This is a genomic window from Orlajensenia flava (assembly GCF_004801905.1).
Lineage (GTDB): Bacteria > Actinomycetota > Actinomycetes > Actinomycetales > Microbacteriaceae > Orlajensenia > Orlajensenia flava.
On the sequence record NZ_SSSN01000002.1, the window covers coordinates 57672 to 113324 of the forward strand.

Annotated in this window: 57 protein-coding genes and 1 tRNA gene (2 of these 58 running past the window's edge); 33 read left to right on the plus strand and 25 right to left on the minus strand. The window is 68.8% G+C overall.

Annotation, left to right across the window (positions count from 1 at the left end):
• The 5 genes from galU to E6C70_RS00670 form a co-directional block, all read left to right on the plus strand.
• Positions 1–280 carry the final stretch of a UTP--glucose-1-phosphate uridylyltransferase GalU gene (galU, locus tag E6C70_RS00650; protein ID WP_136421279.1) on the plus strand. The gene continues 611 nt to the left of window position 1, outside the view, so only the last 280 of its 891 coding nucleotides appear in the window; its start codon lies beyond the left edge, outside the window; its stop codon occupies positions 278–280.
• 9 nt (positions 281–289) lie between these two features.
• Positions 290–946 carry a GNAT family N-acetyltransferase gene (locus tag E6C70_RS00655; protein WP_136421281.1) on the plus strand — a complete coding sequence of 219 codons (657 nt, stop codon included), beginning with the start codon at positions 290–292 and terminating at the stop codon, positions 944–946.
• Positions 947–1053: 107 nt separating this feature from the next.
• The gene (locus E6C70_RS00660) at positions 1054–1977 is read left to right on the plus strand and encodes a hypothetical protein (RefSeq protein WP_136421283.1); all 924 of its coding nucleotides are present in this window, start codon (positions 1054–1056) and stop codon (positions 1975–1977) included.
• Between the two features lie 53 nt (positions 1978–2030).
• Positions 2031–2103 (plus strand) — tRNA-Ala (locus E6C70_RS00665).
• Positions 2104–2152: 49 nt separating this feature from the next.
• Positions 2153–5428: a DEAD/DEAH box helicase gene (locus tag E6C70_RS00670; protein WP_136421284.1), complete on the plus strand. Its 3276-nt coding sequence runs from the start codon at positions 2153–2155 to the stop codon at positions 5426–5428.
• A gap of 3 nt (positions 5429–5431) precedes the next feature.
• On the opposite strand, the gene E6C70_RS00675 is transcribed toward E6C70_RS00670, so the two are convergent.
• The 9 genes from E6C70_RS00675 to E6C70_RS00715 all read right to left on the minus strand — a co-directional run bounded on the left by E6C70_RS00675 (position 5432) and on the right by E6C70_RS00715 (position 13151).
• On the minus strand, positions 5432–5938 hold the full coding sequence (locus E6C70_RS00675; RefSeq protein WP_136421286.1) for a DUF427 domain-containing protein: 507 nt from the start codon (positions 5936–5938) through the stop codon (positions 5432–5434).
• On the minus strand, positions 5935–6801 hold the full coding sequence (locus E6C70_RS00680; RefSeq protein ID WP_136421287.1) for an alanyl-tRNA editing protein: 867 nt from the start codon (positions 6799–6801) through the stop codon (positions 5935–5937). Before E6C70_RS00680 ends, E6C70_RS00675 begins: the two co-directional genes overlap by 4 nt.
• Positions 6802–6856: 55 nt before the next feature.
• On the minus strand, positions 6857–7249 hold the full coding sequence (locus E6C70_RS00685) for a VOC family protein (protein ID WP_136421289.1): 393 nt from the start codon (positions 7247–7249) through the stop codon (positions 6857–6859).
• Between the two features lie 49 nt (positions 7250–7298).
• Positions 7299–8651 (minus strand): threonine/serine exporter family protein, encoded by a 1353-nt coding sequence (locus E6C70_RS00690; RefSeq protein WP_136421291.1) that lies wholly within the window; start codon positions 8649–8651, stop codon positions 7299–7301.
• 35 nt (positions 8652–8686) lie between these two features.
• Complete coding sequence (locus E6C70_RS00695) at positions 8687–9886, minus strand: cation:proton antiporter (RefSeq protein ID WP_136421293.1); 1200 nt, start codon at positions 9884–9886, stop codon at positions 8687–8689.
• A 13-nt stretch (positions 9887–9899) separates the two neighbouring features.
• Entirely contained in the window at positions 9900–10394 is a 495-nt protein-coding gene (locus tag E6C70_RS00700) for a cation:proton antiporter regulatory subunit (RefSeq protein ID WP_136421294.1), read from the minus strand.
• 56 nt (positions 10395–10450) lie between these two features.
• Entirely contained in the window at positions 10451–11605 is a 1155-nt protein-coding gene (locus E6C70_RS00705) for an acyl-CoA dehydrogenase family protein (protein ID WP_136421296.1), read from the minus strand.
• 9 nt (positions 11606–11614) lie between these two features.
• A complete protein-coding gene (locus E6C70_RS00710) occupies positions 11615–12490 on the minus strand; it encodes a DUF4349 domain-containing protein (protein WP_168770827.1) in 876 nt (291 codons plus the stop codon).
• A gap of 79 nt (positions 12491–12569) precedes the next feature.
• Positions 12570–13151, minus strand: coding sequence for a TetR/AcrR family transcriptional regulator (locus E6C70_RS00715; RefSeq protein WP_136421300.1), 582 nt, complete (start codon positions 13149–13151; stop codon positions 12570–12572).
• A 94-nt stretch (positions 13152–13245) separates the two neighbouring features.
• On the opposite strand from E6C70_RS00715, the gene E6C70_RS00720 reads away from it, so the two are divergent.
• The 3 genes from E6C70_RS00720 (at position 13246) to E6C70_RS00730 (ending at position 15653) form a co-directional block, all read left to right on the plus strand.
• Positions 13246–14397 (plus strand): ABC transporter permease, encoded by a 1152-nt coding sequence (locus E6C70_RS00720; protein WP_136421302.1) that lies wholly within the window; start codon positions 13246–13248, stop codon positions 14395–14397.
• Positions 14398–14407: 10 nt separating this feature from the next.
• A complete protein-coding gene (locus E6C70_RS00725) occupies positions 14408–15391 on the plus strand; it encodes an aldo/keto reductase (protein ID WP_136421304.1) in 984 nt (327 codons plus the stop codon).
• Between the two features lie 67 nt (positions 15392–15458).
• Positions 15459–15653 carry a hypothetical protein gene (locus tag E6C70_RS00730; RefSeq protein ID WP_136421305.1) on the plus strand — a complete coding sequence of 65 codons (195 nt, stop codon included), beginning with the start codon at positions 15459–15461 and terminating at the stop codon, positions 15651–15653.
• Between the two features lie 25 nt (positions 15654–15678).
• Here E6C70_RS00730 and E6C70_RS00735 read toward each other — a convergent pair whose 3' ends face one another.
• Both E6C70_RS00735 and E6C70_RS00740 read right to left on the minus strand, forming a co-directional pair.
• The gene (locus tag E6C70_RS00735) at positions 15679–16509 is read right to left on the minus strand and encodes an aldo/keto reductase (RefSeq protein WP_136421307.1); all 831 of its coding nucleotides are present in this window, start codon (positions 16507–16509) and stop codon (positions 15679–15681) included.
• Positions 16510–16517: 8 nt separating this feature from the next.
• Positions 16518–17726 carry an MFS transporter gene (locus tag E6C70_RS00740; protein ID WP_136421309.1) on the minus strand — a complete coding sequence of 403 codons (1209 nt, stop codon included), beginning with the start codon at positions 17724–17726 and terminating at the stop codon, positions 16518–16520.
• Positions 17727–17802: 76 nt separating this feature from the next.
• Here E6C70_RS00740 and E6C70_RS00745 point away from each other — a divergent pair, with 76 nt between their 5' ends.
• Genes E6C70_RS00745 through E6C70_RS00760 form a run of 4 tightly spaced genes read left to right on the plus strand, consistent with a single transcriptional unit; the run spans position 17803 to position 21408 of the window.
• Entirely contained in the window at positions 17803–18666 is an 864-nt protein-coding gene (locus tag E6C70_RS00745) for a sulfurtransferase (protein WP_136421311.1), read from the plus strand.
• A 59-nt stretch (positions 18667–18725) separates the two neighbouring features.
• Complete coding sequence (locus tag E6C70_RS00750) at positions 18726–19625, plus strand: ABC transporter substrate-binding protein (RefSeq protein WP_136421313.1); 900 nt, start codon at positions 18726–18728, stop codon at positions 19623–19625.
• Positions 19622–20602, plus strand: coding sequence for an amino acid ABC transporter permease (locus tag E6C70_RS00755; protein WP_207670012.1), 981 nt, complete (start codon positions 19622–19624; stop codon positions 20600–20602). The genes E6C70_RS00750 and E6C70_RS00755 overlap by 4 nt, the downstream gene beginning before the upstream one ends.
• Positions 20603–20604: 2 nt before the next feature.
• The gene (locus E6C70_RS00760) at positions 20605–21408 is read left to right on the plus strand and encodes an amino acid ABC transporter ATP-binding protein (RefSeq protein ID WP_407921005.1); all 804 of its coding nucleotides are present in this window, start codon (positions 20605–20607) and stop codon (positions 21406–21408) included.
• Between the two features lie 4 nt (positions 21409–21412).
• Here E6C70_RS00760 and E6C70_RS00765 read toward each other — a convergent pair whose 3' ends face one another.
• The 4 genes from E6C70_RS00765 to E6C70_RS00780 form a co-directional block, all read right to left on the minus strand.
• Positions 21413–21922, minus strand: a complete 510-nt coding sequence (locus E6C70_RS00765; RefSeq protein ID WP_136421316.1) for a GNAT family N-acetyltransferase — start codon at positions 21920–21922, stop codon at positions 21413–21415.
• A gap of 31 nt (positions 21923–21953) precedes the next feature.
• Entirely contained in the window at positions 21954–25850 is a 3897-nt protein-coding gene (hrpA, locus tag E6C70_RS00770; protein ID WP_136421317.1) for an ATP-dependent RNA helicase HrpA, read from the minus strand.
• Between the two features lie 49 nt (positions 25851–25899).
• Entirely contained in the window at positions 25900–26382 is a 483-nt protein-coding gene (locus tag E6C70_RS00775) for a hypothetical protein (RefSeq protein WP_136421320.1), read from the minus strand.
• A 75-nt stretch (positions 26383–26457) separates the two neighbouring features.
• A complete protein-coding gene (locus tag E6C70_RS00780; protein WP_136421322.1) occupies positions 26458–27093 on the minus strand; it encodes a hypothetical protein in 636 nt (211 codons plus the stop codon).
• Positions 27094–27269: 176 nt separating this feature from the next.
• Here E6C70_RS00780 and E6C70_RS00785 point away from each other — a divergent pair, with 176 nt between their 5' ends.
• From E6C70_RS00785 to E6C70_RS00805, 5 genes are all read left to right on the plus strand, one after another.
• Positions 27270–27983 carry a hypothetical protein gene (locus E6C70_RS00785; protein ID WP_136421323.1) on the plus strand — a complete coding sequence of 238 codons (714 nt, stop codon included), beginning with the start codon at positions 27270–27272 and terminating at the stop codon, positions 27981–27983.
• Entirely contained in the window at positions 27976–28266 is a 291-nt protein-coding gene (locus E6C70_RS00790) for a winged helix-turn-helix domain-containing protein (RefSeq protein WP_136421325.1), read from the plus strand. Before E6C70_RS00785 ends, E6C70_RS00790 begins: the two co-directional genes overlap by 8 nt.
• Positions 28267–28268: 2 nt before the next feature.
• Positions 28269–29165, plus strand: a complete 897-nt coding sequence (locus E6C70_RS00795) for an ABC transporter ATP-binding protein (protein ID WP_136421327.1) — start codon at positions 28269–28271, stop codon at positions 29163–29165.
• Positions 29162–29914, plus strand: coding sequence for an ABC transporter permease (locus tag E6C70_RS00800; RefSeq protein ID WP_136421329.1), 753 nt, complete (start codon positions 29162–29164; stop codon positions 29912–29914). Before E6C70_RS00795 ends, E6C70_RS00800 begins: the two co-directional genes overlap by 4 nt.
• Positions 29915–29990: 76 nt before the next feature.
• Positions 29991–30377: a PPOX class F420-dependent oxidoreductase gene (locus tag E6C70_RS00805; RefSeq protein ID WP_136421656.1), complete on the plus strand. Its 387-nt coding sequence runs from the start codon at positions 29991–29993 to the stop codon at positions 30375–30377.
• 649 nt (positions 30378–31026) lie between these two features.
• Here the strand turns inward: E6C70_RS00805 and E6C70_RS16580 are convergent.
• Positions 31027–31236, minus strand: coding sequence for a hypothetical protein (locus E6C70_RS16580; RefSeq protein ID WP_168770828.1), 210 nt, complete (start codon positions 31234–31236; stop codon positions 31027–31029).
• On the opposite strand from E6C70_RS16580, the gene E6C70_RS00810 reads away from it, so the two are divergent.
• Complete coding sequence (locus E6C70_RS00810) at positions 31235–31594, plus strand: hypothetical protein (RefSeq protein WP_168770829.1); 360 nt, start codon at positions 31235–31237, stop codon at positions 31592–31594. The genes E6C70_RS16580 and E6C70_RS00810 overlap by 2 nt on opposite strands.
• Positions 31591–31839 carry a hypothetical protein gene (locus E6C70_RS00815; RefSeq protein ID WP_136421332.1) on the plus strand — a complete coding sequence of 83 codons (249 nt, stop codon included), beginning with the start codon at positions 31591–31593 and terminating at the stop codon, positions 31837–31839. Before E6C70_RS00810 ends, E6C70_RS00815 begins: the two co-directional genes overlap by 4 nt.
• 3 nt (positions 31840–31842) lie before the next feature.
• Here the strand turns inward: E6C70_RS00815 and E6C70_RS00820 are convergent, their stop codons facing one another.
• The 3 genes from E6C70_RS00820 to E6C70_RS00830 all read right to left on the minus strand — a co-directional run bounded on the left by E6C70_RS00820 (position 31843) and on the right by E6C70_RS00830 (position 33363).
• Complete coding sequence (locus E6C70_RS00820; RefSeq protein WP_136421334.1) at positions 31843–32046, minus strand: hypothetical protein; 204 nt, start codon at positions 32044–32046, stop codon at positions 31843–31845.
• Between the two features lie 634 nt (positions 32047–32680).
• The gene (locus E6C70_RS00825; RefSeq protein ID WP_136421336.1) at positions 32681–32962 is read right to left on the minus strand and encodes a winged helix-turn-helix transcriptional regulator; all 282 of its coding nucleotides are present in this window, start codon (positions 32960–32962) and stop codon (positions 32681–32683) included.
• The gene (locus E6C70_RS00830; protein WP_136421338.1) at positions 32959–33363 is read right to left on the minus strand and encodes a VOC family protein; all 405 of its coding nucleotides are present in this window, start codon (positions 33361–33363) and stop codon (positions 32959–32961) included. The genes E6C70_RS00825 and E6C70_RS00830 overlap by 4 nt, the downstream gene beginning before the upstream one ends.
• 104 nt (positions 33364–33467) lie before the next feature.
• On the opposite strand from E6C70_RS00830, the gene E6C70_RS00835 reads away from it, so the two are divergent.
• The 3 genes from E6C70_RS00835 to msuE all read left to right on the plus strand — a co-directional run bounded on the left by E6C70_RS00835 (position 33468) and on the right by msuE (position 36856).
• Positions 33468–34301, plus strand: coding sequence for an aldo/keto reductase (locus E6C70_RS00835; RefSeq protein WP_136421340.1), 834 nt, complete (start codon positions 33468–33470; stop codon positions 34299–34301).
• 16 nt (positions 34302–34317) lie between these two features.
• Positions 34318–36183: a thioredoxin domain-containing protein gene (locus E6C70_RS00840; protein ID WP_235833214.1), complete on the plus strand. Its 1866-nt coding sequence runs from the start codon at positions 34318–34320 to the stop codon at positions 36181–36183.
• 79 nt (positions 36184–36262) lie between these two features.
• Positions 36263–36856 carry an FMN reductase gene (gene msuE / locus E6C70_RS00845; protein WP_136421343.1) on the plus strand — a complete coding sequence of 198 codons (594 nt, stop codon included), beginning with the start codon at positions 36263–36265 and terminating at the stop codon, positions 36854–36856.
• A 54-nt stretch (positions 36857–36910) separates the two neighbouring features.
• Here msuE and E6C70_RS00850 read toward each other — a convergent pair whose 3' ends face one another.
• Positions 36911–37246: a hypothetical protein gene (locus tag E6C70_RS00850; RefSeq protein ID WP_136421345.1), complete on the minus strand. Its 336-nt coding sequence runs from the start codon at positions 37244–37246 to the stop codon at positions 36911–36913.
• 111 nt (positions 37247–37357) lie between these two features.
• On the opposite strand from E6C70_RS00850, the gene E6C70_RS00855 reads away from it, so the two are divergent.
• The 4 genes from E6C70_RS00855 to E6C70_RS00870 all read left to right on the plus strand — a co-directional run bounded on the left by E6C70_RS00855 (position 37358) and on the right by E6C70_RS00870 (position 45185).
• Positions 37358–39865 carry a DEAD/DEAH box helicase gene (locus E6C70_RS00855; RefSeq protein WP_207670001.1) on the plus strand — a complete coding sequence of 836 codons (2508 nt, stop codon included), beginning with the start codon at positions 37358–37360 and terminating at the stop codon, positions 39863–39865.
• 362 nt (positions 39866–40227) lie between these two features.
• On the plus strand, positions 40228–40416 hold the full coding sequence (locus E6C70_RS00860; RefSeq protein ID WP_136421348.1) for a hypothetical protein: 189 nt from the start codon (positions 40228–40230) through the stop codon (positions 40414–40416).
• Between the two features lie 125 nt (positions 40417–40541).
• Positions 40542–43397, plus strand: a complete 2856-nt coding sequence (locus tag E6C70_RS00865; RefSeq protein ID WP_168770830.1) for a helix-turn-helix transcriptional regulator — start codon at positions 40542–40544, stop codon at positions 43395–43397.
• Between the two features lie 135 nt (positions 43398–43532).
• Positions 43533–45185: a stealth family protein gene (locus E6C70_RS00870; RefSeq protein WP_136421658.1), complete on the plus strand. Its 1653-nt coding sequence runs from the start codon at positions 43533–43535 to the stop codon at positions 45183–45185.
• Here E6C70_RS00870 and E6C70_RS00875 read toward each other — a convergent pair.
• Entirely contained in the window at positions 45121–46065 is a 945-nt protein-coding gene (locus E6C70_RS00875; protein WP_136421353.1) for a phosphodiesterase, read from the minus strand. The two genes, E6C70_RS00870 and E6C70_RS00875, sit on opposite strands and share 65 nt — an antisense overlap.
• Positions 46066–46192: 127 nt before the next feature.
• Between E6C70_RS00875 and E6C70_RS00880 the strand changes: the two genes are divergently transcribed.
• A complete protein-coding gene (locus tag E6C70_RS00880) occupies positions 46193–47734 on the plus strand; it encodes a DUF7059 domain-containing protein (RefSeq protein WP_136421355.1) in 1542 nt (513 codons plus the stop codon).
• Between the two features lie 20 nt (positions 47735–47754).
• Here E6C70_RS00880 and E6C70_RS00885 read toward each other — a convergent pair whose 3' ends face one another.
• Entirely contained in the window at positions 47755–48231 is a 477-nt protein-coding gene (locus E6C70_RS00885) for a LysM peptidoglycan-binding domain-containing protein (RefSeq protein ID WP_136421357.1), read from the minus strand.
• 153 nt (positions 48232–48384) lie between these two features.
• Here E6C70_RS00885 and E6C70_RS00890 point away from each other — a divergent pair, with 153 nt between their 5' ends.
• Both E6C70_RS00890 and E6C70_RS00895 read left to right on the plus strand, forming a co-directional pair.
• Complete coding sequence (locus tag E6C70_RS00890) at positions 48385–48801, plus strand: hypothetical protein (RefSeq protein WP_136421359.1); 417 nt, start codon at positions 48385–48387, stop codon at positions 48799–48801.
• 49 nt (positions 48802–48850) lie between these two features.
• Positions 48851–49783: a J domain-containing protein gene (locus E6C70_RS00895; RefSeq protein ID WP_136421361.1), complete on the plus strand. Its 933-nt coding sequence runs from the start codon at positions 48851–48853 to the stop codon at positions 49781–49783.
• Here E6C70_RS00895 and E6C70_RS00900 read toward each other — a convergent pair.
• Both E6C70_RS00900 and pdxR read right to left on the minus strand, forming a co-directional pair.
• On the minus strand, positions 49780–50211 hold the full coding sequence (locus E6C70_RS00900; RefSeq protein ID WP_136421363.1) for a DUF1761 domain-containing protein: 432 nt from the start codon (positions 50209–50211) through the stop codon (positions 49780–49782). The two genes, E6C70_RS00895 and E6C70_RS00900, sit on opposite strands and share 4 nt — an antisense overlap.
• 37 nt (positions 50212–50248) lie before the next feature.
• Entirely contained in the window at positions 50249–51676 is a 1428-nt protein-coding gene (gene pdxR, locus E6C70_RS00905; RefSeq protein ID WP_168770831.1) for a MocR-like pyridoxine biosynthesis transcription factor PdxR, read from the minus strand.
• Positions 51677–51753: 77 nt separating this feature from the next.
• Here pdxR and E6C70_RS00910 point away from each other — a divergent pair, with 77 nt between their 5' ends.
• On the plus strand, positions 51754–52404 hold the full coding sequence (locus E6C70_RS00910; protein WP_136421367.1) for a pyridoxamine 5'-phosphate oxidase family protein: 651 nt from the start codon (positions 51754–51756) through the stop codon (positions 52402–52404).
• Between the two features lie 25 nt (positions 52405–52429).
• Positions 52430–53701, plus strand: coding sequence for a M18 family aminopeptidase (locus tag E6C70_RS00915; protein ID WP_136421369.1), 1272 nt, complete (start codon positions 52430–52432; stop codon positions 53699–53701).
• Between the two features lie 30 nt (positions 53702–53731).
• Here the strand turns inward: E6C70_RS00915 and E6C70_RS00920 are convergent, their stop codons facing one another.
• Complete coding sequence (locus E6C70_RS00920; protein ID WP_136421371.1) at positions 53732–54004, minus strand: acylphosphatase; 273 nt, start codon at positions 54002–54004, stop codon at positions 53732–53734.
• 96 nt (positions 54005–54100) lie between these two features.
• On the opposite strand from E6C70_RS00920, the gene E6C70_RS00925 reads away from it, so the two are divergent.
• Together E6C70_RS00925 and E6C70_RS00930 are read left to right on the plus strand one after the other, a co-directional pair.
• A complete protein-coding gene (locus E6C70_RS00925) occupies positions 54101–54583 on the plus strand; it encodes a rhodanese-like domain-containing protein (RefSeq protein ID WP_136421373.1) in 483 nt (160 codons plus the stop codon).
• Between the two features lie 65 nt (positions 54584–54648).
• On the plus strand, positions 54649–55653 hold the 5' portion of the coding sequence (locus tag E6C70_RS00930) for a type III polyketide synthase (protein ID WP_136421374.1). It continues 126 nt past the right edge of the window; 1005 of the gene's 1131 nt are visible here — the first part of the coding sequence; it begins with the start codon at positions 54649–54651; the stop codon falls past the right edge of the window.

Here is a 55653-nt window from a genome sequence, read left to right on the forward strand (position 1 = left end):
CATCGGCCGCTACGTGCTCAAGCCCGAGGTCTACGACATCCTCGAGCGCACCGAGCCGGGCAAGGGTGGCGAGATCCAGCTGACGGATGCCCTGCAGGAGCTCGCTGCCGACGTGGAGCACGGGGGAGGCGTCTACGGCGTGGTGTTCCGCGGCCGCCGTTTCGACACCGGCGACCGGCTCGACTACATCAAGGCCATCGTGCAACTGGCGGTCGAGCGCGACGACCTCGGCCCCGACCTCCGCCCCTGGCTGCAGGAGTTCGCCGCAACGCTCCAGTAGCCTGAACCTGTGTCGGTTCCCACACTGCGCGAAGGCGCCGTGACCCTTCGTCCCATCCGCCTGCGCGATGCCCGAGTCGTCGAACGCGAGCTGATGGAGAACCGGCGTTGGCTGCGGCAGTGGGAGGCGACGAGCCCGCACGCTCCCGTCAACTTCGATATGCGGGCCAGCATCCGCAACCTGCTCTCGCACGCTCGCGCGGGCACGGGTCTGCCCTTCGTCATGGAGTACGACGGGCAGGTCGCCGGCCAGCTCAACGTGTCGAGCATCACCGGTGGGTCGCTCGCGTCCGCATCGATCGGCTACTGGGTGTCCGAACGCTTCGCCGGCCGCGGGCTGACGCCGATCTCGGTGGCCCTCGCCACGGACTACTGCTTCTACCGGCTCGGGTTGCACCGCATGGAGATCTGCATCCGCCCCGAGAACGGCCCGTCCCTTCGGGTGGTGGAGAAGCTCGGGTTCCGCTACGAGGGCCTGCGCCGTCGGTTCATCCACATCAACGGCGACTGGCGAGACCACTTCTGCTTCGCCCTCGTGGCCGAGGAGTTGAGGCAGGGCGTGCTGCGTCGCTACCTCGACGGGGCCGTGCCCGCGGATGCCGCAGAGGTCTCACCGGGCGACCGCGAGGCGGCGGCGCATCCGCTTCCGTCGGTGGACCGGCTCTGAGTCACGCCCGACCGTCCGGTCTTCTTCTGGGCGAACCCTCAGGTTCTGCTTGAGACACGCCTGCCGCCGCGACTGCCCCTGGCGCTGCTCGCCCCTACCGTTGGACCATGGGCGACACGATGGGCGGCGGAGTGATGGTGGCCATCGCGGCCGCACTCTGGATCGCCTACCTGCTCCCCAGCTGGCTCAATCGCCGGCAGTACATCGCGACAGAGCGCAACGCCGTGCGGTTGCAGCAGACCCTGCGCGTGCTCGCCGAGACCGCTGAGACGCCCCAGAGCGTTCACCTCGAGGCCACGGCCCGGGCGGTGGCGAGCCAGGAGCGCCTGCTGCGCGAACACGAGGCGACCGAGAGGGCGCGACGGAGGGCGGCGGAGCAGACGGCCATCGCCGAGCGGCGCACGGCGGAACAGCTGGCCCGCGTCGCCACCCGTGCCGCCACCAACGCCGGGCGTGCCCGTAGCCGTTCGCTGAGGCGAGCCCGCGGCGTCGCCTCCCTCGTGATGCTGATCTCGTTGCTGGTCGCGATCGGAGGAACCGTCTCCGCGGTGCTGGGGTCGGGCTGGATGCTCGCGGCCGGTGGGTTCATCGGCTTCCTTGCCGGACTGGCGGGGGTCGTCGCCCTCGCTCGCGCCGCGACCCCGGTGCGACCGGCCGTGCGCGCATCCGTCCTCACCGAAGCCCCGACGCAGACGTGGGCTCCGGTGGAGCTGGGCGAGCCCGAGCCGGTGGCCACGTGGACACCTCAGCCGCTGCCGCGTCCGCTGGCGTCGTCGCGGGGAACCGCAGCAGCGGTCGCCATGGACTCCGTGGAGGCCGCCGAGAAACTCCGGCGCGCTGCCGTGCTCGCCGCCATCTCGGAGCGCGCAGCGCAACTCAACGAGGCCGTTCCGCTTCGGCGCCCGTCGCGGGCCGAGCCGGTCGAACAGCCCGCCGCCGACTCCCGATTCGCGCGGATGGGCATTGTCGACGAGGCCGAGACGGCCTTCTCCGATCTCGATTCCGTGCTGCGTCGGCGCCGCGCCGGCTGAGCCGACGCCCGTCCTGCGCATCGCTCTTCGGGTGGTAACGTAGACAACCGCAAGGGCCTATGGCGCAGTTGGTAGCGCGTCTCGTTCGCAATGAGAAGGTCGGGAGTTCGAATCTCCCTAGGTCCACCTTGAGGCCGCGTCGGCGGGTGTCGTCGGGTCGTGGGAGCATGTAGCGATGTCCGATTCGCGATTCCCCGGGGTGCCCACCTTGGCCATCGCCCGATTCGTCGGACCGCTCGCGTTCAGCCGCGGCGAGGCCTACGCGCGCGACGGCCGCGTCAGCGACATCGACTGGGTGGCATCCGAGCCGCGCCTGAGCGGTGTCGTCCAGGGCAGCGAAGCCCTCGGCTACCGCTGCACCGTCGTGTTCGAGCGCCGCGGCGAGTTGCAGGTCATCGGCAGCTCGTGCACGTGCCCCATCGGCTATGCGTGCAAGCACGCCGCGGCCGTCATGTGCGCCGCGAACGATGATCTCGAGCGGGAGGACGTCGCGCCCGCCGACCCGGGTACGGGCTGGCGCGAGGGTCTCGCCGCCCTCCTCGACCCCGCTACGCCCGACGCGCGCGCGCCGCAACCGATCGCGCTCCAGTTCAGCCTGCGTGAGCGAGCCCCGCGCTCCCGCAGCCGCTGGCAGGCCGCGCGCGACGAGGAGGCGACCACTGCGGCATCCGTCGACCGGCTCGGGATGAGGCCTGTCACCGTCGGCGCGCGCGGAGGATGGATCAAGGGGACCCTCACGTGGGAGAACGTCGGTTACCTCGGTCGAGCCGGCGGCTTCGATCCGGCGGTCGCGCGGTGGTTCCGGGAGCTGGCCGTCATCCGTCGGGCCCGATCGCTGGACTACGGGGGAGGCTCGACCGACTGGCTGAGCCTCGACGACTTCGACAGCGAACTACTGTGGCCGCTGCTGGAAGGGGGACTTCGGCTGGGAGTGCCACTGGTCGGAACGAATTCCACGACGAGCGTCACGGTCGGCCGATCCGCCGCGGTGGGCCTGGACGCCCGGCGCTCCGAGGACGGATCGCTCACGCTCACCCCGACGGTCATGATCGACGACCGCACGGTGGACCCGTCATCGGTGCGGGCGATCGGTAGCCACGGGGTGTACGCCTTCGACATCCGCGAAGGCGCCATCACGCTCGCCCCCTCACCCCGCACGCTCGACGCACCGGTGCTGGCACTCCTCCGTTCGCCCGAGAGCGTGCTGATCCCGGCGGAGGACGCCGACGAGTTCCTCGGCGAGCACTACCGGCGCCTCGAACGCGCGGTGAGCGTGACGAGCTCCGATGAGAGCTTCGTGCCGCCACCGCGCGTCCCTGCCACGCTCGTGCTGACGGCGCGGTTCGAACCCGCTCACGTGCTCGCCCTGACGTGGGGCTGGGAGCACTCCGACGGCCGCACGAGCCCGCTCGCCGCCCCCGACTCCGAGTTCGACGACCCGCAGCAGGAGCACGCGCCCGAACGCGCAGCCGTCGCTCTCCTCGAGCAGCTGGACGGCGGCAGCCCCGCCCTCGCAACGGATGTCGCGGGCGGGCTCCGCGCATCCGTCACCCTCAGAGGCGTGGAGGCAGCCGAGTTCACGGATCGTGCCCTGTTCCCGTTGTCGAACCTGGATCGCGTCCGAGTCGACGTGGAGGGTCACCGCCCCGACTACCGCGAGCTGCGCGAACCGCCCGTCCTCCGGGTGAGCACCGTGGAGAGCGAGCGCACCGACTGGTTCGACCTCGGCGTGATGCTGACCGTCGAGGGCAGGAAGGTGCCGTTCGGTCCGCTGTTCACGGCTCTCGCGAGGGGGAGGAAGAAGCTGCTGCTCGTCGACAACACCTACCTCTCCCTCGATCAGCCGGTGTTCGAGCCGCTGCGCGCACTCATCGAGGAGGCGGGCACCCTCGACGAGTGGGAGACCGGCGTCAGCATCAGTCGCTACCAGACCAGCCTCTGGAGCGAGTTCGAGGATCTGGCCGACGAAAGCGAACCGGCCGTCGAGTGGCGCGAGACCGTCGCTGGCCTGAAGACGACGGATGCGCCGCCGCCGATCGACCCGCCGCCCGGTCTCGCCCTCGAGTTGCGCCCCTATCAACTGGAGGGCTTCCGTTGGCTGGCCTTCCTCCACGCGCACCGTCTCGGCGGCATCCTCGCCGACGACATGGGCCTCGGTAAGACCGCGCAGACGCTCGCGCTCATCGCGCACGCACGCCAGCAGGGCGACGCACCGCCCTTCCTCGTGGTCGCGCCCACGTCGGTGGTGTCGAACTGGGCGATCGAGGCGGCCCGCTTCGTACCGGGCCTGCGTGTGGCGACGGTCTCGGCGACGGAAGGGGCCAGCGGGCAGCGGCTCGCAGCCATCGCTGCCGACGTCGACATCGTGCTGACCACCTACGCCATCCTGCGCATCGACAGCGACCGGTTCTCCGCTCTCGAGTGGGGCGGCCTGGTGCTCGACGAGGCCCAGTTCGTCAAGAACGCGGCGTCGAAGGCGCATCGAGCCGCCCGCGACATCCGGGCCCCGTTCCGCCTCGCGGTCACCGGGACGCCCATGGAGAACAACCTGCTCGAGCTCTGGGCGCTGTTCCAGATCGTCGCTCCGGGGTTGTTCCCCTCGCGACGGGCGTTTTCGGAGAAGTTCCAGCGCCCGATCGAGACCGATCGCAACACCGAGCGGCTGGCGCGGCTGCGTCGCCGCATCCGTCCCCTCATGCTGCGGCGCTCGAAGGAGCAGGTCGCGCCCGAGTTGCCGCCCAAGCAGGAGCAGGTCGTGACGGTGCCGCTCGATCCGAGGCACCGTCGCCTCTACGACACCTTCCTGCAACGCGAACGTCAGAAGCTGCTGGGGCTCATCGACGACCTCGATCGCAACCGCTTCATCGTCTTCCGCTCGCTGACCCTGCTGCGGATGCTCAGCCTGGACGCCGCCCTCATCGACGACGAGGCCTACGCCGGAATACCGTCGGCCAAGCTGGATGCGTTGTTCGAGCACCTCGACGACGTTCTCGCCGAAGGGCACCGCACCCTCGTGTTCAGCCAGTTCACGTCGTTCCTGAAACGTGCGGCCGACCGTCTGGACGCCGCGGGCATTCCCTACGCCTACCTCGACGGATCGACCCGCCGCCGCCCGGAGGTCATCCGCCGATTCCGGGAGGGTGACGCGCCCGTGTTCCTCATCAGCCTCAAGGCGGGTGGCTTCGGCCTCAACCTCACCGAGGCGGACTATGTGTTCCTGCTCGATCCGTGGTGGAATCCGGCGAGCGAGGCTCAGGCCGTCGATCGGGCCCATCGCATCGGCCAGGATCGCACCGTCATGGTCTATCGACTGGTTGCGGAGGGGACCATCGAGGAGAAGGTCATGGCGCTCAAGGAGCGCAAGGCCGAGCTGACGTCCTCGGTGCTCGACGACGAGGCTCTGTTCAGCGAGGCGCTGACCGCGGATGACATCCGCAGCCTGCTCGAGTGAGGCTCACCAACCGAGCGTGCCCGGGTCGCCCTTGAACGGACCGACGATCGCCGCCGTGATCCAGCCGCCGTAGAAGCCGCCCGGCTGCGGCGTGACGCGCTCGCCATCGATCGTGCAGGCATCCATCGGTCCCGCGTAGACGGCCACGCGATCGACGAGCAACTCGTAGCCGGGGGAGGGATGCGGGTAGTTCCACGCCGCCGCGTCCGCCACGCGACGGGTCGGACCCTCACCGCCGGCGACGCTGAGGTAGCGCGCGGCACCCTTGAACTCGCAGAACGAGGACCCGGCTGCGCGGCTGAGCGCGCCATCGGTGAAGTCCGCGATGGGCAGGTAGTACACCGGCGGATGGCTGGTCTCGAGCACGCGCACGACGTCACGGGTGTCGAGAACGCGCTGACCGCCGAGGTCGATGCTGACGCGGGCGTCGACGCGTTCGATGCGCGGCGGTCGCGGGTAGTCCCAGACCGACTCCTGGCCCGCCCCCGGCTCGATGCGGCGCGGCTTCATCGCGCATCCGTCGTCATGGTGAGCGTCGGCGTGCCGGCGTCGTCGCTCAGGTCGAGCGACACATCGAGAGTGCCGAGTTCCGCGAGTGAGGTGACGTGGGTTCCTCCGCACGCGATGCGGACGGATGCCTCGGGCAGCTCGCAGACCCAGTACCGGCGATCCGTGAGGCCGGGGCCGTCGCGATCGACATGTACCGGAGCTGCGGTCGCCAGCCAGCCCGCGAGGGTGGCCTCGATGGCATCGACGATCGCGGGCAGGTCGTCGGCCAGACCGTCGGTGGAGAAGCCCTTTCGACGCAGCGATTTGTTGAGCCGGAACACGTCGGTCGACCCGTCCTCACGGATGGTCGAGCGCTCGATCGCCGCCGCGTCGAAGTCGGGCTGGCCGAGGCCGTCCTCGCGCACCTCCTTACTCCAGCGGTCGGCCATCGCCCGGTTGAGGGCGAGCGAGGCCAAATGGCAGGCGGTGTGCCCGGTCGACAATGCGCGACGGAGTTCGCCGTCGACCTCCACGGTCACGGACTCGCCGTCGGGGATGGCCGTATCGGTCAGGTGGACGACGACGAAGGCCCATCCGTCGGTCCCGGGACGCTGGGGGATGTCGCTCCCGATGAACAGTGCTGATCCGTCGGTCGCCGACAGGATCGCGTCGCTCACCTCGACGACATCCCCGTTCGCCCGTCGCAGCGCCGCCCGATCGGCGGCCTGGTCGGGCCAGCCGATGTCGACAGGGTGGCAGCTGGTCTCGTCGAGGATGATGGCCCAGCGACCGTCCGAGGTCTGCTCGGAGTGCAGCACGGTGGCGGTGTTGCTGAGATCACCGTCGGAGTAGCTCACGATGGTGTCGGTGGTGGGGAGTGTCATGCTTCCATTCTGCGGGGCGGCGGCGGCCGATCGCCGCCGGCGCCCGTGCAGCGGATCAGTCGTCCGGGCCGGAGAGCACCGAGAGGATGTTGCCGGACGGGTCGGTGAACCACGCGATGTCGGGGCCCCCGCCGCTGCCAGCGGGCGGACGTGCGACCCCGTGCTCGTCCTGTCCGAAGCCCTCGTAGTGGATCATCTCGACACCCTTTCCCTCGAGTTCACCGACGGCGGCGTCGATGTCGTGCACGGGGAAGTTGAGCACCGTGTAGTTGGCAGCCACATGGTCGGGCTTCCCGTACACGAAGATTTTCTTGCCGCCGCCGATGTCGAGGGTGAGGTTGCCCATCTCATCGCCGACCGTGACACCCAGCACATCGGAGTAGAACGTCCGGGCTGCGTCGAGGTCTTTCACGGCGAGCCCACTGAAGATTCCATCTGAACTGATCATGTGCCCAGTCGACCATTCGCCGTCCGGACTGGCAAGGGCTTGCGAGCGATCAGACTTTCTCGCTGCGCCCTCGGCCGAGGCGCACCGGAACGGCGAGCAGCGGAACGACGAATCGCTGCTGAAGCTTGCGCGCCGGGCCGAGGGTCATCTGCACGAGGTACTGGCCGAGGATGGCGCCGGCGGCGAGCGCGGCGGCGATGGCGGCGGCACTCAGCAGCGAGAGCAGCCCGGCGATGTCGGAGTCTGCCACTTGCAGCAGCCCGGTGAAGAGGATGAGGCCGGGCACGAGGGGCACCAGCGCGGCGACGACGGCGACCAGCGGGGGGATGCGGACGATCTGCACGACGATCGCCGCCAGCAGGCCCGCGACCACCGCGGCTGCTGCCGACGCGAACACGATGCCGACGCCCGCTCCCACCGAGAGCGCGTACACCGCCTCGGCGACGGCACCGAGGAGGGCGACGGCCCAGAAGGCGCGCGCGGGGATCTGCGACGCGAGCGCGAAGCCGATGACGATGACGACGGATGCCGCGAGCTGCGTGGGCAGCGTGCTGATCGAGCCCGACGACGCGGGATCGATGTGCAGCACGAGCCCGAAGCGCCCGAGGAGCAGCGTGCTGCCGAGCACCCCGGCCACCAGCCCGGCGGTGATGACGATCGCCTCGACGAGACGGGCGGTGCCGGTCACGTAGAAGCCGGCGAGCGTGTCGTGAACCGCTCCGAACGTCGTGACGCCGGCCAGCAGCATGATGATCGTGGCGACCACCACGAGCGAGGCGTTCACGCCGGGATCGATCAGTCGAACGACCGCCGCCACGATCGGCCCGATCAGGCCGCCGGCGAAGCTCTGGTAGAACACGGGCACCCGGCGCTTGGCCAGCGCACTCGAGACGAGGTCGACGAGCAGGGTGGCCACGAAGGAGGCGATGGCCACGATGAGTCCGCCGCCGAGGAGGAACGCGGCGCCGGCTCCCACCAGGCTCCATCCGGCGCTTCGCAGCCAGCGCGGGTAGATCGGCGGAGCCGTCACGATGGACGCGACCAGCCGCCGGGCCTGCCGCAGGTTCGGCGGGTCGTCGATCATGCGGGTGATGAGGTTGCTCGCGCGGGTGAGTTTGGCATAGTCGAGCACGCGGTACTTCACGTTGCGGCTGCGGCTGACCGTCTCGAACGTCGCCGGGTTCTCCCACGTGAGCGTGATGAGCGAGTAGGTGACGTCGGCGTCGACCCCGCGCAGCCCGTAGGCCCGGGTGACGGCCTGCATGGCCGCCACGGTGTCCTCGGCGCCGGCGCCGTTGGCGAAGAGCACCTGGGAGATGCGGATGGTGATGTCGAGCACCGAGCGGATGTGGTCGACGGCGTCGCTCGGGGACATGCCCGCCGTCGGATTCACCACTGCCATGGATCGAGGGTATCCGTCGGCGGAGGTCGGCTCGTTCAGTTCGCCGCGGCCTGCTTCGCACGTACGGCGGCAGCACGGGAGCGGAGAACGGCCTTGAACCAGGGCGCGTCGGGCACGCGAGCGAGGATGGAGCCGACGATGACGGTGATGAGCACGTAGGCGGTGGCGAGCGGGGCCAGCAGGGGGATGCCGGCCGCCGTCACCGCGAGCCCGGCGATGACGATCGAGAACTCGCCGCGGGGGGTGAGCGCGAAGCCCGCACGCCACCGGCCGGGCACGCCGATGCCGGCGCGTTTGGCGGAGAGGTACCCGGTGAGGACCTTCGTGCCGATCGTGACCACCGCGAGCACGATGGCCGGGACCAGCATGGAGAAGAGCTGGCTCGCGTCGGTGGAGAGGCCGAAGAACACGAAGAAGACGGCGGCGAACAGGTCGCGGAGGGGGGTGAGCAGCTCGCTGGCCTGCTCGGCTACGCGGCCGGAGAGTGCGATGCCGACAAGGAAGGCACCCACGGCGGCCGAGACGTTGACCTGGGCCGCGAGGCCAGCCACCAGCATGGTGAGTCCGAGCACGCCCAGCAGCAGCGGTTCGGGGTGGTCGGGGGAGAAGAACCGGGAGACGAACCCGCCGAACCGCAGGGCGATGAACAGGATGAGCGAGACGACGCCCACCGCTATCGCGACGGTGATCGCCCCCTGCAGCAGGCTCACGCCGACCACCACCGCCGACAGCACGGGGAGGTAGAACGCCATTGCGAGGTCCTCGATGACGAGGATGGCCAGGATGGTCGGGGTCTCCCGGTTGCTGACGCGGCCGAGATCCCGGATCAGCTTGGCGATGACGCCCGACGACGAGACCCAGGTGATGCCGGCCAGGGCGACGGCACCCACGACGCCCCAGCCGAGGATCAGGGCGAACACGGCGCCCGGCACCGCGTTGAGGAGGAAGTCGAGCGCCCCCGCCCACTTCGATTGGCGCAGGTTGGTGAGCAACTCGGTCGCGGTGTACTCCAGGCCCAGCAGCGCCAGCAGCAGGATCACGCCGATCTCGCTGCCGACGGAGAAGAAGTCCGCACTGGCATCCAACGGGATCAGCCCGCCCTCACCGAACACGAGGCCGAGGATGAGGTAGAGCGGGATGGGTGAGAAGCCGAACCGGGCCGCGATGCGCCCGAGGATGCTCATGCCGAGCAGCAGCGCGCCGACTTCGATGAGGATCAGCGTGTTCTCATGCATCGGCGCCGCCGGATCAGTCGGGGCCGTTGGCGATCAGTCGACCCGCCGCGTCCAGTCCCTCGCGAGTGCCGACGGCGACGATGACGTCGCCCGGACGGAGGATCTCAGTGGGGGTCGGTGATGCAATCACCTTCTTGTCACGCGTGATGGCCACGATCGACACGTGCGTGCGGGTGCGCGTCTTGGTGTCGCCGAGAGGGCGGTTGACGAAGGGGGAACCCGGCGGGATCTCGAGCCGGTCGGTGTAGAGGCCCTCGACGTCGTCGCTCAGGCGGGTGAGCCTGCTGATGGAGATCGACGTGCCGAGCAGATCGGCGATGGCCTCAGCCTCGTCCTCGGTGATGGGGATCGAGTCGCGACAGGCGTCGGGGTCGTCGACGTCGAAGATGCCGAGATTGCGCTCGCCGTCGCGGTACGACACGATGCTGAGTCGTCTCCCGCTCTCGGTGACGAGGTCGTTGCGCGTGCCGATGCCCGGCAGGTCGACCTTCTCGATACGAATTCCCACGGAGTAGACCCTACCCCTGCTGCAGAGAGCATCCGTGCGGGCTGGCCGGGCGACGCTCAGGCGATCGGACCCAACCAGGCGTTGGCCACGGTGCTGTGCGCGGACTCGGCATCCGAGGGATGGAAGATGCCCGCCAGCACGTCGCGATAAAGGCGACCGAGCTCACTCCCGGCGAAGTAGCTGCTTCCACCCGAGACGCGGATGGCCTGATCCACGACGTGGCGGGCGTTCTCGGTGGCGCGGATCTTGAGCCCGACGAGCTTCGGGAACCACTGGGCGCCGTGATCCGCCTTCTCGTCGACGTCGCGAGCGAGCGCCACCAGCTGCGGGCCGATACCGTCCTGCGCGATCGCCGCATCCGCGATGCGCCAACGGATGTCGGGGTCCTGGGCGAGGGATCTCCCGTCGTTCTTCATCGACGTGCGGCGATGCGCGGCCTCGACGGCCAGTTCGAGCGCGCGCCGGCCGATACCCGTGTAGACGGCCGCCAGGAGGACCTCGAAGTTGGCGAAGATGGCGAAGATGAGCGGATCGGGGTTCGGCCCCGGCTCCAGTCGGCGGATGATGCGATCGGGGCGGGAGTACGCCCCGCTCAGCACCGTGGTCTGGCTCTGGGACGCCCGCATGCCCAGCGTGTCCCAGTCGTCCTTCCACGACACGTCCGGGTCGTCACGATCGATGAAGCCGTACACGATCCGGGGCGCGTCGTCCGACGTGGTGTCGAGGCCCATCGTGCCGAGGCGAGTCCACGCGGGGGAGAGGGAGGTGAAGATCTTGGTGCCGGTGAACCGGTAGCCGCCGTCGGCCTGCGGTGCGGCATCCGTTCGCGATCCGAACAGCACCAGGTCGTTGCCGCCCTCGCTCACGCCGAAACCGAAGATCTCGCCGGCGCCGGCCTCGCGCAGCAGGAACTCGAGCGAGTCGTCGCCGCGATCCAGGAGGACCTTGGCCACACCTGTCCAGACGAGATGCATGTTGACGGCGAGGGCGGTGGCGGGCGCTGCCGAGCCCAGCCGCACCTGCTCGGCCACCACCCGCTCGAGGCTGAGGCCGAGGCCGCCGAGACGAGTCGGCACGAGAGCGCGGAGGTAGCCGACGGCGACCAGCTCGTCGAGGTCCTCGGTGAAGAAGGCGTTGTCATGGTCGTAGTCGGCAGCCCGTGAGCGGATGCGCTCGAGCAGGGAGTCGTCGAGGAGGGAGGGTGTGCTCACCCCCTCAGGCTACGCCGGGGTGTCCTCCGCACCGGCGCGTCGGGGCCGTCGGGCCCAGCGGATGACGAGGAGCACGATCGCCGCGACGACCCCCGCGGCGAGAAGCCACGGCAGCACCGCTCCGGCTACCACCAGTGCTGCAGCGATGAACGCGCCGAGCGCGGCCCAACCCGCCAGGACGCCTCCCCAGAAGGTGGTCGGTGCGCCCGGCAGCGCGACGGAACCGGTGCCGAACTGGACGGTGAGGGTGGAGTAGTCGACCTGGTCGGCGAGGTAGTCGCGCTGGGTGGTCAGCGAGTCGAGATCGGCCTGGCGCTGGGAGAGGGCGTTCTCGATGTCGATGAGATCGGTCGTGTTCGTGGCCGAGCCCATCAGCTGCTCGAGACGCTTGACCGAGGTGTCCAGGGCGGTAATGCGCGCGTCGACATCCTGCTTCTGCTGGGTGACGTCTGCGGCATCCGTCGAGAAGTTGCTCACCCGCCCGAGCTTGTCGAGGGAGGAGACCACCGCGTCGAACCGATCGGCAGGAATCCGCAGGACCACGGAGGCGCTCGCCGCCTGCTCGTCGGTGGCTGGCGACTCGGACCGCGAGTCGACCCGGCCTGAGGCGGCCACCACCAGCTGTGCGGCCTGACGTGCCGCGCCGATCGGGTCGTCACTGCTCACCGTCATCGATCCGGTCGTCACGACCACCCGCTGCTCCAGGGTGGTCGCGTCGCCCTTTGCCGTTCCGTCCGCGGCCGGGGCAGCCGCGCCGACGTCGCCCTGCTTCGTCTCGACCGCGGGGCCGTGAGAGGAGTTGCTTCCGGAGCCGGAGACGCTGCATCCGGCCAGCAGGATGGCGGCGGCGAGAAGGAGGCTGGAGGCGGTGACGGCGCGCTTCATGGTCCACAATCTAGGGGCCGCACGCGGGCCGCGACGCCGTCGATGCCGGATCGTCACATCACGATCGGGCATCGACCATTCAGTGCGGCAGCACGTTCGCGGCCGCCGCGATGTAGCCCTCACCGTCGAAGGACGCGACGACGGCGCTCTGGATGATGAAGCCCTGGCACAGTCCGACGCAGGCGATCGCCACGGAGTCGACATCCGACGGATCATGGCCGGGGCGCGTCTCGTCGTACCAGCGTTGGATGTACGTGCGGAAGGTCGTGCGGATGCGGGCCACGATCCGGTCGGCGAATCCTCGCAGGTTGTCGTCCACCGCTGCGGTCGCCCACAGCTGGGCGAGCAGACGCGGATCGAACTCCGCGGGCGTGCCGCGCAGGAAGATGGCGACCATGTCGGCGGGGGAGAGCACGCCGGCGCCGGCGATCTCCCGCTCGAAGTCCTCGACGCGGCGGCCGAGCATGCTCGTGACGGTGCGCCCGATCAGATCGGCCTTGTTGGCGAAGTTGCCGTAGATGGCGCCGGCGGAGAGCCCCGACTCCGCGATGATGTCCGCCATCGAGGTCGCCTCGAATCCCTTGATGGCGAATCGGCGCATGGCGGCCTGCACGATCTCGTCTCGTCGAGCGGTGCGGTGCTCTTCGCTGACCTTGGGCATGCTGCCACTGTAACAAAAAAGAATGGGCGTTCTTGATTATTCGCGTCGAGTCTGGCACCATAAAGAACGAACATTCTTTTTCTGAGGAGCAGTCATGTCCGAGTCCGTGGTCGTTCGCCCGCACACGAAGTGGGGTCTGTCGATCGGCGTCGCCGTTGGAGCATCCGTCTTCGTCGCCCTCTTCGTGCTGGCCTTCATCTGGCCGGTTATGACCTCGAGCATCAAGGACTTCCCGATCGCCGTGACCGGAGACGCGAAGCAGGTGACCGCATTCACCGATGCGATCGAGAAGAACGCCGACGGTGCGTTCGACATCCGGTCGGTCGACAGTCGCACGGATGCCGTCCACGCCATCGAGAGCCGCGACGTCTACGGCGCTGTGGTGCTGTCCGACAAGCCGGAGGTGCTCACGGCGAGTGCCGGCGGAACCGTCAACTCGACCGTCATGAACCAGCTCTCCGCGCAGCTTCAGCACCAGGTGTCCGCTGCGACCACGGCGGGCGTGCAGTCGGCCATCGCGAAGACGTCTGCAGCCCAGGCCGCCGGACAGCTGCCCGCGGCCCAGGCGCTGGCCATCATCGAGAAGGCGTCGGCCGTCACTCCGCCGACGGTCGCGACGACGGATGTCGTGCCGCTCGCCTCCACGGATCCGCGCGGAGTGGGTTTCTCCACCATCGCGTTCCCGATGGTGCTCGGGGGGATGATCGGCGGTATCGCCATCTCCATCGTCGTGACCGGGGTGTGGCGTCGCTTCGCCGCCCTCGCCTCGTACGCGGTCGTCGCCGGCCTGGGGCTCACGGCCATCCTCCAGTCGTGGTTCGGCATCCTTCAGGGCGACTTCCTGCTCAACGCCGCAGCCGTCGGCCTCTCGCTGCTCGGCACCGCCAGCGTCATCGTGGGCATCACGGCGCTCATCGGACGCATCGGAATCGCCGTCGGCTCGCTGTTGACCATGCTCGTCGGCAACCCGATCTCCTCCGCGACGCAGCCGATGCAGTTCCTGCCCGGCGCATGGGGCGAGATCGGTCAGTTCTTCGTGCCCGGAGCCACGGCCACCCTGCTGCGCGACCTGTCGTACTTCCCGTTGGCGGACGCCCTGCAGCCGTGGTTGGTGCTGGGCGGATGGGCGGTCGCCGGCATCGTCCTGAGCTTCGTCGGCCACTTCCGCAGCCAGGAGGTCGCCCACGTCGAGGGATCCTACGAGGCGCCTCGCACGACCGGGAGTCTCGCCGCGCTCCCGGCCTAGGCTGGGGCGCATGGATCATCGCACCCTCGGCCGCACCGGTCGCACCGTCTCGGTCATCGGCCTCGGAACCTGGCAACTCGGAGCCGATTGGGGAGAGGTGAGCGTGACGGATGCCCGCGACGGGCTCGCGGCATCCGTCGAGGCGGGCGTGACGTTCTTCGACACGGCAGACGTCTACGGCGACGGCCGTTCGGAGAGCGTCATCGGCGACTTCCTCGCCGACAACCCGGGCACCGGCGTCACGGTGGCCACCAAGATGGGGCGGCGCGTCGAGCAACTGTCCGAGAACTACGTGCTCGACAACTTCCGCGAATGGACGGATCGGTCGCGGCGCAACCTCGGCACGGAGACCCTCGATCTCGTGCAGCTGCACTGCCCGCCTGCCGCCGTGATCGCGAGCGGTGAAGTGTACGACGCCCTCGACACGCTCGTGGCGGACGGCGTGATCGCCGCATACGGCGTGAGTGTCGAGACGTGCGGAGAGGCTCTCGACGCCATCTCGCGGCCCGGCCTGTCGACCGTGCAGATCATCCTCAACGCCTTCCGCCTCAAGCCGCTCCACGAGGTGCTTCCGGCCGCCGAGGCCGCTGGCGTGGGCATCATCGCGCGGGTACCGCTGGCGTCCGGACTGCTGAGCGGCAAATACACCGCCGAGACGACCTTCGCCGAGAACGACCATCGCACCTTCAACCGCGACGGTGCTGCTTTCGACGTGGGCGAGACGTTCTCCGGGGTGGACTGGGAGACCGGGCTCCGCGCGGCGCAGGAGTTCGCCGCGCTCGTGCCCGACGGGGTGCCGACCGCCGAGGCCGCGCTCGCGTGGGTCGCCCAGCGCCCGGGTGTCTCCGTCGTGATTCCCGGCGCTCGGTCACCGCAACAGGCGCGAGCGAACGCCGCGGCCGGTTCACGGGCCCCGCTGGGCGACACCTTCGACGCGGGTGTGACCGACCTCTACGACCGGGAACTGCGGGAGAGCATCCACCCCCGCTGGTGAGCGCGCGACGAGCGCCCTCTCGATCGCGGTCCTCGCACCCGGGCGACACGTGTGATTAGGTCGAATCATGACTGATAAAGAGCGCAGTGACGCGGGTCTGACGCGGTTCATCATCGGGGGCCTCATCGCCGGTCTGCTGATCGGCGCGGTAGTGGGATTGTTGGTCCCGTCCATCGGGGTCGGTTTCGGACTCAGCATCGGCATGGCTGTCGGCATTGTCGCAGGCGCCATCGCCTGGTACGCCCGCCGCTCGCGAAGCTGACGCGGCTACTCCACCAGCGAGTGGCTCAGTCGAGGTCGTCGGGGTCGCGGCCGGTGCGGAAGTCCGCGTCGAGAGCGTCGATCGCCGCGAGGTCGTCGGCATCCAGCTCGAAGTCGAACACCTGCGTGTTCGCGCGAATGCGCTCGGGCGTCACCGACTTCGGAATGGTCACGTTGCCGACCTGCAGGTGCCAGCGGATGGCGACCTGGGCCTCGTTCTTGCCGTATCGGGTGCCGATGCTTGCCAGCGTCTCATCGCCGATGGCCCGACCGCGCGCGAGCGGCGACCACGCCTCCGTGACGATGCCGTGCTCGGCGTGGAACGCGCGCAACTCCCGTTGCTGCAACCACGGGTGCAGTTCGACCTGATTGACGACCGGAACGACGCCGGTCTCGTCGATGACGCGTTCGAGGTGGTGAACGTGGAAGTTCGACACCCCGATGGAGCGGGCCCGGCCCTCCTCGCGCAGCCGGATGAGCGCGCGCCACGTCTCGACGTAGAGATCCTGATGAGGAGCCGGCCAGTGGATGAGGTACAGGTCGACCTCGTCGAGCCCGAGCCGCTCCAGGCTCGCGTCGAATGCCGCCAGGGTACGGTCGAAGCCGTGGTCGGCGTTCCAGACCTTCGTGGTGACGAACAGCTCGTCCCGGTCGATTCCGGATGCGCGGATGCCGTCGCCCACTCCGCGCTCGTTCTCGTAGAGCTTCGCGTCGTCGAGGTGCCGGTAGCCCGCCGCGATCGCGACCTCCACCACGCCCGGCGCATCCGCATCCGGAACCTTGTACAGCCCGAATCCGAGCTGCGGGATGCCGTGTCCGTCATGCAGCGGGATGCGGGTGTCGAACGAGCGTGTCATTTCCGTCCTCAGCTGAGTTGGGTCGGCACCGGTTCGGTGTCGGGGATGGGGCTCGCGTCTCGACCGCGCAGGTCGGGGTGCCAGCGGTGCCCGACCACGCCGGCGAGGAAGCCGAGGAAGGTGAAGGCGGTGGCCGCCCAGATGGCGCCCTGCGGGCCCGAGCTGTCGATGAGGAGGCCGGCGGCCGCCGATCCGAGGGCCGCGCCGATGAGCTGGCCCGTGTTGAGCCAGCCGTAGGCCTCGGCCGTGTCGCTGAACTTCACGCTCGACGACACGATGGCATACATCACGGCCAGAGCCGGTGCGATGCCGATGCCCGCTACGAAGAGGGTGGCAGCGAGCCACCAGAAGTCCATCATGGCCATCGCGGCCGCGGTGCCGACGAAGACGATGAACATGCGACGCGCCATCGCCCACGGTCCGATGGGCACGCGCCCGAACGTCAGGCCACCCGCAATGGATCCGATCGAGAAGATCGCTAGCACGATGCCCGAGTTCGGGTTGCCGTGCCCGAAGACCGCCACCACGCCGGCCTCGATGGCCGAGCATCCGCCGATCAGGAGGAAGCCGACGACGGTGGCCAGCAGCACGGGCGGCCGGCGGAGCACGACGCCGAAGGCCCGCTTGCTACGGGGGATGCGCACGCGCCCGACCTCGGGCGACGCGATGAACCAGATGCCGCCGCCGACGAGGAACGCGACGGCGAGCAGGATGCCCCACACCGTGCCGATCTGCGTCGACACGAACGTGGTGACGACCGGCCCCACCACCCAGATGATCTCCTGCGCCGTCGCGTCGAGTGAGAACAGCGGCGTGAGCTGGTTGCCCGGCACGATCTTGGGGTAGATGGTGCGCACGGCGGACTGCACCGGGGGCATCGAGATGCCGGCGACCGTGCCGACGACGACGTACCACGGGAGGGTCAGGGGGAGCACGGCGATGGCGGTCACCGAGATGGCGCACACGATCATGGTCGTCGTGAGCACGCGGCGCATGCCCCAGACACCCATGAAGCGGCTCGTCATGGGGCCGGCGACGGCCTGGCCGATGCTCGTGGCGGCGAGGACGAGTCCGGCCGCGGCGTAGGACCCGGTCTGGTGTTCGATGTGCAGCAGGAACGCCAGCGAGATCATGCCGAAGGGGAACCGTGCGGTCAGCTGGGCGGCGATGATGCGGCCGACACCCGGTCGTTTCAGGAGTTGCGTGTAGCTGCCCACGATCCTTCAGACTATCCGGGTTGGAGCAGGCGCCGTCAGGGATTAGGTTTGACCCCGTCCCAGCGAGAGGTCACCCATGCCGGAGCAGCTCATCAGCGTCGAAGAGCTCGCCGCGGCCGCAGCGAGCGGCCGTCGCGTGCACGTCCTCGACGTCCGCTGGCAGCTCGGTCGGGACGACGGCCGCGAGCTGTACCTCGCGGGTCACCTACCCGGAGCCGTCTTCGTCGACCTGCCCCGTGAGCTCGCGGCGGAGGCGAGCGCGAGCGAAGGTCGGCATCCGCTGCCCGCCATCGAGGCCCTGCAGGCCGCCGCGCGACGCTGGGGTCTGAACGACGGCGACGGCGTCGTCGTCTACGACGGGAACGGCGGTCAGTCGGCCGCGCGGGCGTGGTGGTTGCTGCGACACGCGGGCATGACGGATGTGCGGCTCCTCGACGGCGGAATCGACGCGTGGCGCCGTGCGGGTCTCGGTGAGCAGACGGATGACGTCGACGCCCGTCCCGGAACAGTCACCCTCGCCTACGGTCACCTCCCCGTCCTGAACGCCGATGCCGCAGCTCGCCTCCCCGAGGACGGCGGAGTGCTGCTGGACGCTCGAGCGGTCGAACGCTATCGCGGCGAGGTCGAACCCGTCGACCCGCGCGCCGGTCATATCCCGGGTGCCCTGAGTGCCCCGAGCAGCGGCAACCTCGACGAGTCCGGAGACCTCAGGAGCGCCGACGCCTTGCGCGAGCACTTCGAACGCCTCGGCGTGAGCGCGGATGCGCCCGTCGGCGTGTACTGCGGATCGGGCGTCACAGCGGCCCATGACGTGCTCGCGCTCGCCGTTGCGGGGTACGACGCCGCGCTCTACCCGGGTTCGTGGTCGCAGTGGTCGAACGACCCGTCACGCCCGGTCGCGACCGGCGGAGCCGACGAGACGCCGCCGAAACAATCCTGACGCAGACTGTTAGAGCCAGGCCGGTCATCCGATCGGCGCCCATGAAAGAGGAAAAACCCATGCGCATCCGTTCCGCCCTCCCCGTCGCCCTCGCGACGGCAGCAGCTGCAGCACTGCTGCTCAGTGGCTGCGTCAACAACAGCACCCCGTCGACCGGCTCCTCCACCGGGGCCAGCGACGTGAAGAAGGACGACGCGGCCGCCGCACTGCTTCCCGATTCGGTCACCAAGGCCGGCAAGCTCGTGATCGGCACCGACCCGACCTACGCGCCCAACGAGTATAAGGACGACGCCGGCAACCCGATCGGCTGGGAGATCGACCTCGCGAACGCGATGGCTGCCAAGCTCGGCGTCAAGGCCGAGTACCAGGTCTCCAAGTTCGACAACATTATTCCCTCGGTCACGGGAAGCAAGGCGGACCTCGGCCTGTCGTCCTTCACCGACACGACCGAGCGCGAGAAGCAGGTCGACTTCGTCAACTACTACAGCGCGGGAATCCAGTGGGCGTCAGCCAAGGGCAAGGACGTCGACCCCGACAACGCCTGCGGTCTCAAGGTGGCCGTGCAGGCGACCACGTACGAAGACACCGATGAGGTGCCGGCCAAGTCGAAGGACTGCACGGATGCGGGCAAGCCCGAGATCCAGAAGCTGCAGTTCGACACCCAGGATGCCGCGACCAACGCCGTCGCACTCGGCCAGGCCGACGCCATGTCGGCCGACTCGCCCGTCACCCTCTATGCCATCGCGCAGACCGGAGACAAACTGCAGCTCGCCGGCAAGACGTTCGATGACGCGCCCTACGGCATCGTCGTGAAGAAGGACTCGAAGCTCGTGCAGGCGGTGCAGAAGGCGCTGCAGTCGATGGTCGCCGACGGCACCTACAAGAAGGTCCTCGACAAGTGGGGCGTTGCCGACGGCGGCGTGAGCACCATCGACGTCAACCTGGCCTCGAAGGGCTGAGTTCCGTGAGCACCGCTGCAGGGTCGGCTCCGGAATCGGAGCCGATCCGGGCCATCAAGCTGAAGCACCCCTGGCGCATCGTGTTCGCCGTGGTGATCCTCGTGATCGCCGCGGTCTTCCTGATCGACGCGGCCAGGCGCCCCGCCTACGACTGGGCGTCGGTGGCGAAGTACTTGTTCGACCGCCGCGTGTCCGCCGCTGCCCTGGTGACCCTCGAGCTGACGGTGCTCGCCATGATCATCGCGATCGTCCTCGGGGTGCTGCTCGCCGTCATGCGACTCTCGCCGAACCCGGTGCTCAAGGCTGTCGCGTGGTTCTACGTCTGGCTGTTCCGCGGAACACCCGTGTACGTGCAGCTGGTGTTCTGGGGCCTCATCGCCACGATCTACCAGACCATCGACATCGGCATCCCGTTCACCTCGGTGCAGTGGGCGTCGTTCGCGACGCAGGCCGTGGTCAACGCGTTCTGGCTCTCGGTGATCGGCCTGGGACTGAACGAGGCCGCGTACATGAGCGAGATCGTGCGCGCCGGGCTGGTGTCGGTGGACACCGGGCAGAACGAGGCGGCGACGGCGCTCGGCATGAGCTGGGGTCAGACGATGACCCGCGTCATCCTTCCTCAGGCGATGCGGGTCATCATCCCACCCACCGGCAACGAGGTGATCTCGATGCTGAAGACCACGTCGCTGGTCACCGCCGTACCGTTCAGCTTCGACCTCTACAACCGCACGCGGGACATCTCGGCTGAGACCTTCAATCCGATTCCGATGCTCATCGTCGCGTCGATCTGGTACCTGTTCTTCACGTCGATCCTCATGGTGGGGCAGTACTTCCTCGAGAAGCGCTTCGCCCGCGGGATCGGCGATCGCCGTGACGGGAAGGGCGGCGATGGTGGCCCGACGGGCACGCTCCAGATCGTCGGAGCCAACCAGCCGTCCGTGGTGATGCCGCAGGCGCACGAAGCCGGGAGGCGTTGACCATGACCGACACGAGTATCGCTCCGGCCCCATCCGCGGCCGCCATCACCCCCATGGTGGAGGCCGTCGGCGTCTCGAAGAGCTTCGGCTCCAACGAGGTGCTGAAATCCATCTCGCTGACGGTGCGCCCGGGCGAGGTGCTCTGCCTCGTCGGCCCCTCTGGGTCGGGCAAGTCGACGTTCCTCAGGCTCATCAACCACCTGGAGACGCTCTCGTCGGGTCGGCTCAGCGTCGACGGATCTCTCGTCGGCTACCGTCAGGTCGGCGAGAAGCTCTACGAGCTGCACCCGAAGGATGCCGCACGGCAGCGCCGGGAGATCGGGATGGTGTTCCAGCGGTTCAACCTGTTCCCGCACATGACCGCTCTCGAGAACGTCATGGAGGCGCCGCAGCGGGTCAAGCGACAGCCGAAGGCGCAGGTCGAGCAGCGCGCGCGGGACCTGCTCGCTCGCGTGGGGCTGGCCGATCGTGCCGACTACTACCCGGCGCACCTCTCGGGTGGGCAGCAGCAGCGAGTGGCGATCGCCCGGGCGCTCGCGATGGAGCCCAAGCTCATGCTGTTCGACGAGCCGACATCCGCCCTCGATCCCGAACTCGTCGGCGAGGTGCTCGACGTCATGAAGGAGCTCGCGAGCTCGGGCATGACGATGATCGTCGTCACGCACGAGATGGGGTTCGCTCGGGAGGTGGCCGACACGCTCGTCTTCATGGACGGGGGAGTGGTGGTCGAGTCAGGGCAGCCGCGCGAGGTGCTCGCGAACCCGCAGCACGACCGCACCCGGGCGTTCCTGTCGAAGGTGCTGTAGCCACTCAACCAGCGGGAGCGGGCAGCGTCTTCTCGAACGGGAGGTAGCCCACCTTCTGCCAGTCTCCCTCGACGTCGAACTCAGGCGTGTAGCCGAGGGCGAGGTAGAGCGCGACGGCCTCGGGCTGCTTCGAGCCGGTCGTGAGCACTATCCGGCGGATGCCGCGTCGAGTCGCCTCCGCCTCGAGCTCGGTCATCACGCGTCGGGCGAGCCCCTGGCGCCGGTGCGCGGACGAGGTCCAGACGCGCTTGACCTCGACCGACGCGTCATCCGCTCGCATGAAGGCACCGCCGGCGACGGGAGTGCCATCCGCGTCGCCGCCGTCGGCCAGGAGCAGGAGGAACTCGCCGCCGTTGGCGGGATCGAATCGCTCGGCCGGATAGCGGGAGAGCTCCACCGACGGAGGATGATCGCCCCCACCCCCGTACCGCTCGTCGTACTCGCGGGAGAGCTCCTCGACGAGCGGCCGCGCGAGCGGGTCGTCGTGTCGGGATCGGACCACCTTCACCTGCATCCGTCCATTCTCTCCCGGCCGGGACACCCGATCAGCGCGAGGCGAGCACCTTCACGATGCGCTGCGGCGAGACCGTCTCGGCCGTCCCGAGCTCCTGGGCGAACAGGCTGATGCGCAACTCCTCCAGCATCCAGCGGGCCTTGACCAGACCGGCGTCGGCGTGGACGGAGATCGGGATGGTCCCGCCGGCTTCCGCATAGCGCGTTGCGACGCCCTCCACCTCGCTCATCCAGACCCGGTCGCGTCCGGGATTCTCGGCGAGCTTGGCGAGCCGAGCTGTGATGCCCGCGAGATACCGGGGCAGATGCCGGAGCCGCGCGAGACCGGTGCTGGAGACGAAACCGTCGAAGACGAGCCCGCTGAGCTGCTCACGGATGTCGGCCAGAGCGCTGATCGTCTGCATGTTCGTGGCCGCCTTGATGCCGCGCTCGGCGTTTCGCGCGGCAGTGAGCGTTCGCGAGACCAGGCCGACGGTCTCGAACATCGTGTCCATCACCACGGCAGAGACGCGGTCGCGGGTCGACTCGAACTCGCTCCGGGTGAACAGCAGGCCGTCGGATGCGACGCGGACGAGCACGTCGTCGATGCACGCGAGAAGGCAGTCGGAGAACAGCGCGGTCGTCGAACGATACGGGCTGGCGGCGAGCGCGAGCTTCTCCGCGTTGGTGAGGTGGCTCTGCACGTAGCTCGACGGCGATGGCACCGCGAGCGCGAGGAGTCGACGGATGCCGCCGGGCATCGCCGCAGCCTGGTCCGCTGCGGTGGTCAGCAGCCGCAGGTCGACCGACTGGCCGTTGTCGATCAAGGCAGGGTAGGCGCGGATGGCGTTTCCGCCCACGCGAGTGTCGACGTGGCGCGGGATCTCGTCGAGTGGCCACGTCGTGAGCCCGGCGGCCTCGGCGAAGGACGTCGACGGGAGCCGTGCGCCGGTGAGGGCATCCCGAGCAGCTGCCACCCGGTTCGCGCCCGATGTCCGGGGCGGCCGCTCGGTGAAGGTGCGCGCGACGGCATCCCGGGCCCGGTCGGCCAGCTGTGCCTGCAGTCCGCGCAGGTCCTTTCCGGCCGCCAGTTCGCGGCCGCGCTCGTCGACCACGCTGAACCGCGCGCGCAGGTGCGGAGGGATGCGGTCGAGGTCGACGTCGGCCGCGGTGGCCGGCGCGTGGCTCAGGCGTTGGATGGCGCCGCTGACGACGGCGGCGAACGGCTCGTCGGTCGGGGTGTCGGGCAGTTCGGCCGCGATCTTCTCCGCCCAGTCGTTTGCGGGTACGACGTGACGGCGGATGGACTTCGGGAGCGCCTTGATCATGGCGGCGATGAGCTCGGTGCGGAGCCCTGGCACCTGCCAGTCGAATCCGTTCGGGCTCACCCGCGCGAGCAAAGCCAGAGGAATCACGGCGGTGACGCCATCGTCCGCAGCTCCCGGCTCGAATCGATAGCGCAGCGTGAAGCGCTGGTCGGCCTGCTGCCAGCTCGGCGGATAGGACGCCTCGTCGACGTCCGCCGCCTCCTCCGGCGCCAGCGCCTCGGGCGTCATCGTGAGCAGGTCGGGCGTCGTCCTGCGCGTCTCGCGCCACCAACCCTCGAACGAGCGCGTGGAGAACACGTCGCTCGGAACCCGGCGATCGTAGAACGCGAACACGGCCTCATCATCGAACAGGATGTCGCGACGTCGGGTGCGCTCCTCGAGTTGCTCGAGCTCCCGCCGCAGTCGGCGGTTTGCGCGATCGAAGGACTGCTGCGCGTCCCATTCGCCCTGCACCAGGGCGTGACGGATGAAGAGCTCGCGCGCATACGCCGGGTCGACGCGCGAGAACTGGATGCGCCGCCGCGGGATGATCGGGACCCCGTAGAGCGTGACCTTCTCGTAGGCCACGACCGCGCCCTGCGACTTCTCCCAGTGCGGCTCGCTGACGCTGCGCTTGAGCAGGTCACCCGCCAGCGGCTCGGCCCACGCGGGGTCGATGGCGGCGTTCATGCGCGCGAAGAGTCGGCTGGTCTCAACCAGCTCACCGCTCATCACCGCATCCGGCTGCTTCTTGGCCAGCGTCGAACCCGGGAAGATCGCGAACCGCGCCTGACGCGCCCCCGCATACTCGATGCGCGGCCGGCCGCCCTGCCGCGCGTCCTTCGCCGGCTTCTCGTCTTTCAGACCGATATGCGAGAGCAGCCCGGCCAGGAGCGCCTTGTGGATGCCGTCCGCGTTCGGCTCACTCTGCTCGGTCGACACCGCCAACCCGAGTGGCTTGGCGAGCTGGCGCAGTTGGCGATAGACGTCCTGCCATTCACGCACCCGGAGGTAGTTGAGGAACTCTGCCTTGCACAGTCGTCGGAAGGCGCTCGACGACAGCTCCCGCTGCTGCCTCTCGATGTGGTTCCAGAGGTTCAGCAGGGTGAGGAAATCGCTCGTCGGGTCGGCGAAGCGGGCATGCTTCTCGTCGGCCTGGGCACGACGCTCGAGCGGCCGCTCCCGAGGATCCTGGATGGTGATGCCCGCCACGATCGCGAGCACCTCGCGGCTCACGCTGTGGCGCTTCGACTCGATGACCATGCGCCCGAACCGAGGGTCGATGGGCAGGCGGGCGAGGTCGCGTCCGGTGCGGGTGAGCCGCAGATCCGTTCCCCGCCCCTTCTCGAGCGCGCCCAGCTCCGCGAGCAGGTCGAGGCCGTCCTTGATGCCGCGCGAGTCGGGCGGGGTGAGGAACGGGAAGTCCTCGATGGAGCCGAGGCCGAGCGAGATCATCTGAAGGATGACGGCGGCGAGGTTGGTGCGCAGCACCTCGGGTTCCGTGAACTCGGGGCGCTTCGCGAAGTCGTCCTCGGAGTAGAGGCGGATGGCGATGCCGTCGCTGGTGCGGCCCGAGCGGCCCGAGCGCTGGTTGGCGCTGGCCTGCGAGATCGCTTCGATGGGCAGTCGTTGCACTTTGGAGCGCACGCTGTAGCGGCTGATGCGGGCCGTTCCGGCATCGACGACGTATCGGATGCCGGGCACCGTGAGACTCGTCTCGGCCACGTTGGTCGCCAGCACGATGCGTCGACGCACCCCAGCGATCTTGGACGGCTCGAACACGCGATGCTGGTCGGCGGATGACAACCGCCCGTAGAGCGGAAGCACCTCGGTCGTCGACGCCCCGCCGGCGTAGTGGCCCCGCACGGCCTCCTCGGCATCCCGGATCTCGTTCTCACCCGAGAGGAACACCAGCACGTCGCCGCTGGATTCGCGGTTCAGCTCGTCGAGCGCGTCGATGATGCCCTGCAGGTAGTCGCGGTCCTCGGTAGCCGCTCCCTCGTCGTCCTCCTCGTCGCCCTCGTCTTCAGCGACGAGCGGCCGATAGCGGATCTCGACGGGGTAGGTGCGCCCCGACACCTCGATGATGGGAGCCGGCTTGCCGTCGGCATCCGCGAAGTGCTTGGCGAAGCTCTCGGGATCGATCGTCGCGCTCGTGACGATGACCTTGAGGTCGGGTCGCCGCGGCAGCAGGCGCTTGAGGTAGCCGATGAGGAAGTCGATGTTGAGGCTGCGCTCGTGCGCCTCGTCGATGATGATGGTGTCGTACGTGCTCAACAGCCGGTCGTGGTGCATCTCGTTGAGCAGGATTCCGTCGGTCATGAGCTTGATGCGGGTGTCGGCTGACGCGCGATCGGTGAAGCGCACCTGGTAGCCGACCACGCCACCCAGTTCGGTGCCGAGTTCCTCGGCGATGCGCTCTGCGATGGTGCGAGCGGCGAGGCGGCGGGGTTGGGTATGCCCGATGTGCTCACGGCCGAGCTCGAGGCAGATCTTGGGCAACTGAGTCGTCTTGCCCGAGCCGGTGGCGCCCGCGACGATGACAACCTGGTTGTCGCGGATGGCCTCCGCGATCTCGTCCCGCATGCGGCTGACGGGCAGCTCCTGTGGGTAGGAGATGTCGGCGAGGACGGGCTCTGGCATGGCGTTCCAATGGTATCCGGGCAAGTACTGCCCTATCGCGTCGTGACCCTCAGAAGAATGCGGCGCAGGAGAGCTTCGTGAACCCGTCGTAATCCGTGACGTCGTCGTCCGTGCCGTCGCTATTCATGGCCGCGTACAGCAACTGACCCGCACGCAACGCCGCGACCCTTTCTCCAGACACCCACGAGACGAGGGTGGCGTCAGCCTCGCCTGGCGTGGACGCGGCGAAACCTGCTGCGGACTGGTCGCCGATGAGATGCGCCACGTCCGCACGCGTTCCAAGAGGCACCATCGACGTCGCGCCTGCGGAGTTCGGCAGCGACCAACTTCCTATCGTCTCCGCTGTCTCGGTCGATCGAGTCGCCGTGAACGTCGTGACCGCCGATCGGCACGCATGGACGACACCGTAGAGTTCGTTGGAGTCGTCGAGATAGAGACCGGCGTAACCGGTCGCGGACGGAGTGCATCCCGCCAACGCGAGGGTGAACGCACTCAGGGTGCCGATCATCGCGGCGCGTGCGATCATCCTCATGCTGCTGAAGGTACGTGAGGGGGGACGGCTTCAGGGGCTCACGCGACAACGATTCGGATACGGCCCGATCCAATCTCACTCGCGAGCCTCCAGCTGCGCGTGGGCATTCCGGTGCCATGCCGACAGGTCCGTCTGCGCCTTGGCGACGGCTCGCCGGCCGCGATAGAACGCTCGCGCTGGGCCGGCTCCCAACAGCAGCAGCGGGACGAGGACGAGTCGACCGTCGACGTCGACTTCGAGGATCAAGGCGGGGCGGCGTAGCCGATCTTTGACCGCGAGCCCGGCGGTCGCCGATCGAGTCCCGGGCCACGGCACCACAGCGACACGGAATGGCTCACCGTCGCCTCCGTAAATCGAGAGTCCATCCTTCTGGAGAACCAGGGAATAAGTCCATCCGATACGTTGCCAACCGGTGCAGGCGCTGTCGAGGTCGGAGTTCGGGGAAAGGACCTCAAACGCCTCAGTCAGGCCGTCAACGATGGAGATGGTCCTCCAGACCGTCAGTGAGCCAGCCTTCATCCGGCGTTCTCGCCGACGAGTGCGCGCCATCACGGCGTACAGCAACGGTGCGCCGAGCAGGACGATGCTGACGGCGATCGTGGCACACAGTAACGCGTCGCCGAGTGGAGTTGAAGTCGAAGCGGAATCAGTGACGAGCCACAGCCAGCAAGCCAGTACGCCCCGGCGAGCAGCCCGATCGCGATGGTCCACAAGTTCGACGGCTTTACTCGGAGAGCGGGGAAGTCCGCTCCGCTGTAGGTCACGGGTCACAGTATGGCGTGAACCAGCTCGCGCGCGCGGGTTCGGATCGCTGGGCGTCAGCAGATTACTTGAATATGCAGAGTACTTTGTGCTACAAAGTACCTGCGAGAAGAGCGAGGCGCATTATGACGACCAACGACGACGACAGCAGCGACGCCCTCACGCCGGCTCAGATGCTTGGGCTGCTGCAGGATCAGCAGCGGAGCGTCCAAGGTCAGTTGGGCGGGTTCGTTCCGGTCATCATGCTCACGTGGGGCATCGCCTGGCTCCTGGGGTTCGGGGCCCTCTGGCTCATCGACGGGGCGCGGCCCGGCTTCGCGCTTCCGCTCGGCGCCGCCATCGCCGTCTTCTGCGTTCTGCTCGCCGTGGCGATCGCCGTCTCGACGGTGCTCGGCATCCGTTCGAGTCACGGCATCCGCTCGACGAGGGCTGCAGTCTTCACCGGTGCGGTCTACGGGTGCACCTGGTGGGTCGGATGCCTCGGCATCGCCGCGCTCGGAGGCGGGCTCGTCTCGGCCGGCATGTCGCCCGCTGTCGCCAACCTGTTCTACCCGAGCGCATACGTCATGTTCAGCGGCGTCATGTTCATCGTCGCTGGCGCCATCTGGCAGGCCGTGCCCTCGGTCGTCCTCGGCGGCTGGACGGTGCTCATCGCCGCGGTCGCCCCGTACTTCGGCTACCCGACTCACTACCTCTTCCTCGCGATCGCCGGGGGAGTGGGCTTCCTCGCACTCGGTGCCGCCTCCCTCGTGCGCCTGCGTTCGCTGCGCTCGCGCGTCGTGCAGGCAGGAGCCTCGGGCGCATCGGCGGGGGCATCGGGAGCGCCGAGCCGTGGCTGAGCTCGATCCCGTCATCCATGCCCAGGCGCGCCTGCGCATCATGGCGGCACTGGCCACGCGCGAGGTCGGGGAATCCGTCGCCTTTCCGCGGTTGCAGGAGCTGCTCGCCATGACGGCCGGCAACCTCTCGACGCACCTGCGCAAGCTCGAGGATGCCGACTACGTCGAGGTGGAGAAGACCTTCTCAGGTCGCACGCCCGTCACCTACCTCTCGCTCACCCGCACGGGGAGACGGGCGTTCGAGGACTACATGGACTCCCTCCGATCCCTCCTGGGGCAATGATCATGACTCTTGCATCCCTTCTCGACGTCACCCGCCGGTTCGGCGAGGCCCCGGCACTCGACCACGTCACGCTCGACATCGAGCCGGGCACCTTGGTCGGACTGCTCGGGCCGAACGGCGCCGGCAAGTCCACCCTGCTGAGCCTGGTGGCGGGGCTCCGGCGGCCGACGAGCGGTACGGTCACGCTCTTCGGCGGAGACCCGCGCGACCACCGCAATCGTCGTGCGCTCGGCGTCACTCCCCAAGAGTCTGCGCTGCCGCCGACGCTCCGGGTCGGCGAGGTCATCGACTACGTCGGCGCGCATTTCGACCAGCGGATGCCCACAGCCGAGCTTGCGGCCGAGTTCGGCCTGGGTGACCTGTTGCGCAAGCAGACGGGCGCGCTCTCGGGCGGCCAACGCCGCCGATTGAGTGTGGCGCTGGCGTTCGTCAGACGGCCGCGGCTCGTGCTGCTCGACGAGCCGACCACGGGCCTCGACGTCGACGGTCGCCGCGCGCTGTGGGACGCCGTGCGACGCCAGCACGAGGCCGGTGCGACCCTCGTGCTCACGAGCCATCACCTCGAGGAGATCGAGGCCCTGGCCGAACGCGTGATCGTCCTCGCTTCCGGACGCATCATCGCCGACGACACCCTCGAGTCGGTCGTCGGACGCGTCGGGGTCAGCCAGGTGCGGCTGCGGTCCGCCGAATCCGATCGGATCGCGTCGCTCCCGGGCGTCACCCACGCCGAACGCAACGACGACGGCAGCGTCACCTTCTCGGCTCGCGACGCCGACGAGCTCGTGGTCGCGCTTGTGCACGCCGGCGTCCCCTTCACGGATCTCGCCATCCGCGGCGCCACCCTCGAAGAGGCGTTCCTCAGCCTCACCGACGGCCCGATTCTGGAGCGTGCATCATGAGCACCGTCGGCCTCACCGTCACCCACGCGAAGTACAACCTCATCGAGACCGCGCGCATCCCGATCGCCCTGATCTCCTCCCTCGCCTTCCCGGCTCTCGCCCTGCTGTTCTTCGTCGTGCCGCAGAGCATCGTCGCGAGCAACGCGCTTTACGCCACGCAGGCCGTCGTGTCGTTGAGCGTGTTCGCCGTGATGTCGAACTCCCTCTTCGGGTTCGGGCTGACCGTCGCCGAGAATCGCGAGAAGCCGTGGGACCCCTACCTCCGCACCCTTCCCGCCCCCGGCGTCGCCCGTGTGCTGGGGCAGGTGTTCTCCACCGGCGCCCTCGGCATCGCCGCGATCCTGCCCGTCATCGTGCTCGGCGCCCTCTTCACTGCGGCGAGTGCGTCACTGCTGCACGTGCTCGCGGGCCTTCTCGCGCTCATCATCGGTTCGCTGCCGTTCATGTTCATCGGCCTGTGCATCGGCTACTCGATGCCCTCGAAGGCGGCGATCGCCGTGGTGCAGGTCGTCATGTTCGCGCTCGCGTTCATCGGCGGGCTATTCCTCCCGCCGCTCCTGTTCGCGCCGTGGCTCGACGCCATCTCGCGTTTCACACCCTCGCGACAGGCCCGGGAGCTCGTGATCTGGGCCGTGCAGGGCGGAACGCTCGAGCCGTGGGTGTGGATCGGCGTGCTCGCCTGGACGCTCCTCACCTTCGCCCTGGCCCTCCTGCTGTTCCGCCGTGACGAGGGGGTCCGGTTCCGCTGAGGAACGGATGTGCACCCGGGAGCGTGCAGACTGTCAGAGGCCCTCACGATTTCCGACCGAAGGACACGCCTTGGCAATGACCCCCGCCCTCCTCGACTTGCTGCGCAAGCCCAGCGCCTGCTTCCTCTCGACGATCATGCGTGACGGATCTCCGCAGGTCACCGAGACATGGGTCGACACGGATGGCGAGCGCGTCATCATCAACACCGTCACCACGCATCTCAAGGTGCGCAACATCGAGCGGGATCCCCGCGTCGCGCTGGCCATCCAGGACCCTGACAACACGTTCCGTTACATCCAGGTGCGCGGTCGAGTCATCGGGATGACGACGGAGGGCGGCACCGAAGGCATCGAAGCGCTGTCGCAGAAATACACCGGCCGGCCCTACACCTGGTACGGCGGCCGCGACCAGCAGCGCCTCATCCTCACGATCGACCCCGAGCACGTCAGCGGCCAGGGCTGATCCTGACGTCGACCCGCTGGCGCGAGTCGCACCAAGGCGTGCCCCCGAGCACCACAGGATTTGGGGGTCAGAAAACACCTACAACTCCTGATGCAAGCGCAAAACTCGCCGCCGTCGGCGTCTCGCGGCATGGGCGAGGGTGACGACCCAAGAAGGTACGAATCCCGCTATAAGTAGCAGTAGGCCTGGCCAGAAGTGCCCGAAGTCGGAGTTGAATGCCATGGCGCCGCCCATGACCCCGATGAAGCCGGCAAGGCGGAGAATCGTGGCTGGCCACAGCAGCGCCGGCGGCAGTTCCCAGCTCCAGACGAGCCGACCGTCCGGAATGGCTGACGAAAGCATGATCATCGACGCGGCAAGTGACGTAGCGCCGGCGGCGACCACTCCGACCCACACCCAGATCACGTCAGCGCTCCCGCTTCCTGGCTACTCGACCGTTAGGCATATGCCGTTGCTCTGCCCCACAGACGAGCCTGTTCAGGTCACCATTGGGTTCGCGCGGCACCCTCAGCATCAACGACGTCGCACTGCCGTTCGCGACTGACCAGACCACCACAGTGCGACCGTATCTGACCTTCCGATCTTTCAGCTTGCGGATGTGCAACATTGATCTCCAGCCAACGGCTAGCTCTGTCCGGCAGTTGGTCCCCTATTTTTCGATGTTTTCGCCCCGGATGCCACCAATCACGCCCGCAACGACGCAGACTGCACCGGCGACGAAACAGATGAGCTCACCCTTCGTGGCCGTGTAACCGCTACCCCAAGCCGGGATGATGAAGCCGGCCCCCACGAGGAGGAGGCCCACGGGTACCAGCCACCACGCTGATGGAGATTCCCGGTTCCGACGAATGAAGACCATGACGACACGTTATCTGCAGCGCAGGCGCGAGGCGCTGGAGATGACAGCGCGTGCGGTACATATGCCCGGCTTCGGCCTGTACGAGCATTGCGGACAGCGTCTGTTCATGAATTCGCCGGCCGACATGGCGTGGGACGCGTCCGACCAGCAGAATCGGACCATGCCGAAACCAACCCTCGAGCACCCGAGTGATGGATGGTTCATCTGGGTCCTCGCCGTCCTCGGACTTTTCCTCGCCGGGTGCCTGATTCTGAATGCACCTGCTTGGTTGGACACGATTGGTTTCATGCTCGCGTTACTTGGGCTGAGCTACTTCGTCATCCAATCTCGCCGCAAGCGCAGAGCACGAGAGGAATGAGCGAGAGCAAGGCCGCAGCGTCGTTGCGCACGGCCCACATCCTGCAGCGAATCGTCTTTCCGTTGAACGCGGGACTCATCGGCGCCCTCGCAGCCACCCTCGCCGCCATCCGCCTCGTCGCGGGCCACGCCGAGCCCGGGATGTGGGTTGCCTTCGCAGTAGGTACTGCGACGTTCATGGGAGCGATCATCGCCGTGCTCGTGCTTCGCAGATCAGCCATCCGAAAAGAGGGGGCTTGGGTCTAGCCCTCAGCTTTTTCGGGCCAGCGCGTACAAATAGGCGCCGAGACCGGCGAGCGCCAGACAACCGATACCGAGCGCGACGTTGACCCAGGTCTTGTAGCCAGAGACGGCCAGGACCAGGAAGAGGACGGCGCCGATTAGTCCCATCCCCACGGTGGCGCTGGCGAATGTTTTCCGCGTTTGAGCATCCGCCATCTTTGACTTGTCCACGTCGCGAATCTACCGCTTCCACTTTGAATCAGACTTCATCCGCCCCAGAGCAGATTCGCATCCGGCCGACCTCCAGAACTCCGTTCCCTAGGGACGAAGCCCCTCTGTTGCGTGAGTCAGGATGATCGGAACGAGGCTTGTCAACTTTTGACGTGGCGGGCTGACCTAAGACACGGCGGCCACGACGAGAACGGGTGTGGCGATGAACAGTGAGCCGGCTCCTCCGAGCACAACGAGAACGAGTTGAGTCAGATCCTCCGTCGGGCAGAGTATTGCGCGTCGCTCGGAGTGGGTCACCGCTCGTGTTGCGATTCTCGTCGCAACTTCAGCGCATGCGCAATAAGCCGGATCGCTATCGCGGCAAGTACCGCGACAAATACGAGAGACCACCATGCGTGGTTCACAATGACATTCGCCAGCTGTATGGCGACTAGCAAGCAGGCCGCAATCACCCACACGACAGCCATCCACACTTGGGGAATCAATCGGTCCATTACTCCTCTTCCGGGCAGGGGGCGCGCCAGCCTTCCGCCAGCGTGTCCCGCTGGCCGGGTGGGCTGCACGCACCAGGGCCGCGGACCATTATTGCGACTCCTGGAATGGGGAGTGGACAATTGGACGATCTCGGGCGCACCTAGGTTTCCTGGGCGCCCCAGCGTCCGAGCGCGGTGATGGTCGCGCGCAAGTCGAGCCCGCGATCGGTCAGCGCGTAGGCCCTGGTGTTGTGCCGGAGGGGCAGACGGTGGAGGATGCCTGCCGCTTCGAGCTCGCGCAAGCGGGTCGCGAGCATGTTGGTCCCCATTCCAAGGTCGCGCTGCAGATCTCCGTATCGCTGCGGACCCTCGAGCAGCCGCTCAACGATGAGCAGGGCCCACCGTGCTCCGACGACGTCGAGGGCTGCGGCGAGGTCGCTCACGCGATCGGATCGGTGTCCGGCTTCATCCAGAACGGCGAGTAATGGTAGCCGTCAGGGTCGTCGAACTGGCGCTGGTACATGAACGGGTAGTCGTCGGTGTCGCCGACGCGGCCGCCGGCAGCTCCGGCCCGATCGACGAGCTCATCGACCGCCTCACGGCTACCGAGGTCGAACGAGACCGTCACCTTCGAGGGGGTGTCGGGCCCGCCGACCATCTCCTCGGTGGCGCCGACGCTGGCGTACATCTCGCGACTGCCGAGCATCACATACTGGTCTGGCGCGACTGCGAAGCACGACACATTGTGATCTGACATGTCGGTGTTGAGAGTCCAGCCGAGCGCGGTGTAGAAGGCGGTCGCGCGTTCGACGCTCTCGACGGGGCAGGTGATGAATAGGCTCATGCGCACACACTTCCAAAATGAAAGTAAGTTGTCAAGAGGCGGCCCCCACCCTCCGCGATTACAACCCCGCCCACTCAGGGCCCTGCACGCGGGAGGATGAGGAGATGACCAACTCAGTCCCCACCCTCACTCTCAACGACGGCAACCTCATCCCGCAGCTGGGTTTCGGCGTCTTCAAGGTGGACCCTGCCGAGGCCGAACGCGTGGTAACCGATGCGCTCGAGGTCGGCTACCGCCACATCGACACGGCGGCGATCTACGGCAATGAGGAGGGCGTCGGGCGGGCGATTGCCGCATCCGGGATTCCTCGGGAGGAGCTGTTCGTCACCACGAAGCTCTGGAACGAGGATCAGGGGTTCTCATCGACCGCGCCAGCGCTCGACCGCAGCCTGCACCGCCTCGGTCTGGATCACGTCGACCTCTACCTCATCCACTGGCCGGTCGCCAGCAAGGGCCTCTACGTCGATTCGTGGCGGGCGATGCAGGACCTGCGCGAGCAGGGACGCACTCGCTCCATCGGCGTCTCGAACTTCCTCGAGAGCCACCTGCAGGAGTTGCTCGACAACAGCGACGTGGTTCCCGCGGTCGACCAACTCGAGCTGCATCCCGCCTACCAGCAGCGCGAGACAACGGACTTCGCCCGGTCGAACGGCATGCGGGTCGAGGCGTGGGGCCCACTCGGACAGGGCAAGTACCCCCTGCTCGAAGCCGGGGTCATCGTCGCAGCGGCGGAGGCCCACGGCAAGACGCCGGCGCAAGCGGTGCTGCGCTGGCATCTCCAGGTCGGCAACATCGTGTTCCCCAAGTCGATGCATCGTGAGCGCATCGCCGAGAACTTCGACATCCTCGACTTCGCCCTGACGGATGCCGAGGTGGAGGCCCTCTCGGCGCTCGACCGCGGCGGTCGCGTCGGCAGCCACCCCGACGACGTCGAATGATGCCCGGAGCGCTCCCGTGAACCACCTGGCGGGCTCCGCGTCGCCCTACCTCCTGCAGCACGCCGACAACCCCGTCGACTGGTGGCCGTGGGGAGAGGCGGCGTTCGCTGAGGCGGCTGCCCGCGACGTGCCCGTGTTCATCTCCATCGGTTACGCTACCTGCCACTGGTGCCACGTGATGGCCCGCGAGAGCTTCGTCGACCCGATGGTGGCCGCCTACCTCAACGAGAACTTCGTCAGCATCAAGGTCGACCGCGAGGAGCATCCCGACGTCGACGCCAGCTACCTGACGGCCGCCGGTGCCTTCACGCAGAACCTGGGTTGGCCCCTCTCGATCTTCGCCACGCCCGCAGGCCTGACCTTCTTCGCCGGCACCTACTTTCCGCCGCGGCCGGCGAACGGGATGCCGGAGTTCCTGCGCGTGCTGGGAGCGGTGACGGATGCCTGGACCCAGCGCCGCCACGAGGTCGACGGACAGGCCGACGCGATCGGTGCGGCCCTGGCATCCGCCTCCGAGGCCGCGGGACGGAGCAGCCCGCTGCTGGATACGCGCCGGCTCGACCACGCCGTGCGAGCACTCGCTGCGGGCGAGGACGTCGAGTTCGGCGGATTCGGCGCGGCCCCCAAGTTCCCCGTCGCCCCGGTGCTCGACTTCCTGCTCGCGAGCGGGGGAGAGGGTTCCGACCTCGCCGCCCGCACGCTCAAGGGCATGGGCGCTTCGCCACTGCGAGACAGCGTCGAGGGTGGCTTCTTCCGCTACGCCACCCGTCGGGACTGGACCGAGCCGCACTACGAGCGCATGCTCTACGACAACGCCCTCCTGCTGGGCTGCTACGCCGAGGCCTGGCGCCAGAGACCCGCTGACCGGCCGTGGGCGGCGCTCGTGGCCGACGGCATCGCCCGATTCCTCTCCCAGGTGCTGCAGGTCGCGGAGGGCGGCTTCGCGAGCGCGCAGGACTCCGAGAGCGTCATCGACGGGCGACGCTCGGAGGGTGGTTACTACGCGCGCGACGAGGAGGGCCGCAGCCACCTCGAGCCACCCGCCCTCGACCGCAAGCTCCTCACCGGCTGGAACGGGCTGGCCATCGGCGCTCTCGCCCGGGCCGGATTCATCCTCGATCGAGTCGACTGGTTGCAGACCGCCGCACGAGCCGCCGACAGGCTGCTGTCCACCCATCGCACCTCCGACGGACGACTGATCCGCAGCTCGCTCGACGGTCGGCCGTCGAGCGCTCCGGCGACTCTCGAGGACTACGGCATGTTGGCCGCCGGCCTGCTCGAACTCGCGGTCGCGGGCGGGGAGGCGCGCTATGCGACGGCGGCCCGCGAGCTCGTCGATGCGTGCCTGGTCGTCGGTGCCAAGGCGGGCGAGGCGTCGTTCGCGGTTCCCGGCGGGCCGGATGCCGCGCTCGCCGCGCGCGGACTCGCTCTGGCCGGCGACCCGTCCGAGGGGGCCTACCCCTCCGGAATGACGGCGATCGCCGGGGCGGCCGAGCGACTGTACCTGCTGACCGGGGACGCGAGCTATCGCGCCGCAGCAGAGGGGACACTGGCCCGCGTCGCCGCCGCGGCAGAGGCACAGCCCATCGGCTTCGGAGGCGCACTCGCCCTGATGCGCGGACTCGAGGATCCCGTCGTGCAACTGGTGACAGTGACGCCAGCGGCGCGCACCGGCGACCTGGTCGCCGGCACGCGTCTGCGTGACGCATCCGTCACCACGCTCGTCACCGACTCCCAGGCGCGGGCGTTCGCCGAGGCCGGCTTCGAGTTGTTCGCCGGCCGCACCTCACGCGATGGGCTGCCGGCCGCGTACCTCTGCTCCGACTTCGTCTGCCGCCTCCCGGTGACGGATGTCGACGCGTTGGCGCATCCGTCGTTGTGACCGCAACTGCGCGCGCGACTCTTACGCCGTGTGTCCACCGCCGTGGCGTCCGGTGTGCGGCGGGCATAGCGTCGAGCGCATGAGCAGCTTCCTGAACGTCGTCGCGGTCAGCGGCAGCCTGCACGCGCCATCCAAGACCACGGCGCTCGTCCGAGAGATCATCCGTGTGCTCGAGCACACCCTCGACGGCGCTGTCCAGGTGCACGCGCGCACCATCGAACTGTCCGACATCGGTCACGACTTCGCCGGAGCGCTGCGCCGCGACGAGCTATCGCCAGCCGCCGAGGACGCCCTGCGCTCGATCGAGGGAGCCGACCTGCTCATCGTGGCGAGCCCCGTCTACCGGGCGTCCTTCACCGGGCTGTTCAAGCACGTCTTCGACTTCGTGGGCCAGTACGCCCTGTTGGACACGCCCGTCCTGTTGGCGGCGACGGGGGGAAGCGATCGGCACGCGCTCATCATCGACCACCAGTTGCGTCCGCTGTTCTCCTTCTTCCAGGCGCTCACTCTGCCGCTGGGCGTGTACGCGAAGGATGCGGACTTCACGGACTACGTGGTCACCGACCCGGCTCTCGACGAGCGCATCGTCCAGGCCATCAACCGGGGCCTGCCGCTCATCCGGGCGCGTTTCACCGCTCCCGTCGGCGTCTCCGACTACGTCGGCACCTGGTAACTCCCCGCAGACGAGATCCGCCGCATCATCACGGGTGGGAGCTGAGGGTTCGCCTCAGGCTGCTCCGTCCATGCGGGCCAGCAGCGCCCACACCCCCGTCGACAGCTCGGGATGCTCGAGGGCGATGCTGCGCAGGAGTGCGTATTCGAAGGCCGCAGCCGCCTCACGGGGCGCGGCCGGATGGTGGGCGCGGGCTCGATCCCGGCTTACCCGGGCGTCCGAGAGGCGATCGGCGCGGATGGTCGCCACGACCTGCTCGTCGACCGACGGCAGGTCGGGCAGGAACTCCCACGGATCCTCGCCCTGCCGGCACTTGATCTCGATCACCGTCGACAACTCGTCGCGCGCCTCCTGACGCAGCTGCTCGAGCTCGACCTCTGCTTCCTGCATCGGTGATCACCTCCCCTGCCTCCACCGTAGGTGCGTTGTATGACACGCACGTTAACGGGTCGACCGACCCACCCGTCGGGGGTTGCATCACCCCACTTAGACTCGATCACTATGACCGCCGACGCCGCCCTGCTCGATCGGCTGCCGAAGACGGATGACGCCGACTCCGTCTTCGAGGCGTTCGAGGCGTGGGTGAGCGAGACCGGTCTCCGCCTCTATCCCGCCCAGGAAGAGGCGCTCATCGAGATCGTCTCGGGGGCGAACCTGATCCTCTCGACGCCGACCGGCACCGGCAAGTCGCTCGTGGCGGTCGGCGCGCACTTCGCGGCGATGGCGGCGGGCAGGCGCAGCTACTACACCGCCCCCATCAAGGCACTCGTCAGCGAGAAGTTCTTCACGCTCGTCGACACCTTCGGGGCGGCCAACGTCGGCATGCTGACCGGGGACTCCGCGGTCAACGCCGACGCGCCGATCATCTGCTGCACGGCCGAGATCCTCGCGAACCAGGCGCTCCGCCGGGGCCCGGACACCGACGTCGACGTCGTCGTCATGGACGAGTTCCACTTCTACGGCGATCAGGATCGTGGTTGGGCCTGGCAGGTGCCGCTGCTCGAGCTCACCCGCGCACAGTTCGTGCTGATGAGCGCGACCCTCGGCGACACCACCGTCATCGCCACCGACCTGTCGCGCCGCACCGGGCGCCCCACGGCATCCGTCACCGGTGTGGAGCGACCCGTTCCGCTGCAGTACTACTACGAGACCACCCCGGCCCACGAGACCATCGACGACCTGCTCGCCACCGACCGTGCGCCGGTCTACATCGTTCACTTCTCCCAGGCGGCCGCCCTCGAGCGCGCCCAGGCGCTCACCAGCGCCAAGGTCGCCACCCGCGTGCAGCGCGACGCCATCGCCGAGCTCATCGGCGAGTTCCGCTTCACCACCGCGTTCGGCAAGACCCTCTCCCGTCTCATCCGGCTCGGCATCGGCGTGCATCACGCCGGCATGCTTCCGAAGTACCGGCGGCTGGTGGAGACGCTCGCCCAGCGGGGCATGCTGCGGGTCATCTGCGGCACCGACACGCTCGGCGTCGGCATCAACGTACCGATCCGCACCGTCTTGCTGACGGCGCTCACCAAGTACGACGGGCAGCGGATGCGGCAGTTGAGCGCGCGGGAGTTCCATCAGATCGCCGGGCGCGCCGGGCGGGCGGGTTTCGACACGGCCGGCACGGTCGTTGCGCAGGCACCCGAGCACGAGACCGAGAACGCCCGCCTGGTCGCGAAGGCCGGGGATGACCCGAAGAAACTCAAGCGCATCGTGCGCAAGAAGGCTCCGGACGGATTCGTCTCGTGGGGCGAGCCCTCGTTCCGTCGGCTCATCGACGCCGAACCCGAGCCGTTGCGCTCGCACATGCAGATCACTGCGGCGATGCTCATCAACGTCATCGGTCGTGGCGGCGACGTGTTCGGCAACGTGCGGGCGCTCGTGTTCGAGAATCACGAGCCCGCCGCACGGCAGTACGCCCTCGCCCGCCGGGCACTGGGCATCTACCGCACGCTCCGCGCATCCGGGATCGTGAAGCAGGACGGCGACGCGATCACCCTCACCGTCGACCTGCAGCCAGACTTCGCCCTCAACCAGCCGCTCTCCCCGTTCGCGCTCGCCGCATTCGAGCTCATCGAGCCCACCTCGCCCGGGTTCGCCCTCGACATCATCTCGGTGCTGGAGTCGACCCTCGACGACCCGCGCGCCATCCTCAGTCAGCAGGAGTTCATCGCCCGCGGCGAGGCTGTCGCTGCGATGAAGGCCGATGGCATCGAATACGACGAGCGGATGGAGCTGCTCGAACAGGTCAGCTACCCTCGGCCACTCGACGAACTGCTGGGAGCCGCCTACGAGATGTACGCGGCGGAGCAGCCGTGGGTGCGCGACTTCGCCCTCTCGCCCAAGAGCGTGGTGCGAGACATGTACGAGCGGGCGATGTCTTTCGGCGAGTACGTCGCGTTCTACCGGCTGGCGCGCTCCGAGGGCGTCGTGCTGCGCTACCTCTCCGACGCGTACCGGACGGCGCGGCAGACGATTCCCCCCGAGCTGCGCGACGAGACGCTCACCGACCTCATCGAGTGGCTCGGCGAGCTCGTACGCCAGGTCGATTCAAGCCTGCTGGACGAGTGGAACGAGCTGGCTCATCCGGACGCCGTCCAACACCACGCGCTCGAGACCGCCGTCGTGCCGCCGGCCCCGCAACGCCTGACCACCAATGTGCGGGCGTTCCGCGTGCTGGTGCGCAACGAGCTGTTCCGCCGGGTGCAGGCGGCCGCGCGGGAGGACGTGGAGTCCCTCGGCGAGCTCGACGCCGAAGCCGGGTTCGGCGCCGAGCGCTGGGGCGAGGCGCTGGACGCGTACTTCGCGGAGTACGACGCGATCGGGACGGGAGCGGACGCTCGCGCCTCGTCGCTCCTCCAGCTCGAGGAGGGCGGACGCAGCTGGCACGTGCGCCAGGTGTTCGACGATCCCGCAGGCGACCACGACTGGGCGATCACTGCCGACGTCGACCTCGACGCGTCCGACGAGGCGGGGTTCGCCGTCATCCGCGTCACGGCCGTCGGTCCCGCCTGAGCGCTCGCGGCACGTTCACCGCTCAGGCATTCGCGCGCTGCTGCCACGCTCATCGCTCAGGCATTCGCGGGCTGCTGCCACGCTCTCCGCTCAGGCATTCGCGCGCTGCTGCCACGCTCTCCGCTCAGGCATTCGCGCGCTGCTGCCACGCTCACCGCTCAGGCATTCGCGCGCTGCTCAGGCTCGAATCCCGGAAATCGGCCTGACCGGCTCGCCATTGCCTGACCGGGGTGCGACCGTGGACGAGTTCGGAACCGCCCCTGAGTACCCCGGCACCCGGAAATAAGGCATCCGCCCGATCTGCGACCCCCTCCTCAGAGAGCAGCGTTGCCTTATCGCAGCAACGACATCCGGGAGTGATCATGCAATTCGCAGCAGGCCTCGTGGCCACCTCAGAGCACAGCACCACCGTGTGGCGAGCCGAGCGGGAGCTCGAGGCTCGCCGCTGGGCGACGGAGCTGGATGAGACCGTGACGGATGGCGGGGCAGCCCAGCCGACCGTCCGCAGCAGGCACCCCCAGCGGCACGCGCATCGCCTCGCGCTGCGGTGACGGGGGAGCCCCGCGTCGTATCCGGTGATGGCCACGTGGCCGGCGCCGGTGCGGGCATCGGTCCCCGCGTCGCTTCCGGTGCTGGCGCCCGCACCGGTGTCGGTGGTCGGTGGCACGATGGAATCGTGACGACGTCGACCTCCAGCCCGCTCTTGATCGGTCGAAGCGGCGAGCTCGCCCGCCTGCACGAGGCGTTCGAGCAGGCGAACGCCGGCACACCGCACACGGTCCTCGTGGGCGGTGAGGCCGGCATCGGCAAGAGTCGACTGCTCGACGCCTTCCTCGCCGACGTGGCCGGGCAGGCTCGGGTACTGGTGGGGCAGTGTGTCGACCTCGGCAGTGTTGCGTCACCCTACGCCCCGATCAAATCCGTCCTGCGCTCGCTCGTCGCCGACGTCGGCGCACCGGAGCTGCTGGCGGCGGCCGGTCCGGCACAAGGCGTCTTGGCGGCACTGCTGCCTGAGCTCGGTGCTGCCGGCGCCGACGTCGACACCCCGAGTGTGCGGGGCCAGCTCCACGAGGCCGTCGCCGTGATCCTCGAGACGTTCTCGCGCGAGACTCCGATCGTGGTGGTCATCGAGGACATCCACTGGATCGACAGTGCGAGCCTGTCGGTTCTGCGTTTCCTCGAGCGCGTGCTGTCGGGTGGGCGCATCCTGCTGGTGCTGAGCGTGCGCACCGAAGACGTCACCCGCGGTCACCCGGTGCGCGGTTTCCTCTCGGAGGTCGAGCGCTCCCGGTCGGTGGACCGCATCGAGCTCTCGCGCCTCACGCGCGTCCAGGTGCGTCGCCAGTTGAAGGCGATCGCCGGCGAAGCCCCGAGCGACGCCCTGGTCTCCACCCTCTTCGCACGAAGCGACGGCATCCCATTCTTCGTCGAGGAGCTGTTCGACCTCGAGGCGTGCGCCGACGGGGGAGCGCTGCCCGACACCCTGCGCGATCTGCTGCTCTCGCGGTACGAGCGGCTATCGGATGAGACGCAGCGCGTCCTGCGCATCATCGCGATCGGCGGAGTGCGGGTCGAACACGATCTCATCACGTCGGTCGTCGCCCTGTCTGCCGAGCAGCTCGACGATGCCGTGCGCGAGGCGGTGTCGGCCGGCGTTCTCGCCATCGACGGCGACGCGTACGCCTTTCGACACGCGCTCGTCCGCGAGGCTGTGCTGTTCGAGGTCCTGCCCGGGGAGCGCCCGCGTTACCACAGCGGGTACGCGCGCGCCTACGAGAGCCGCGCGGGCGAACGACGGGTGGCGGCGGAGATCTCCTTCCACTGGCTCAGCGCCCACGACGATGCCCGAGCATTCCCGGCGACGATCGCGGCCATGCGCGAGGCCCGTCAGACGTACGCATACGCGACGGCAGCGCAGATGGGCGAGCGCGCGCTAGAGCTCTGGCCGCGCGTCGAGGACGCCCGGGAGCTGGCCGGCATGGATCGGTTCGAGCTCGTCGGCCGCACCGCCTCCTACCTGCGCAATGCGGGCGAAGAGGAGCGGGCGCTGCAGGTGGCCAGGCACGGTCTCGAGGAGTGCCCCACCGACAATCCGCATTACGCCCGCCTGCTGCGTGACGCCGCGTTGTACCGTGCAGCCCTGGGCCGACCCGGCGCCATCGAGGAGTTGACCGAGGCACTGCGCCTGGTCGATCCCGCCGATGCGACGCTCGCGATGACCATCACGACAGCACTGGCCGGTCGCCTGATGATCGATGGGCGGGTGGACGACGCTCTGCAGGCGGCCGATCGCGCGCACGCCATGGCGGTCGGGGCGAAGCGGACCGCTTACGCCTCGGTGAGCGCCAACATCGCGGCGGTCTCGCATGCCCACCGCGGCGAACTCGATGCCGCCCGGGCGGGGCTGAAACAGGCCAGGCAGCTCGCGGAGAACGAGCCGAACGCGTTACTGCGCTACTGGGTGAACGCCTCGGACCTGGCCTACCTGCTGGGTGAGTTCGCTGAGGCGATCGGCTTGGCCGAGGAGGGCATGGAGCGTGCTCGCGGGTACGGCGTCGAACGCAACTCGGGCGTCGTCCTGGCCTCCAATGCCATCGACCCGTTGCAGGCCGTCGGCGAGTGGGAGCGAGCGGACGCCCTCATCCGTCGAGGCCTCGAGCTGGACCCTCCGAGAGTGTTCCAGGTCTACCTCCTCCGGGCGCGGGCGTGGGGCATGCTCTGGAGGGGCGACGTCGCCGCTGCAGCCGAGGCGATGCGGTCTCTGCGACCGATGGCAGCGCCCTACGTCGACATCGAGGTGCAGACCAGGCTCGGCATCGCCCGCGTCGCCGCGGAGGTGGCGATCGCCTCCGAGGACTGGGCGTCGGCGGCACGCGAGCTGAGTCCCCTGTTCGCCGACGACCCCGCTCCGGCACCCGGCCACGCGCTGCCCCTGCTCTGGGATGCGGCCCGCGTCATCTCCGCGGCGCCCGCCGCGATGCCCCAGCCGGCGAGCCGCATCCGCGCGCAGCTTGCCTCCTTCACGGCGTGGCCGACGCACGACCTCTGGAAGGCGTTCATCGACGCCGAATTGACCGACGATTCGGAAACGGCCGTCGTGGCGTGGTCGCTGGCGGTGGAGGCCGCCCGGTCGCCGAGAGCTGCCGTCTACCTGCGGCCATACGCCCTCCTGCAGCGGGCTCGTGCCTTGATCGCGGGCGGTGCGCGCGCCGAGGCGCGAACGGCACTGGACGAGGCGATCAGCGCTGCAGAGTCGGCGGGTGTCGGGTGGATCGTGGGCGAGGCGGAGAAGACCGCCGTGCGGGCCGGCCTGACTAGCGGCCGCGTCGAACCTGGATCGCAGGTCGACGACCTCACCGCGCGCGAACGCCAGGTTCTCGAGCTGATCGCCGAAGGGTTGTCCAACCGTCAGATCGGCGAGCGGCTGTTCATCAGCGGCAAGACCGCGAGCGTTCACGTGTCGGCGATCCTGCGAAAGCTCGGAGCGTCGAGCCGCACCGAAGCCGCGATGCGTTCCGCTGCGCTGCGCTGATCACCGCAGGCGTGCCCGCCAGCGTTGGGCGATGCTCTGCCCGAGGGACCCGCGACGTACACTGGACCGTTACGCGAAAGGTGGGGCTGCTTGGATCAGCTGTTGAATGAGAGCGCGTCGGCGGGGCCGGCATTCATGGGCGCTGCGCCCGAACGCATCGGATCGATCGGGCTGAGCGAGCATCCGGAGTCCCCGCTGCGGTCGGCGGCGCGGTCACTGCGCGCACGTCGGTTCGATCGCGAGGACCTCGTTCTGCGGAAGGGCGAGTACGCCCTCGCGTTCGGCCACTTCACGCCACGCGAGTCGATGGTCGAAGATCTCCTCGCGGTCCGTGACGCCCTCATCGCTGCCGGAATCGACTTCATCCTCGTGCGCGGCAACCACGACCGCCCCGTCATCGCCGTCGACCGGCGCTGCCGCAAGCAGCTCGCGGCGGCCCTCGCGGAGGCCTTCGCCAACGAGCCGTTCTACTCCGCCACCATCGACCGGGGAGGCGCCGCGCCCGTGCTCGTCGCGGATGGCGCGCTCTCGTCGGGCGGACGCAAGGCATCCGTCTTCCGCATCTACCGCCCCCGCATCGAGCCCATCGGCCGCCTGCGCTACGGACCCGAGACCGCGTTCCAGCTCGAACTCTGGCGGTTCGGCGACGAGGAGATCGTCGCTCCTGTCGAGAACGCCCTCATGCGCACGCGGCTGCCCCGGTCGGAGGCCGTCGAGGACTCGGTCGAGCTCTACGGCAGGCGCTGGCGCACCCTCGAGAACATGTTCGTTCCGCTCGCGAGCGACGTCTCGTTCCCGATCGACATGGTGTTCTCCTGGGTCGACGGGTCGAGCGCCGAGTTCGTGCGCGAACGGGCCAAGCGCATGAAGGCCTACGTCGTCGGAGAGGGCGACGACAGCGAGGCGCGGTTCCGGCAGATCAACGAGCTCAAGTACGCGCTGCGCAGCGTCCACATGTTCGCTCCGTGGGTACGCAACATCTACATCGCGACCGATTCGCCGGCTCCCGAGTGGCTGGCCGACCACCCGCGGGTGCGCATCGTGCGCAGCGAGGAGTTCTTCTCCGACGCGAGCGTCCTCCCCACCCACAACTCGCACGCCGTCGAGAGTCAGCTGCACCACATCCCGGGCATCGCCGAGCACTTCCTGTACTCCAACGACGACATGTTCCTCGGCAGGCCCGTGAGCCCGGAGTTGTTCTTCTCTCCCGGCGGCATCACCAAGTTCGTCGAGGCGGCAACGCGCATCGGTCTCGGGGAGTCCGACCCGGCTCGCAGCGGCTTCGAGAATGCCGCCCGCGTCAACCGGAGCCTGCTGCGCCACCGCTTCGGCAAGGTCACCACCCGGCACCTCGAGCACTGCGCGGTGCCGCTGCGGTCGGATGTCCTGCGCACGATGGAGCACGAGTTCTCGGAGGACTTCACGCGCACCGCGGCGAGCCGGTTCCGCTCGGCCACCGACATCTCGGTGACGAACTCGTTCTATCACTACTACGCACTCATGACCGGGCACGCGGTCGTGCAGACGCAGGCGCGCGTGAAGTACATCGAGACCACCTTGCGCTCGGCGCCAGACCTGATGGCGCGACTGCTGAAGAAGCGCGACCAGGACATGTTCTGCCTGAATGACGGGTCGAAGCCCGAGATCCCGGTCGAGCAGCGAACGGCCGTCGTCACCGACTTCCTCGAGCGCTACTTCCCTTTCCCCGCGCCGTGGGAGAAGGTCACACCGGCAGAGAGATCGGAGTCGTCGGAGACGGATCCGACCGGACGCGTGTCGGGTTCGTGAGCGACGCACCGATCCGGATGCCCCCCAGCTCCAGCCGGCGGGCGCTCTCGACGGGGTCGATGTAGTCGAGCGCGGGGGTGGTGCCGAGCGGCACCACCGAGTGAAGCACGGTCGTCGGATAGACGTGCACGAGGTTGAATGCGCGACCGCCGTCGCGACCCCGCGTGCCGCCGACGGGCACGTTGAGATCCTGCGTGTAGCAGCTGGCAGAGGCGACGGAGACGGGGATGCCGGCGAACATCGCCATCGACGAGTAGTGCAGGTGCCCCGCGATGATGGAGCGCACGTCGCTGCCGAGCAGCACCTCGGCGAGGCCGGCCTGATCGCGCAGTTCGACCGACACGGCCAGATCGAGCACGCTCGGAATCGGCGGGTGGTGCATGGCGAGGATCGTGCCGTCCGGTGCGGTCGTGGCCAGTTCCGCGGCCAGCCAGTCGAGCTGGTCGGAGCTCACCTCGCCGTAGTGGTGGCCCGGAACACTGGAGTCGAGGGTGATGATGCGCAGGCCGCCGATCCAGACGACGTCGTCGATCGGCTCGACCGTCGGCAGCTCGTCGCGCAGGCCGAAGCGGAACGAGGCCCGGTCGTCGTGATTGCCCATGACCCAGATGACACGCGCCCCGATGCGACGAGCAACCGGGTCGACGATCTCCCGCAGCCGATCGTAGGCATCCGGCTGTCCGCGGTCCGCCAGATCGCCCGTGAAGATGATCGCCTCCGGCCGCCCGCCGGATGCCTCGACCTCGGCCAGCAGCCCGCTCAGGTGCTCTGCGCTGTCGACCGAGCCGTAGAGCTTCTCACCCCCCGCGAGCAGGTGGGTGTCGCTGATGTGCAGCAGGAAGTGGTCCGGCCGTGGGTACTCGGCCGTTCGCGTCGTCACGCCACCATCTGAGCACCGGATTCTGAACGGAGTGTGAATGCTCTGGGCGAGTCGCCAGAGCGGTTGCCCAACGGATGCCGTCGAACGGGAGGCGCCCGCGGGTTCCGAACTGCGATTCAATGGATGAATGCGTCCCGTCTCCGCCCTCCGCGACGACCTCCTCCATGCGGGCTACACCGTGGCGGCGCTGAACTCGCTCTGGGGGCCGGACGCCGCGTCCGCGTTGCACCGCGCATCCGTCGTTCCCGCACGACGTGCCATCGACGACCTGCGCGGACGGCTCCACACGTTGCCCGCTGTAGCGGTCCTGGCCGAGTGCTTCCTGCTGGGTTCTGCCGTATCGCGGGCCGATCTCGACCGGGCGCTGCCGACCTTGACGGCGGCCGGAGCTCAGGCGCTCGGCCTGGTCGCCTCCGACGGCGACGGGTCGTACCGCGCCGCCCTCGACCTGCGCCCGTACGCGTTCTCCGATGCCGCCGGAGACGGCGAGTGGTGGATCGTCTCAGACCTCGGCGAACTCGCCACCGGTGAGCCGCTGCGGGAGGATCACGTGCTGGGCATCGGCGGCGCGTCCACCACCCTCAGCGGGCTGCAGTTCCACTCGCCGGCGGGTCGAGTGCTCGACCTCGGCACCGGCAGTGGCATCCAGGCCATGCACGCGCGGCGGAGCGCCGGCACGGTGATCGCTACGGACATCTCGGACCGGGCTCTCGAGCTCGCGGCCTTCAACGCCGAGCTCAACGCGATCGAGCGCATCGAACTGCGCGCCGGCAGCCTGTTCGAGCCGGTGTCCGGTGAGCGGTTCGATCGCATCGTGTCCAACCCGCCGTTCGTCATCACGCCGCGGCTGCCCGGAGTTCCCGCCTACGAGTACCGGGACGGCGGGCTCGTCGGCGACGCTCTCGTCGAGTCGGTGCTGCGGGGGATCGCGAGTCACCTCGAGCCGGGCGGCACCGCCCAGCTGCTCGGCAATTGGGAGTACCGCACGGATGCCGCCGGCGCCGAGCTGTCCGGCCTCGGTCGGGTGGAGGGCTGGCTGGACGAAACGGGGCTCGATTACTGGGTCGTCGAGCGGGACACGCAGACTCCGTCCGAGTACGCCGAGACCTGGATCCGCGACGGCGGAACGCGACCGGGACCCGCCTTCGACACCCTGGTGGAGGCGTGGCTCGACGACTTCGCGGCGCGCGGAGTGCAGGGCGTCGGCTTCGGCTATGTCGTCCTGCGCGCGCCGGCCGGCGGAGCATCCGTGAGTCTCCGGCGCGCCGAGCAGCAGCACGGTCCGCTCGGCGAAGGGGAGCCGAACGGCATCGGAGCACACCTCGAGCGGTGCCTGGCCGCTCACGATGCCATCGTCGGGCTCGACGACAGCGCCCTCGGCGAGCTGAGGCTGCGGGTGGCCGGTGACGTGACGGAGGAGCGCCATTACTGGCCGGGCCAGGATGATCCGGCCGTCATCCGTCTGCGACAGGGCGGCGGGTTCGCGCGGGTCATCGACCCCGGAACGGCCCTCGCCGCGCTGGTGGGGGCCAGCGACGGGGAACTGAGCGTCGACGCGATCATCGGCGCCCTGGCGGACCTCCTCGACGCGGATGCCGGCGCTCTGCGTGCCGAGCTGCTTCCGGCCGTGCGCGAGCTCGTGACGATCGGCGTGCTCGAGCTCGGGTGAAGCGCGGTCGGTTCGGGCACTCAGCCGGTCTTGGTCCAGTCGAGGTTGATGACGTTGCCGATGTAGACGTTCTCGCCCACGTCATGGATCTGCGGATTCATGTGAAGCAGTTGCGACTGCGGGAGGTCGAAGCGCTGGGCGATGTCGAAGAAACTGTCGCCGGCGACGACGGTGTAGCTGATCAGCTGGCCATTGGCATCCGAGACGGGAGACCCCTCTGCGCCGTCGCGCGCACCGTTGTCCGTAGCCGGTCCGGGTTGGATGACCGGTGCCGGGTCGTTGGGAACGATGGGCGCCGGGGTGGCCTGCTGGACATCGAAGGTCTGCGTCGGTGTCGGCGGCAGGGGCGCAGCAGTCGGGGTGACGGTGACGACCACGGTCTTCGGAGGAGCGGGTGGTGCCGGCGCGGTGCATCCGGTGAGCATCAGCGCCGTCGTCGTCGCGACGACCAGTGTTGCGGCGCGTGCCTGCGCGGCCCGCATTGCCCCCATCGGCACCTCTGCCTCCCCTTCGTGACTCGCCGTCGATGGCGACACTGATGCGAACTCTACCGAGTCGCCGACTTCTCCACACCTCAACCTCAGGCACACTCTTCACACAGATCGCAGGCCCGTCCGTTGGCGAATCGACCGGCGGGCCACGCTCGATCCATGACGATCGAAGCAGAAGAAGCCGCGACCATCCCCCTGCACAGTGACGCCGAGATCGAACAGCGCGTCCTGGCGCTCATCGGCTCCGCGAATCGAAGGCAGGTCTGGTTGATGTTCCTCGACGAGGCCGACGTGCAGTTGCCGGTCATCATCCCGATGGCCGACTACCCCAGTGCACCGTACGGTGGTGCCGCCGAGTTGTTCGCAGCGCGCATCGCCGAGGTCGTCGAAGCGACGGATGCCGCCGGCCTGATCGTGGTCTGGGAGCGCTGGGGCGGCGCCGAGAGCACAGAGGCCGACAGGGTCTGGGCGCGCGAACTGGCGTCGGCGTGTGCGGCCGTCGAGGTGTCGGTGCGAGCCCAGCTCATCAGTCACAGGTCGGGAGTCCGCTGGTTCTCTCCCGATGACTACCTGTGAGCATGCTCGCGCGTCAGAGTGACGCTGACCGGGATATTAAGCTCGACTCATGCCGGAGAGCCCCCTGTCGTCGACGCCCTACGAGGTACTCGGCGTGGCATCGGCAGCGAGCGACGACGAGCTGCGCAGAGCCTTCAGGCAACTGTTGCGCCAGACCCACCCCGACACCGGAGGCGACGTCGCTCGCTTCCACGCCGTGCAGGTCGCCTGGGAGATGGTCGGAACGCCGGCTGCCCGGGCGGCGTACGACCGTGGACATCCGTTCGCGACCTCCGACGACCCGCGAGAGGCCTGGGCGACGCCGCAGGAACGGGTGCGCACCGACTCGCGTCCGACGGCGCGATCGTTCGGACATCCGGGCGGCTGGTCGCGCGAGTACTACCTCGACCACCTGCGCGAATGGGCGGGTCGTGGGGTCGCCATCCCCGATCCCTACGACGCCCAGCTGGTGCGCAGCGCGCCTCGCGAGATCCGACACCTCCTGGCGAACGCTCTCGCGGAGGAAGCCACGGCGAGGCAACTGGCGGGGTTGGGCATCGGATTCACGGTGTGGCACGACGTCGCCTCCGACGCCGGCACTCCCGGACTTCCGCCGAAGATCGACCACATCGTGCTCGGCCCCGGCGGCCTGATGGCGCTGCAGAGCGAGGACTGGGGTGAGCCGGTCGGCGTCAAGCGCGGCGATCTGATCGGCTCCGCACTCGATGGCGAGCGGCCCATGCACGAGTTGTCCCTTCGCGCGCGCAGCGTGGCCAAGCGGGCTCGTGTCACGTTCACCGGGCTCATCGTCGTTCTGCCCGACGGTGACGCCCCCTCGGGGGTCGAGGTGCTCGGGTCGAGCCGTCGAGCCGTCACGGCAGTCGTCGAACATTCCCGGCTGCCCGGCGTGCTCAGGGACGGATTGCCCGGAGCGGCGCGCATCAACGGCTCGGAGTTGTTCGAGGTGCGCACGCGGCTGCAGGCCGGCATCCGTCACATCTAGAGCACTCCAGCGGGCGGCCAGACGCCGATGATCACGCCCATCACCACGGCGGTGACGAGTTCGTGGCTGATGTTGAGGATGGTCAGTCCGCTCGGACGGCGATCGAACGCGTCGTGGGTGACGAACCGTGCTGCGGTGAAGCCGGCCCACAGGATCGCCGCCGTGAACACCGCGTTCCAGAAGAAACTGCCGCCGTAGAAGTTCCACGAGATGTATGCCGCGCCCGCGAGCACCCACGCGGTGACGAAACTCACCAGCACGGTGACGATGATCGGCATGACGGCGTCGATGGAGTTGCCCGACGGGGTGACACCAGCCTTGCGCATCCAGTAGTTGCCGAAGACCTTCGGTGTGTACCAGATGGACCCGACCACCATCGTCGAAAGGGTGGCGAGGATGACGGCCCAGTAGTTGATCTCGGGAACCACGATGGATCCTTTCGTCGCGCCGATGCGTTGCCGAAGTCTATTCCCGGCCCCGTTCCGCCAGGACGGCGGCGCGCAGTACAGCCAAGCCTTCAGCGAGAGCGGTGTCGGTCGGAGCCGCGTAGCCGATTACCAACCCGGGCGACGCGTGGGTCTCGTCGATGGTGTAGTCGGCGAGGTCGGCCACCGCGACGCCGGCCGCCCGCGACCGGTTGCGGACCCGCGCTGCGGCATCGGCAGACTCGAGGGTGAGCACGGCGTGCAGACCGCCGTCGAGCCCGGTGAGACGAGTGCCCGGAAGCCCCCCGAGAGCGGCGATGACCAAGCCACGGCGATGAGCGTAATCCCGACGGGCTGCCGCGATGTGCCGCCGGACCGCGCCGCTCTCGAGCAGGTCGGCGATCGCCTCCTGCGCGATTCCGGGTACGGGACAGGTCGCATCGTCGCGGATCCGCCGGATGGCCTCGTGCAGCATTGTCCGGCGCGGCAGCAGGATGTAGCCGAGCCTGAGCCACGGGGTGAGCACCTTGGAGAAGCTTCCGACGAGGGCTACGCGCTCGCCGCGATCGAGCGACGCCAGGGCGGGAAGGACGGGCGCGCCGTGGCGGAACTCACTGTCGTAGTCGTCCTCGATGACGAGGGCGTCGTGCCGTTCCGCCCAGTCGAGGACGGCGACGCGCGCCGAGACGGGCAAGCGCCCGCCGAGCGGATACTGATGGCTCGGGGTGAGAACGACGGCGTGCGGCGCAGGATCGATGGCCTCGAGCAGGTCGACCCTCATCCCGTCGTCGTCGACGGGAACGCCCACCGCGCTGCCGCCGAACCGCACGATGGCCCGCCGCGTCGCCGGATAGCCCGGATCTTCCACGGCGATCGCCGGATCGCCGGGACGCAGCGATCGGATGGCGAGGGTGAGCAGCATGATCGCCTCGCTCGTTCCGGCGGTGACGAGGACGTCCGAGGCGTCGCATGAGACGCCGCGGGCGTGCCTGACGTGCTCGGCGATCTGCTCCCTCAGCCGGAGCAGACCCCGGTCGTCGGTCTCCGCTGACGGCACCGCACGGGCCGCCGCAGAGCGCCAGGCCGCACGCCAGGCACCTTCATCGAGCCGCGTCATCGACGGGAACCCGGGCAGCAGGTCGATGCGAGCCGATGCCCGGGTTGGTGAGTCGGGCAGCGACCGGCGGCGGCGGGGTGACGCCGAGCGGTCCACGACGGCGACGCGAGCGACGGACCCTTGCGACACGTCGAGGTAGCCCTCCCCAGCGAGGTGCTCGAATGCGCGCACGACCACCCCGCGGGAGACGCCGAGTGCACCGGCCAACGCGCGGGATGACGGGACGGCGTCGCCGCCTTGAGCGCGCCCCGAGAGGATGGCCTCGCGCATCCTGACGGCGACCTGATCGCTGAGGGTCTGCTGCCGGGCGCGATCGAGGGGAACGGATGGGTCTCCGAGCTGCTCGTGCATAGCTCCCCTGACTGGTCTCATCGAATGCTACTCGACTGGACTTCTCAAAGGACCAGTCGATCCACCACGCTGGAGTCATGGACTCCCTCCCCACCTCCGTGGACACGACCCTCAACCGCATGCCCGACCGCCAGGTGCTCGACCGCGCAGCCCTCCACGCCCTCCTCGACGAGGAACTCATCGCGCACGTTTCCGCGGTGGTGCGGGGCCAGGCGCTCACGATCCCGATGGCGTTCGCGCGGGACGGCGACGGCATCCTGCTGCACCTCTCGACGGGCGCAGGGACGGCACTCCGGGCGGGCGGCGACGCGACACCGCTCACCGTGAGCGTGTGCGCCGTCGATGCCCTCGTGTACGCCACGACGCTCTACGACAGCAGCATGAACTACCGCAGTGCCGTGATCCACGGCGTCCCCGAGGCGCTCCACGGCTCCGCGAAGGAGGCTGCTCTCGCCGTCATCGCCGACAAGCTCATGCCCGGCCGAGCCGCCGAGGTGCCCGAGAACTCCCGTCGAGAGCTCGCGGGAACGCTCGTCCTGCGCGTCCCCATCACGACGGTGAGCATGAAGGCCCGCGCGGGAGACCCGAGCGAGAGCGATCGCCTGGACGATGGAGCATGGGCGGGTCTGCTGCCGGCCGTGCGGACCTGGGGAGCGCCCGTCACGGCCTCATTCACGCCGGCAGGCATCGCGTCCCCTCCGTCGGTGACGGGCCGTAGCTCGGGCTGATGGCGCCGGGTGCTTGGATGGAGGCATGAGCGCTTCCGACACGTACATCGACGGTTTCTCCGAGTTCCTGCAGGCGTCACCGTCGTCGTACCACGCCGCCGAGGAGGTCGCGCGGGCGCTCGAGGAACGCGGATTCACGCGCCTCGACGAGGCCGACGACTGGGCGGCGGATGCCGGCCGCTGGGTCATCGTCCGCGACGGGGCGGTGCTGGCGTGGGCGGTGCCGGACGGCGCTGGCGCGCTGACGCCGTTCCGCATCATCGGCGCACACACCGACTCGCCGGGCTTCAAGCTGAAGCCGCATCCCTCGACCGCGACGCGCGGCTGGCTGCAGGCGGGCGTGGAGATCTACGGAGGCCCGCTGCTGAACTCCTGGCTCGACCGCGAGCTCGAGCTCGCCGGCCGCATCGTCACCGCCGACGGATCGCAGCACCTCGTCCGAACCGGGCCGCTGCTGCGCATCCCGCAACTGGCGATCCACCTCGACCGCGGCGTGAACGACGGTCTCGCGCTCGACAAGCAGCGGCACACGCAGCCGGTCTGGGGCGTGGGCGACGGATCGGGCGCCGACATCCTCGAGCACCTCGCCGGTATCGCGGGCATCGACGCGGTCGACATCGCGGGCTACGACCTGCTCACGGTCGACGCCGCCGCGCCGGCGCGCTTCGGCCTGGACGGCGCGCTGTTCGCGGCGGGACGGATGGACAACCTCACCTCGGTCCACGCGGGTTTGGTGGCGCTCGCCGCTGCGCCGGACGACGCCGCCCACATCAGCGTGCTCGCGGCGTTCGACCACGAGGAACTCGGCAGTGAATCGCGCTCAGGAGCGAGTGGACCTGTTCTCGAGGACCTGCTCGCGCGCATCAGCGCCGGACTCGGGGCATCCGTCACCGAACGCCTGCGGGCGTTGTCCGCGTCGTGGTGCGTCTCATCCGATGCCGGCCACGCGGTGCACCCGAACTACCCCGAGCGGCACGATCCGGTCAATCAGCCCGTCCCGGGCGGTGGACCGCTGCTCAAGCTGAATGCGAACCAGCGCTACGCGACGGATGCGGTCGGCTCGGCGCTGTGGCTTCGAGCCTGCGCGGCGGCTGACGTGCCGTTCCAGGAGTTCGTGTCGAACAACACGGTGCCGTGCGGATCGACCATCGGTCCGCTGACCGCCACCCGCCTCGGCATCCGTACAGTCGACGTCGGCCCGGCGCTGCTCTCGATGCACTCGGCGCGCGAGCTCGCCGACGTCGACGACCTGCACGCGCTCACGCTCGCCCTCACCGCGTTCCTCGCCGGCGCCTGAGGGCTGCAGTGAGGCACCGCGTCAGAGCGCTCAGCCGGTGATCTCGAACGACCCTGAGCCCTGCGTCGCAACATCGTCGACGGTCACCCCCGTGACGGATGCGCCGCGCGGCCCGTGGCGGAGCCACTCGACCATGCTTGCCACGGCGTCGTCGCCGCCCTCGACCTCCGCCTCGACGGTGTCGTCGGGGCGGTTGCGCACCCAGCCGCTCACCCCGAGGCGCTGTGCCTCGGTCCGCGCCCAGTAGCGGAACCCCACTCCTTGAACGGTGCCCTCGACCACGACTCTCCGGCGAATAGCCATGACCCCATCCTGCTCCTGCTGAGGTTGGCAGGGAATCGAGGTGGGATGGCGGCTCCTCCCTGAACGATCCGTCGTCGCCGTCGCCACAATGGACGCATGAGCATCACCGAGACCATCACCGAGACCGAGACCGCGATCGACACGGACGCGGCCGTCAGGCACTTCCGCGCGAAGCTCGCGTTCGAGACCGATGCGAGCGATGTCTACGCCGACCAGCAGTCCGGTGCGGAGTTCGTGCTCGTCGACACCCGCAGTCAGGCGGCCTGGGACCAGGGGCACGCGGTCGGCGCGGTTCACCTGCCCACCCGTCAGATCGAGGCCGAGGTGCCCGGGCGCTATCCGGCCGGCACCCGCTTCGTGGTGTACTGCTGGAGTCCGGGGTGCAACGGCGGCGACAAGGCGGCGCTCGCGCTCTCCCTGCTGGGCTACGAGGTTCGGCTGATGATCGGCGGATTCGAATACTGGGCGCGCGAGGGCTACCCCGTCGGCACCGCGCTCGGCACCGTCCGCCGGGACGTCGACGAACTGGTCGGTCCTCGAGCGGCCGGCTGGTCCTCATCGGTCAGCTGCGACTGCTGATAGCAGCACCGCCGACGACGGACAACCACCGGGAATGGTTCACGACGGCATGCCTAGACTGAGCCATGACCGTCACGCTGAGAGCGATCCGCACCGCCGTCCCGCCCACCGTCCTCGTGCAGGAACAGGTGCGCGACGTCTTCGCCGCTCAGCCTGGCCTCAGCAGGCTCGCCCAGCGCATCGTGCCGACCTCGTTCAACGTGTCGGGCATCGACACCCGCTACAGCGTCATCGATGAGCTCACCTTCAACGAGGTCGAGGGCGAGCGGCAGTTCTTCGACCCCGAGAGCGGCGAGCTGCTCATGCCCGGCACTCGGGCGCGCAACGAGCTCTACATCCGGGAAGCCACGAAGCTCTACGTCGAGGCCGGGCGGGCGGCCATCGACGCCCTCGAGGACGTCTCGATCGAGGACGTGACCCACGTCATCACCGTCAGCTGCACCGGCTTCTACGCTCCCGGCCCCGACTACATGCTCGTGCGCGAGCTCGGACTCAAGCCATCCGTGCAGCGCTACCACCTCGGCTTCATGGGCTGCTACGCCACCATGCCGGCCCTTCGAACGGCGAAGCAGTTCGTCGAGGCGGACCCCGACGCAGTGGTCCTGGTCGTCAGCGCTGAGCTCTGCACGCTGCACCTGCGCAGCTCGAACGATCCCGACACCATCGTGGCGAGCTCCCTCTTCGCGGATGGGGCCGGAGCCGGCATCGTCAGCTCCCGGAAGCCGCTTCCGGGGGAGACCGCGCTCGCCCTCGATCGCTTCGAGACCGTCATCACCCCGGTGGGCGAGGCCGACATGGCGTGGAAGATCGGCGACAACGGCTTCGAGATGATCCTCTCCACGTACGTGCCGCACATCATCGACGAGCACATCGAGAGCGCCATCGCGCCGCTGCTCGCCCCGGAGCCCGATCTCGTCTCCGACCCGGCCGCCGCCGTCGACCACTGGGCGATCCACCCGGGCGGCCGAAGCATCCTGGACAAGGTCGAGGCGAAGATGCAGCTCTCCGAGCAGCAGCTCGTTCCCTCCCGCGAGACGCTGCGCGACTACGGCAACATGTCCAGCGCGACG

Bases quoted from the DNA above. Each gene is read 5' to 3' on its own strand.
- E6C70_RS00660 (WP_136421283.1), top strand. From the start codon at position 1,054: ATGGGCGACACGATGGGCGGCGGAGTGATGGTGGCCATCGCGGCCGCA.
- E6C70_RS00670 (WP_136421284.1), top strand. From the start codon at position 2,153: ATGTCCGATTCGCGATTCCCCGGGGTGCCCACCTTGGCCATCGCCCGA.
- E6C70_RS00675 (WP_136421286.1), bottom strand. From the start codon at position 5,938: ATGAAGCCGCGCCGCATCGAGCCGGGGGCGGGCCAGGAGTCGGTCTGG.
- E6C70_RS00680 (WP_136421287.1), bottom strand. From the start codon at position 6,801: ATGACACTCCCCACCACCGACACCATCGTGAGCTACTCCGACGGTGAT.
- E6C70_RS00685 (WP_136421289.1), bottom strand. From the start codon at position 7,249: ATGATCAGTTCAGATGGAATCTTCAGTGGGCTCGCCGTGAAAGACCTC.
- E6C70_RS00690 (WP_136421291.1), bottom strand. From the start codon at position 8,651: ATGGCAGTGGTGAATCCGACGGCGGGCATGTCCCCGAGCGACGCCGTC.
- E6C70_RS00695 (WP_136421293.1), bottom strand. From the start codon at position 9,886: ATGCATGAGAACACGCTGATCCTCATCGAAGTCGGCGCGCTGCTGCTC.
- E6C70_RS00710 (WP_168770827.1), bottom strand. From the start codon at position 12,490: ATGAAGCGCGCCGTCACCGCCTCCAGCCTCCTTCTCGCCGCCGCCATC.
- E6C70_RS00715 (WP_136421300.1), bottom strand. From the start codon at position 13,151: ATGCCCAAGGTCAGCGAAGAGCACCGCACCGCTCGACGAGACGAGATC.
- E6C70_RS00720 (WP_136421302.1), top strand. From the start codon at position 13,246: ATGTCCGAGTCCGTGGTCGTTCGCCCGCACACGAAGTGGGGTCTGTCG.
- E6C70_RS00725 (WP_136421304.1), top strand. From the start codon at position 14,408: ATGGATCATCGCACCCTCGGCCGCACCGGTCGCACCGTCTCGGTCATC.
- E6C70_RS00730 (WP_136421305.1), top strand. From the start codon at position 15,459: ATGACTGATAAAGAGCGCAGTGACGCGGGTCTGACGCGGTTCATCATC.
- E6C70_RS00735 (WP_136421307.1), bottom strand. From the start codon at position 16,509: ATGACACGCTCGTTCGACACCCGCATCCCGCTGCATGACGGACACGGC.
- E6C70_RS00745 (WP_136421311.1), top strand. From the start codon at position 17,803: ATGCCGGAGCAGCTCATCAGCGTCGAAGAGCTCGCCGCGGCCGCAGCG.
- E6C70_RS00750 (WP_136421313.1), top strand. From the start codon at position 18,726: ATGCGCATCCGTTCCGCCCTCCCCGTCGCCCTCGCGACGGCAGCAGCT.
- E6C70_RS00760 (WP_407921005.1), top strand. From the start codon at position 20,605: ATGACCGACACGAGTATCGCTCCGGCCCCATCCGCGGCCGCCATCACC.
- E6C70_RS00765 (WP_136421316.1), bottom strand. From the start codon at position 21,922: ATGCAGGTGAAGGTGGTCCGATCCCGACACGACGACCCGCTCGCGCGG.
- hrpA (WP_136421317.1), bottom strand. From the start codon at position 25,850: ATGCCAGAGCCCGTCCTCGCCGACATCTCCTACCCACAGGAGCTGCCC.
- E6C70_RS00775 (WP_136421320.1), bottom strand. From the start codon at position 26,382: ATGAGGATGATCGCACGCGCCGCGATGATCGGCACCCTGAGTGCGTTC.
- E6C70_RS00785 (WP_136421323.1), top strand. From the start codon at position 27,270: ATGACGACCAACGACGACGACAGCAGCGACGCCCTCACGCCGGCTCAG.
- E6C70_RS00795 (WP_136421327.1), top strand. From the start codon at position 28,269: ATGACTCTTGCATCCCTTCTCGACGTCACCCGCCGGTTCGGCGAGGCC.
- E6C70_RS00800 (WP_136421329.1), top strand. From the start codon at position 29,162: ATGAGCACCGTCGGCCTCACCGTCACCCACGCGAAGTACAACCTCATC.
- E6C70_RS00805 (WP_136421656.1), top strand. From the start codon at position 29,991: ATGACCCCCGCCCTCCTCGACTTGCTGCGCAAGCCCAGCGCCTGCTTC.
- E6C70_RS00810 (WP_168770829.1), top strand. From the start codon at position 31,235: ATGACGACACGTTATCTGCAGCGCAGGCGCGAGGCGCTGGAGATGACA.
- E6C70_RS16580 (WP_168770828.1), bottom strand. From the start codon at position 31,236: ATGGTCTTCATTCGTCGGAACCGGGAATCTCCATCAGCGTGGTGGCTG.
- E6C70_RS00815 (WP_136421332.1), top strand. From the start codon at position 31,591: ATGAGCGAGAGCAAGGCCGCAGCGTCGTTGCGCACGGCCCACATCCTG.
- E6C70_RS00830 (WP_136421338.1), bottom strand. From the start codon at position 33,363: ATGAGCCTATTCATCACCTGCCCCGTCGAGAGCGTCGAACGCGCGACC.
- E6C70_RS00835 (WP_136421340.1), top strand. From the start codon at position 33,468: ATGACCAACTCAGTCCCCACCCTCACTCTCAACGACGGCAACCTCATC.
- msuE (WP_136421343.1), top strand. From the start codon at position 36,263: ATGAGCAGCTTCCTGAACGTCGTCGCGGTCAGCGGCAGCCTGCACGCG.
- E6C70_RS00850 (WP_136421345.1), bottom strand. From the start codon at position 37,246: ATGCAGGAAGCAGAGGTCGAGCTCGAGCAGCTGCGTCAGGAGGCGCGC.
- E6C70_RS00855 (WP_207670001.1), top strand. From the start codon at position 37,358: ATGACCGCCGACGCCGCCCTGCTCGATCGGCTGCCGAAGACGGATGAC.
- E6C70_RS00860 (WP_136421348.1), top strand. From the start codon at position 40,228: ATGCAATTCGCAGCAGGCCTCGTGGCCACCTCAGAGCACAGCACCACC.
- E6C70_RS00870 (WP_136421658.1), top strand. From the start codon at position 43,533: ATGGGCGCTGCGCCCGAACGCATCGGATCGATCGGGCTGAGCGAGCAT.
- E6C70_RS00880 (WP_136421355.1), top strand. From the start codon at position 46,193: ATGCGTCCCGTCTCCGCCCTCCGCGACGACCTCCTCCATGCGGGCTAC.
- E6C70_RS00890 (WP_136421359.1), top strand. From the start codon at position 48,385: ATGACGATCGAAGCAGAAGAAGCCGCGACCATCCCCCTGCACAGTGAC.
- E6C70_RS00895 (WP_136421361.1), top strand. From the start codon at position 48,851: ATGCCGGAGAGCCCCCTGTCGTCGACGCCCTACGAGGTACTCGGCGTG.
- pdxR (WP_168770831.1), bottom strand. From the start codon at position 51,676: ATGCACGAGCAGCTCGGAGACCCATCCGTTCCCCTCGATCGCGCCCGG.
- E6C70_RS00910 (WP_136421367.1), top strand. From the start codon at position 51,754: ATGGACTCCCTCCCCACCTCCGTGGACACGACCCTCAACCGCATGCCC.
- E6C70_RS00915 (WP_136421369.1), top strand. From the start codon at position 52,430: ATGAGCGCTTCCGACACGTACATCGACGGTTTCTCCGAGTTCCTGCAG.
- E6C70_RS00920 (WP_136421371.1), bottom strand. From the start codon at position 54,004: ATGGCTATTCGCCGGAGAGTCGTGGTCGAGGGCACCGTTCAAGGAGTG.
- E6C70_RS00925 (WP_136421373.1), top strand. From the start codon at position 54,101: ATGAGCATCACCGAGACCATCACCGAGACCGAGACCGCGATCGACACG.